Consider the following 57,014-nt stretch of genomic DNA (forward strand, 5'->3'; position numbering starts at 1 on the left):
CCTTGGAGGCGCCTTTGCGTGAGGACTTGCCGGAAGGCTTTTTTACGATGCGCACCCCGTAGTCTTCCTTGAGCACATCCACGATGGCCTCGAAAAGCTGCGCCTTCTCGGTCGCCTCCCGCAGCTGAACCTGCAGGACTTTGATCTGTTGTTCCGGTGTCAGCGGCTTGGCCGTTCCGGACTTGGGAGCTGTGGTCATGGGGGCAGATGATGCCCCACCTGACCAGTCTTGCCGACCATGTCGCCGAAGCCACGACAGCACGGTGCTCCGTCCTTGGATTCCGTAGCGCTCCTGGGCCTGCTTGTAGGTCAGCTCCCCACGCTCGACCTGGTCCACCACCGACAACTTGAAGGCCAGCGAGTAATCCCGCTGGCTGCGCCTGATTGTTGAATTCATTGAACATTCCTCTTCCTGTGGGAAAAGGTGTCAACTCAATTCAGGACGGGTCAAATCCAAAAAAAACGGCCGCACAGGGCGGCCGTTCTTCTCGATCAGAGCACGCTCAGTGCTCGTCGTTTTCCAGCAGCTCGGCGTACTCGTCCGGGCCCAGCAGATCGTTCAACTCTTCGTTGGCCGAGAACTCGACCACGTAGATCCAGCCTTCGCCGTAGGCATCTTCGTTGATGGTTTCCGGCTTGTCCGACAGTGCTTCGTTCACCTCGACCACCTTGCCGGTGATCGGGCTGTACACGTCCGAGGCGGCCTTGACCGACTCGACCACGGCGGCCTGCTGGCCGGCCTTTACTTCATCGCCCACGGTCGGCAGCTCGACATAGACCAGGTCGCCAAGCAGGCCCTGGGCGTGGTCGGAAATGCCGACGGTGACGCGGCCATTGCCTTCCACACGTGCCCATTCGTGGGACTTGAGGAATTTAAGGTCGCCGGGGATCTCGCTCATGGGACTGCTCCGAGGAATAACAGGGGGGTCAAGAAACGGGGGTAGTGTAACCATCGGGGCCGACCTCCAACAGGTCGGCCCGGTCAAAAAAAATCAGGCGTCGGCCAGTACGCCCGGCTGGGCCTGGCCTTCGCGCACGAACGGGAACTTCACCACGCGCACCGGCACCTGCTTGCCGCGGATGTCCACGTGCACCTGGCCCAGGTCACCGGCCGGCACCCGTGCGAAGGCGATGCCCTTGCCCAGCGTCGGCGAGAAGGTGCCCGACAGGATTTCGCCCTGGCCGCTGGCGGTCAGCACCGCCTGGCCGTGGCGCAGCACGCCCTTCTCGTCCATCACCAGGCCGATCATCTGGCGCGCGTCGCCGGCGGCCTTCTGCGCTTCCAGCACATCGCGGCCGATGAAGTCGCGGCCCTCGTCCAGCGCCACCGTCCAGGCCAGCGCGGCCTCATACGGGGTGATCGCTTCATCCATGTCCTGGCCGTACAGGTTCATGCCCGCCTCCAGGCGCAGCGTGTCGCGCGCGCCCAGGCCGGCCGGACGTACCCCGGCGGCGGCCAGGGCATTCCAGAAGGCCACCACCTCGGCCTGCGGCAGCAGGATTTCAAAACCGTCTTCACCGGTGTAGCCGGTGCGCGCCACGAACAGCGGCGTGCCGCTGGCGGCGGTGGCTTCCAGGGCAGCGAAACGGCCCAGCTTCTCCAGCGCGGCGCGGTCGCCCTCGCCGACCAGGCCGATCACCCGCTCACGTGCGGTCGGGCCCTGCACGGCGACGATCGCCAGGTCTTCGCGTTCGGTCACCTGCACCTCGAAGGCGGCCGCCTGCTCACGGATCCAGGCCAGGTCCTTCTCGCGGGTCGACGCATTGACCACCATGCGGAAGCAGTCGTCGGCCAGGTAATACACGATCAGGTCATCGATGACCCCGCCGCGCGCATTGAGCATGCACGAGTAAAGCGCCTTGCCGGTGACCTTGAGCTTGTCCACCGAGTTGGCCAGCAGGGTGCGCAGGAACGGCTTGACCTGCGCACCGCGCAGATCGACCACGGTCATGTGGCTGACGTTGAACATGCCGGCATCGGCACGCACCAGATGGTGCTCGTCCAGCTGCGAGCCGTAATGGATGGGCATGTCCCAGCCACCGAAATCAACCATCTTGGCGCCGAGTGCGCGGTGGGTGTCGTTGAGAAGCGTCTTCTGGGTCATGACCGGTTTCCGGGGGAATGAAAGCAAGATCCCCATTATAGGTCTGACGCCACGCAACGCCCGCCGCGCTGCGGTAATGCCGCGTGACCTACCAAGTGCCGCTCAGAGCGCCTGCACCTTCAGCGTCATGCCCTCCACCGCGACCACCCGCACCTGGCTGCCGGCGGGCAGGTCCGGTCCGGCCACCACCCAGAATGCATCATCGATCTTGGCGCGGCCCTTGCCGGCCACGATGGCCTGGTCGACCACCACCACCCGCCCGACCAACTGCTCGGCGCGCCGGTTCAGCAGCGGCGCGTCGCTCTGCCGCGCATGCGTGCGCCCCCAGCGCCGGTAGCACTGGATCGACACCACCGACAACAGCACGTACGCCACCACCTGCCACAGCAGCGGGATATCGGCGAACACCGCCACCATCACGAACACCGCCGCCGCCCCGATCCCGATCCACAACATGAACGCGCCCGGCGCCAGCGCTTCAGCCGCGAACAGCACCAACGCCAACGCCCCCCAGCCGACCACTTCCCAACGCATCTCAACCCCCTATGCGCGGAGGGACCGCGCGCGTGGCTTTCTTCTCTTCCTGTTTGGCGAACGCCTCCCTGGCCAGCTCGGCCACGCCGGCGATCGAGCCGATCACCCCACTGGCCTCCATCGGCATCAGTACCAGCTTCTGGTTGGGCGAGGTGGCCAGCTCCTTGAACGCCTCCACGTACTTCTGCGCGATGAAGTAGTTGATCGCCTGCACATCGCCCTGCGCGATCGCCTCGGACACCATCTGCGTCGCCTTGGCTTCGGCCTCGGCCTGGCGCTCGCGCGCCTCCGCGTCGCGGAACGCGGCCTCCTTGCGTCCTTCCGCTTCCAGCACCGTGGCCTGCTTCTCGCCCTCGGCGCGCAGTATCTCGGACTGGCGCGAGCCTTCGGCCTCCAGGATCTGCGCACGCTTCTCGCGCTCGGCCTTCATCTGCCGCGCCATCGCGTCCAGCAGGTCACGCGGGGGCTGGATGTCGCGGATCTCGATGCGGTTGACCTTGACGCCCCACGGGTTGGTCGCGTGGTCCACCACGCCAAGCAACTTGGCGTTGATCACCTCGCGCTGGCTCAGCGATTCATCCAGGTCCATCGAACCGATCACCGTGCGGATGTTGGTCTGCACCAGGGCGATCATCGCCACTTCCAGGTTGGCTACCTCATAGGCGGCCTTGGACGCATCCAGCACCTGGAAGAACACCACCCCGTCCACGCGTACCGCGGCGTTGTCCTTGGTGATCACTTCCTGGCCGGGCACGTCCAGCACCTGCTCCATCATGTTCACCTTGCGCCCCACCCCGTACACGATGGGGATCAGGAAATGCAGGCCCGGCGACATCGTGTGGGTGTAGCGGCCGAAGCGCTCGACCGTCCATTCATAGCCCTGCGGCACCATCCGCACCGCCTTGAACAGGATCACCACGGCCACGAAGGCCAGCACCAGCGAGAACAGCAGGGTCGGGAACATCAGATTTCTCCTTTACCCCGGGTGGCTGACCCGGGCAGGGCCACGGGAAGGCTACAGCCGGACCCGGCCACGGAGGATGTCCCAGAACATCCTCCAGTCGCCGGCGAAGGAATACAACGGATGCCGGAACGTTGCCGGGCGGTTTTTCTCGAAGAAGTAGTGCCCGACCCAGGCAAACCCGTAGCCGCAGGCCAGTGCCGCCCACAACCAGGCCGGCTGCCCACGCACGATCGCAACGGCGACCAGCAGCAGCACCCCGCAACTGCCGGAAAAATGCAGCCGCCGCGAAACAACATGGCGATGCTCGCCCAGGTAGAACGGATAGAACTCGCGGAAACTGGCGAAGCGGGACATGGCGCGCTCTCCGGACCGGATGCACGCAGCATAGCGCGGGACGCGTCCGCGTAGTCGCGCGGCCGGCCCTACGCGCTGCGCGGGGCGAACATGATGACGGCCATGCCGGCCAGGCACAGGCCTACGCCGAGCAGGTCCCAGCGGCTGGGACGGATCCCGTCCACCAGCCACAGCCACATCAGCGCGGTGCCGATGTAGACCCCGCCATAGCCCGCATAGACGCGGCCACTGGCGGCCGGGTACAGGGTCAGCAGCCAGGCAAACAATGCCAGGCTGGCCGCCGCCGGCAGCAGCAGCCAGGCGCTGCCGTCCTTGCGCAGCCACAGCCACGGCAGGTAACAGCCGACGATCTCGGCCACCGCTGTCAGCACGAACAGCAGCAGCGTCTTCACGACTTGGCTTCTTCGGCCTTGGCCTGCTGCCAGAGCTGTTCCTGCGCCTCCAGGTCCAGCGCGGCCATCGCCTGCCCGGCCGCCTCGGCCTGCGCTTCCATGGCGCGGAAGCGGCGCTCGAACTTGTGGTTGGCCTGGCGCAGCGCCGCACCGACATCGACCCTGGCATGGCGGGCCAGGTTGGCGCAGACGAACAACAGGTCGCCCAGTTCGTCCTGCAACCGCGCATGGTTGTCTGCGACCGGGCCACGGGCGAACTCGGCGGCGACCTCGTCCAGCTCCTCGCGCACCTTGTCGATCACCGGGCCCGGACCGGGCCAGTCGAAGCCGACCCGCGCCGCACGTGCCTGCAGCTTCACCGCCCGCTGCCACTCGGGCAGGCCGCGCGCGATGCCGGCCAGCGCGGAGGTATCGGTGTGGCCCTTGGCCGCGCGCTCGGCATGTTTGATCGCCTCCCAGTTGCCGGCGACCGCATCGGCACCGTCCACCTGCACCTGCGCGAAGACATGCGGATGCCGGCGCTGCATCTTGTCGCTGATCGACCGGGCCACCTCGGCAAAGGCGAACGCACCCTGCTCGCTGGCCATCTGCGCGTGGAACACCACCTGCAGCAACAGGTCGCCCAGTTCGTCCTGCAGGTCCTCCAGGTCGCCCCGATCGATCGCATCGGCCACTTCGTAGGCTTCTTCGATCGTGTAGGGGGCGATGCTGGCAAAGTCCTGCTGCAGGTCCCACGGGCAGCCGTCCTGCGGATCGCGCAACCGCGCCATGATGCCCAGCAGGCGGTCCAGTTCAACGGTGGCAGACATCCAGTACTCCTTGCGGGCAGGTCAGGCAGGCAGCCACTCACGCCACGGCAGGCGGGTGTCGCCCAGGGCGATGAAGTCGCCGTTCAACAGGGTCTCGCGGCGGTTGTAGCGGAACGGCTTGCCGGTGGTGGCCGACAGCACCGCGCCCCCTGCGGCGTGCAGCACGCATTGGCCGGCAGCGGTATCCCATTCAGAGGTGGGGCCCAGCCGCGGATAGACATCCAGCGTGCCCTCGGCAAGCCGGCAGAACTTCAGCGACGAGCCCTGTGCGACCACCTCGATCTCGCCCATCCGCGCCAGCAGCGCCTGGGTCTGTTCGCTGCGGTGGGAGCGGCTTGCCGCCACCTGGAGTGGCGGCGTGGCCGGCGTGCGCGTGCGCAGCACCGAGTCGTGCATGCCCTCGCGGCGGTATGCCAGTTCCCCGCGCATGGCGTGCCAGGCGATGCCGGTGACCGGCGCCAGCACCACCCCGAATGCCGGCGCGCCCTGGTAGATCAAGGCGATGTTGACGCTGAATTCGTCGTTGCGCTTGACGAACTCGCGCGTGCCATCGAGCGGGTCGACCAGCCAGTAGGCGCCCCAGTGCTGGCGCACCTCCCACGGCACCTGCGCCGACTCCTCCGACAGAATCGGCAGGTCCGGGGTGAGCTGCTGCAGGCCGCGCTCGATCACCTGGTTCCCGGCCAGGTCGGCGGCGGTCACCGGGCTGTGGTCGGACTTGATCGCCACGTCGAACGGGGTGGCATACACGGCCATGATCGCGGCCGCCGCGTCCTGGGCGATGGCGATCACCGTTTCGCGCAGATCGGTGGTGAGTTTGATCATGCCTGGTCGGCCAGCCACTGGCGGGCGATGAACAGCGCGGCCAGCGAACGGCCCTCGGAGAAGTCCTCGCGCAGCATCAACTGGTCCAGGTCGGCCAGCTTCCACGGCACCACTTCCAGCTCTTCGGGCTCATCGCCGGCCAGCCGTTCGGGGTACAGGTCGCGCGCCACCACCAGCCACGACTGGTGGCTCATGTAGGTGGGGGCCAGGGTCATCGCGCGCAGCACGTCCACGCGCCGCGCGCCGTAACCGGCCTCTTCCTTGAGTTCGCGGTCGGCGGCCTGCTCGGGGGTTTCGCCGGCATCGATGCGGCCCTTGACCAGGCCCAGCTCGTAGCGGTGCATGCCAGCGGCGTATTCACGTACCAGCAGCACGGTCTGTGCGTCCAGCATCGGCACCACCACCACCGCGCCATGGCCTTGGCTGACCAGGCGCTCGAAGCGGCGGCGCTCGCCGTTGGAGAATTCCAGGTCAAGATGCTGGCGCTGGAACGGCCCGCTCTGCTCGTCCGTGATCTTGTGGATGATGGGCAGGCGACGACTCATGCGAGCATCTCTAGAATGGGAACTGGTGAAAACGTCTTCATGAGCCCGAAATGCTAGCAGACCCAGCCCCCTTCACGCTGGCCGACCAGTGGCGCCGACGCGACCTGGCCGTGCTTTGGCACCCGTGCACGCAGATGCGCGAGCACCCCGACACCCTGCCGCTGGTGCCGATCGCCCGTGGCCAGGGGCCCTGGCTGATCGACCATGACGGCAAACGCTACCTGGATGCGGTGAGCAGCTGGTGGACCAATCTGTTCGGCCATGCCGAACCGCGCATCGGCGCGGCCATCGCCCACCAGGCCACCCAGCTGGAGCAGGTGATGCTGGCCGGCTTCAGCCACCAACCGGCCGTGCAACTGGCCGAGCGCCTGCTGGCGATCGCCCCGCGCCAGGCCGGGCGCGATCCACTGGCCAAGGTGTTCTACGCCGACAACGGCTCGGCCGGGGTCGAGGTCGCGCTGAAGATGGCGTTCCACTACTTCCGCAACCGCGGCGAGCACCACCGCACCCGCTTCGTCGCGCTGGAGAACGGCTACCACGGCGAAACCCTCGGGGCGCTGTCGGTCGGCGATATCCCGCTGTACCGCCGGGTCTACGCACCGCTGCTGACCGAGGCGCTGTTCGCGCCGTCGCCGGATGCCTACCTGGCCGAGCCCGGGCAGAGCGCGGCACAGCGCGCCCACCAGGCCGCCGATGCACTGGCCACGCTGTTTGACCAGCACCCCGGCGAAATCTGCGCGGTGATCCTGGAGCCGCGGCTGCAGTGCGCCGGCGGCATGCGCATGCACGACCCGGTGTACCTGCAGCGCGCGCGTGAACTGTGCGATGCCAACGGCGCGTTCCTGATCGCCGACGAGATCGCCACCGGCTTCGGCCGTACCGGCACGATGTTCGCCTGCGAACAGGCCGGGGTGATGCCCGACCTGCTGTGCCTGTCCAAGGGCCTGACCGGCGGCTTCCTGCCTCTGTCGGCCGTGCTGGCTACCCAGGCGCTGTACGACGCGTTCCTGGACGACTCGCGCGAGCGCGCCTTCCTGCACTCGCACAGCTACACCGGCAATCCGCTGGCCTGCGCGGCGGCACTGGCCACGCTGGATATCTTCGCCGGCGAGGACGTGATCGCGCGCAACCGCAGCACCGCCGAAGTGATGCGCACGCTGGCGGCGCCCTTCAACGACCATCCGCACATGGCCGACGTGCGCCAGGCCGGCATGGTGGTGGCCTTCGAACTGACCCGCAACGGCGACAAGCGCACCCCCTTCCCCGCCGCGGCGAAGGTCGGGCTGCATGCCTACACCGCCGCACTCAAGCGTGGCGTGGTGCTGCGCCCGCTGGGCAACGTGCTGTACTGGATGCCGCCCTACTGCGTGGAAGACGAGCACCTGGACCTGCTGGCCCAGACCACCCTGGCGGCCATCGAAGAGGCGGTTGCATGCGCGTGACCCGTTGCCACCTCGACCGCCCGCTCGCGGTGGGCCAGATCCTGTCCCTGCCGGAGGAGGCCGCCAACCACCTGGTGCGGGTCATGCGGCTGCGCGAAGGCGATGGTTGCGTGCTGTTCAATGGCGACGGCCACGATTACCACGCCACGCTGGTCGTGGTGGGCAAACGTGACGCCCAGGTGCGGATCGATGCGCTGACCGCACCGGACAACGAATCGCCGCTGCACATCACCCTGCTGCAGGGCATCGCACGCGGCGAGAAGATGGACCTGATCCTGCAGAAGGCCACCGAACTGGGGGTCGATGCGATCGTGCCGGTCAACGCCGAGCGTACCGAAGTGAAGCTCGATGCGGCGCGCGCGGAAAAGCGGCTGGCGCACTGGAACAGCGTGGTGGTTTCGGCCTGTGGCCAATCCGGCCGCGCGCGGGTGCCCAGCGTGGCCGCGCCGCAGGCGTTGCTGGATGCGGCGCGGGCGATGCCCGCCGACGCACTCAAGCTGACCCTGGACCCGCTCGGCGACCATCGCCTGTCCACCCTGCAGCCCGCACCGGGTGGGGTGGTGATCGCGATCGGACCGGAAGGCGGCTGGTCACCGCGCGATCGCCAGGCGTTGGCTGAATCGGGCTTCCAGGGGCTGCAACTGGGTCCACGCATCCTGCGCACTGAAACCGCCGGGTTGGCCGCCATCGCGGCCGTGCAGGCGCGGCTGGGCGATCTGGGCTGACCGACCACATTCCGGCGGGTAGCGACCGTTGGTCGTTACCCCCTCCCGGTCGGTGCCATGCATGTGCCGACCAACGGTCGGCACCTACCATCGGTCACGCATACCACCGGTCACGCACCGGTACCATCGGTCACGCACCGGTAGGCAGCCACCGTTGGTCGGTGCGCAAAGCATGTGCCGACCAACGGTCGGCACCTACCCGGCTACCGGGTAGGCCTCATCCAGCGCCGCTTCCAGCACGTCCAGGTCCGGCAGCAGCGCGCTCTGCTCGCCGAGCAGCACGCGCATGTGCACGCCCTGTGGCAGCATTTCCTCGGAGGCGTCGGCCAGCAGGCCGTCGCGCGGCACCGAAATCAGCTGCGGGAAGGTCTGGGTGAGCAGGGCGAAGTACGGACGCTTGGCGTTGCCACCCAGCGCCTTCAGTACCACCACCTTGTTGTTGCTGGTCACCAGCTCGTCGCCCAGCCCGGACAGGCGCGCGAACGACAGCAGTGGCACGTCCCAACCGTGCCAGGCGATCTGCCCGACCAGCCAGGTCGGTACGTCGGGGATGCCCTGTACGGCGACCTTGGACATCATTTCGGCCACGGTGGCATTGGGCAGCAGCACACGCTCGTGCCCGGCCTGGATCAATACCCCGCGGATTTCGTCGTTGCTGGCGTAACTCATGTCGTGATTCCTGGAAGAGGTGTGGCGCGGCGATTACTCGCTCACACCCCAACGTTCGACGATGCTCTGGGCCAATTGCGGCGGCTCGCCGGCAGGCATGCCGGCGGCGACCACGGCGTTGGCCGCGGTGGGGTCGTAGCAGCCTTCCCCGACCTGCCCGGCCACCCAGGCCCCGGCGGCGGCCAGGGCCAGCACGTCGTCGACCTGCGCGGCGTCGGCACCACTGAGCAGCACCACCGCGCTGTGCGCTGGCGGCAGCGTGGCAATCTGCACGCCCTGTGCATCGGCATGGAAATACAAGCCACCGTTGCGCGGCGCCAGGCCGACATCGTCGGGCAGGATGTACGCATTACCGTCCTGCACCGGCTGGTCGGCTTCGGCCAGCAGCACCGGCAACGCCGAGACCCGCGCCATCTGCTTGACCAGATTGCCGTAGCGACCGCCATCCAGGCGCATGTGCACCAGCACCGGCGTGGCCAGCCCGGCCGGCAGGCTGGCCAGCAGCCGGCGCAGGGCATCGGGGCCACCGATGCCGGCCAGCACCAGCACCGCGCCCGGCGCGGCGCCATCGGCCGGGCCTGCCGTCTCCAGTGCGACCAGCGACAGGCGTTCGGTATCGAATTCGGACGACAGCGGCGACGCGCTGGCCGGGGCGAACCCCGATGCAGCGGCGGCAGCCGCAGCACCGTCATCGTCAACCAGCGACCAGCTGCTGTGGTCACCCAGCGCCATCGACGCAGGTACCGCAGGCGGGGCGGCGGCCGGTATCGCCGGCGGCTCGATCGGTGCGGTCGATGGCGCCGGCTGCAGCGCGGCCAGCGCCTCCTCCAGCGAGATCGGCTCACTCAGCGTGTCCGGGGCTTGGTACAGACCATCGGCCGGCACGTCGGCCGCGGCATCGAAGGCTTCGCGCACATGGAAGTCCAGCGGCGCGTCGGCATGCAGCTGCGCGGGGGTGGTCGGCAGGCCCGGTTCGGGCTGCAGCAGGCCGTCCTGCTCCGAGCCCGGCGGCAGCACGTTCTGGTGGCCGTGCAGCTTGGCCACCAGATGCCGCGCCCAGCGCTGGGCTTCCCACCCTTCGCGGCGCGCGGCCAGGTCGGCTTCGTCGAAAATCAGGGTGAGCGAGGGCGAGCCCAGCACCGGATCGAGCCGTTCCAGCGCATCTTCGATGGCCGGTTCCAGCGCGATCAGCACCGCGCCCGGCGCCGCCTCGCGCAGGACCTCCAGCGCGAGCGTGGTGGGATCCTCTTCCAGCACCAGCGTGGCGCCGGCCTGGCCAAGCGCCTCGCGCAAGCGGTCACGGGCCTGGCCGGGCCGCGCCAGCAGCGCTACCGACAACAGCGAAGGCAGGTCATTGGCGGACACGGGCGATCCCCAGCAGGTCGTACACATTCCGCATCAGGTCCAGCTCCTGGTAAGGCTTGCCCAGGTACCGCTGGACGCCAATTTCAAAGGCGCGCTGACGGTGCTTGTCACCACTGCGCGAGGTGATCATCACAATCGGCACATCCTTGTAACGCGGGTCGGCGCGCATCGCGGTGGCCAGTTCATAGCCATCCATGCGCGGCATTTCGATGTCCAACAGCATCAGGTCCGGGACACGCTCTTCCAGCCGTTCCAGTGCTTCCACGCCATCGCGGGCCACCACCACGTCGAAGTTGTGGCGTTCCAGGATGCGCCCGGTGACCTTGCGCATGGTCAACGAATCGTCGACCACCATCACCAGCGGCACCTCGCGGTCGCTGACCTGGGTGGCGGCGGCAATCGGCTTGTGCGGATTGGCCTGGAAGCGGCGTACCAGCGGTGCAACATCGAGGATGACCACGACGCGGCCGTCGCCGGTAATGGTGGCGCCGTAGATGCCCGGCACCGAGGCGATCTGCAGGCCCACCGGCTTGACCACGATTTCGCGGTTGCCCAGCACCTGGTCGATCGCCACGGCCGCGCGCAGTTCGCCGGCACGCACCAGCAGCAAAGGCACCTGGGCCTGCCCTTCGGCACGGGCCTGGCCCTGGCCGACCAGCGTGCCCAGGTCATGCAGCGCGAACTCTTCGCCGCCGTAGTGGTAACCCCCGTTGGCCGCCTCGAAGCGCTCGCGCGCGATCCGGCCAATACCGCTCACCGAGGCCACCGGCACCGCGTAGGTGGTCTCACCGATCTGCACGAACACCGCCTGGGTGACCGCCAGGGTCTGCGGCAGGCGCAGGGTGAAGGTGACGCCCTGGCCGCGCACGGAGTGGATGTCCACCGTGCCGCCGAGCTGGCGTACTTCGTTGAAGACCACGTCCATGCCCACGCCACGGCCGGCCAGCTGGCTGACCTGGTCGGCGGTGCTGAAACCGGAAGCGAAGATCATCGCGTCCAGTTCGGCCTCGGCCAGCGCTGCTCCGGCCTCGATCAGGCCACGCTGTTCGGCGCGGCGACGGATCGCCTCGCGGTCCAGCCCGGCACCGTCATCGGCCACTTCCAGCACGATTTCCGAGCCTTCGCGACGCAGGCGGATGGCGATCTCGCCCTCTTCGGGCTTGCCCGCCGCGCGACGCTGCTCCGGGGTTTCCAGGCCGTGAGCCACCGAGTTGCGCAGCATGTGTTCCAGCGGCGCGACCATGCGGTCGAGCACGTTGCGGTCCAGTTCGCCGTGGGTCCCTTCCAGGATCACGTGGACCTCCTTGCCGGTGTCCTGGCCCGCCTGGCGGACCACCCGGCGCAGGCGCGGCACCAGACCATCGAAGGGCACCATGCGCGCCCGCATCAGGCCGTCCTGCAGTTCCGAGCTGACCCGCGACTGTTGTTGCAGCAGCACGTCGTACTGACGCGACAGATCATCGAGCACGCCCTGCAGGCCGCCGAGATCGGCTGCCGATTCGTTCAGCGCGCGGCTCAACTGCTGCAGCGTGGAGAAGCGGTCCAGCTCCAGCGGATCGAACGTGTGGTCCACCTGCTCCTGCTCGCGCTGGTAGCGGGCGACGATCTGCGCCTCGGTTTCCAGGTCGAGGCGGCGCAGCTGGTCGCGCAGACGCGCGTTGGTGCGGTCCAGTTCACCCATGGCGCCGCGGAAGGCACCCAGCTGCTGTTCCAGGCGCGAGCGGTAGATCGCCACTTCACCGGCGTGGTTGACCAGGCGGTCGAGCAGATCGGCGCGTACCCGCACCTGTTCCTGCTGCGGACGCGCCAGGCTGTCATCGTCGTTGCTGGCTTCCACCGGCACCGGCGCCGACAGCGGCGCAGCGGCCACGGCGGCGTCGATCATTACCGGCGCGAGGTCCTGCTGCGCTTGGTCGGCGTTGTCTGCCGCGACCGGCTCCACCCGGCCCAGGGTGCGCTGTTCAAAGGCCTGGATCAGGTCATCGGGCATCGCCACGGTGCGGTGCTGGCCGGTGCGGGTCAGCAGCTGATGCAGGCGGTCGAAGCCACGCTCCAGCAACTGCACGTCGCTGCGGTCGATATCGGTGCGGTTGGCGGCCACCGCCTCCAGCAACGATTCGATGCCGTGGCCCAGATCGCCGATCGGATTGATGCCGGCCATGCGTGCGCCACCCTTCAGGGTGTGCAGGTCACGCTGCAGGCCGGCGATCACATCGCGGTCGTTCGGCGCGGCACGCAGCTCGCTGATCAGACCATCGCAATGGTCCAGCAGGTCCTTGCCTTCCTCGACGAAGATGTCGACCAGCTCCTGGTCGAGCACGCTGAAATCCAGCGCGTCGGCGCTGTCATCCTCGGCGGCGACATCGGATGCAACCGGTTCGCTGGCATCGGGCTGCAGGGCATCGGCCTGGACCGCATCGGTCACCGCCTCACCCGGCAGGGTCAGCGCGCTGTCGCCAGCAGACACGGCCGTCTCGGTCGGAGCCGACAGCGGTGCGTCTTCCAGTTCGAAGAACGGTGTGGGAATGGGAGCGGCCGCTTCCACGGCGGCGGCGGCATCGGCATCGGCTTCAACGTCCGCGTAGGCGTCAACATCGCCTTCGGCAAACGCGTCGGCTTCGTCGCGGTGCTCCAACGGATCGTGGCGGGCATCCAGGCCGAGCACGTTGTCGTTGTCGTTGTCGTTGTCGTTGTCGTTGTCGTCGTCCTGGTCGGGCGCGGCATCGATCACGGTCAGGCCGTCATCCAGCGCCTGCTGCACATCCACCTGTTCGCCGAAGGCGGGGGTCGGCGGCAACGCGTCGGCCAGTGCCTCGCGGTCGCGGTCGCTGTCGTTGTCCTCAGCCTCGTCCAGGCCTTCCGCGTCAGCACGCTCGACGGCGGCATCCGGCGTCGTTGCGGCTGCCGGGTGCAGCTCGGCGTCGAAGTAGCGTGAGAGGTCTTCGGCGCCGGTCAGCTCGACCGCCTCCAGGCCCGCGTAGGCGAGCGCTTCGGCCGCCGGGCCGGTATCGACGGCCGCGGCATGCGACAGCGTCGGGTCGGCGACAACCGGCGCCGGGGTCACCGGCAGATCGGCATTGAAATAGGCAGACAGATCGTCACTGCCGGTCAATTCACCGACCACCAGCGCCTGATCGTCCAGCTGCTCCGCATCCTCCAGCGCATCAGTGCCCACCACCGACAGCCCATCGGCGTCGATCTCGGCCTGCTGCAGGGAGCCATCGGTGCGGTCATCGAAGTGGGCGTAACCGCCCTCCTCTTCTGCCGGTGCCGGCGCGGCCTCCTCGACCAGCGGTTCATGCTCGAACGAGGTCAGTTCGACATCCAGCTCGTCCTCGTCCTCGTCCTCGTCGTCCATCACCATCGCCGGCCAGCGCGCTTCGGGCAACGTATCGGCCAGGGCCTGCAGGCGCGCGGCCAGCACGGTCTGCACTGGAATGCGCGGGGCCTCGGCCTGCAACGCCGCCATGGTCGCGGTGATCGCCTCGGCGGTGGCCGACAGCGCGTCCACGCCGTCGGCATCGGGGGTGGCATCGGCGGCCAGCGAGCGTTTGATGAAGCTCTCCGCGCCCCCGGTGACCGCGGTGATCTCCGGGACGTTGGTCATCGCGAACGCACCATTCATGGTGTGCACCGCACGCAACAGCATGTCGGTCACCGGCTGCGGGGCCTGGCTGGCCTCGCGCAGCCACGCCTGCAGCGTGGCCTGGTGGGTGTCGACCTCGGCTTCGAGGATCTCGCGCAGTACCTCGTCGATGTTGGCCGGGGTGCCTTCGGCATCCTCTGCCGGGACCGGTGCCTCGACGGCGACGACCGGGACCGCCCGCTGCAGCGGCACATGGAAGGTTTCCTCACCGGCCGCCACGCGGTCGGCGGTCGCCTGCATGGCCTGCAGGTCCGCGCTGACGCGGCTGCCATCGCGCAGTGCCGCATTGAGCTGCGGCAGGACCTCATAGGCCTGGGTGACCATGGCCACTACCGCCGGCGATGCCGGGCGACTGCCCTCGAGCACGCGGTTGAGCATGCCCTCGACCTTCCAGCTGAACTCGCCCAGGGTGCGTGCGCCGACCAGCCGGCCACTGCCCTTGAGGGTGTGGAAGACGCGACGGATCGGACGCAGGCGGTCCAGGTTGTCGGGCGCGGCGCGCCAGACCGGCAACAGGTTGCCAAGGTTGACCAGTTCCTCGTCGAACTCTTCGATGAAGACTTCGCGGATGTCCTGGTCGATGTTCTCGCCGCTGTCTTCAAAACCGGCATCGATGCTGTCGGCAAGGGCGTCGGCGGCCCCGTCGCCAAGGATCGACCCTGCACCCGGCAAGGCCGGCGGCTGGGTGTTGAACTGGGCTGCAGCCGCGTCCAGCTCCGCCAGGAAGCGGGTCGACTCCTCGTCCAGCTCGATCTTGCCGATCACCGCGGCGTGCACGCCGGTGCTGCTGTGGGTCACGACCGGCGACGGATCCTGGGTCGAGTGGTCGGTGGTGTCTCCAACATCGGTATCGGCGATATCGGTTGCATCGAAGGCATCCAGCGCCTCGAAGCCGTCATCGGCGTCGGCGGCAGCATCCAAGACTTCGTCTGCGGGTAGCGGCGGCTGCAGGAACGAGGGCAGGCGCTGCACGTCCAGCTCCGGTGCCGCATCCACCGCATCCTCCTGCCCGTGGGCAAGCGGCGCATCGTCGATCTCCAGCGACAGCACGTCGCCGGCATTGTGCAGCGGCGCGTCGAAGGTGAATTCGATGGGCTCGTCGCTGATCTCCAGCAGGTCGTGCTCGGCGGTGACCGGATCGAAACCGGTGTTGGCCGTCGATGGAGCCGTCCATGCGTCGGTGACCGGTGCCGCAGGCTCGACCGGGGCGCCATCCAGCGCCTCCAGCGCAACATGCATCGGTGGCAGCGCCTCCCAGCGGGTTGCGTGGCTGTCTTCGGCGATCACCGGATCGAAATGGCCGAAGCTCGGCGCGATGTCGCTGGCCTCGGTCGCGGTGGACAGCGTCCACTGCGTGTCCTGCGGTGCGGCTGCGGTGGAGGCGGCGAAGACCAGCGGTGCTTCGATGGTTGCCGCCACGAGCACGTCGGCGGGCACCTCCTCGCGCGCTTCAACCGGCACCTCGGCCAGCGCAGCGCCGGTATCGAGGGTGGCTGCCGCAACATGGCTGGGCAGCGGATCGAAGGTCACATCCGGCAATGCCGGCGGCACGCTGCCCGGTGCCGGCGCAGACCTCGTCACCGGGGTATCGATGCGTTCGGGGGCCGGCGCTTCCCAGGGCGCCAGCTCGATCGGTTCCGGCGCCACCGGCAGTGCTTCGGCGCTGGCATCGGCGGCCACCGCATTGGCGTCCGGCAACGGCCAATAGCGCAGGGTTTCCAGGCTGGTACGGGTGATGTCGAGGATGTCCTCGCGCCCCGGGCGACGCTCGCGCAGCGCTTCGAGGTAGTACTCCAGGCTGGCCATGGCATCGGCCAGGGTGTCCAGCTGGCGACCGCTCGGCACGCGCTGGCGGCCGATCAGTTCCACCGCGATGTACTGGCGCACGCCCTGCAGGTAGTCGGCCGGGGTGGACAGGTCGAGCATGCGCAGCGCACCGGCCACCTCGCCGAGCAGGCGCGGTACCTCGGCCAGCTGCTGGTGGTTCCAGTTGGTCTCGATGAAGGCGACGAAATGTTCGCGGGCGGCGGAGAAATTGGCGATGGCTTCATGCGCCAGGACTTCGACCGTGCGCCGGTTTTCCATTGCGCTGGGGTCATCCTCGCCGCTGCCGCCGGCACCCAGGTGGGCGACCTGGTCGTCCAGCGAGGCATCCACGTACAGCAGGGCGCCGGCGATATCCAGCAGCAGGCTTTCGTCGATCTGCTGCTGGCCATCGACCACGCCACGCAACGCATCGCGCTGCTGCACGACCACGCCGCGGGCCACGCCCAGGCCCATCATGCCCAGGGTGTCGGCCACTGCGCCCAGTTCATTGACCTGGGTCTGCAGCTGCACCGGATCACCGGCAGTACGCAGGTGCAGGTCCAGCGCGTCCTTGACCCGCAGCAGTTCTTCCTTGACCGCGTTGCCCACGGTATCAAGCAGCTCGCGGTTGCGGCCGCTGAGGCTGCCGCGCGCGTGGTCCAGTTCGGCCTCGGTGGCGCTGGCGCTGTCCGGGGCGAAGGCGAACAGCACGCTTTCATTGATGCCCGGCGCAGCGCGCGCCGAACGGATGTCATTGAGCAGCGGCAGCAGCACGATCGGAATATCGCGATGGCCGTTCTGCAGGCGCTCCAGGTAATCGGGCAGCAGCACGCTGCCGCGCATCAGGGTGGCGCAGGCTTCGTCGCGGTCGGGCACTTCGCCGGCGCCGATGGCGTTGGCCAGCTGCTCCAGTTCCTCGGCCACCATCGCCGGGGCGTACAACTCGACCATGCGCAAGGTGCCCTGCACCTGGTGCAGGTAGCCGGCGCAGAAGCGCATGCGGCTGCCGTCGGCCGGGTCTTCGGCGTAGTACTCGACCTCGTTGCGCACCTGGCGCAGGGTCTCGTCCAGCTCCGGCTTGACCCAGCCCAGTGCTGCGTGGCTCATGGCATCGCGCAGCGTGCTCATGCCGATACTCCCGGCAGCGGGGCGCGCGTGTCGTGCTGTTGCGTCTGGCGATGCATCATCTGCTGATTCCTTCCCTCTCCGCCCTGCCCGCGGCTCACGCCGGCAGCTTGAAGTCGGCAACCGAGCGGCGCAGGTCGGCCGCCAGCTGTGCCAAATGACCGATCGACTCGGCGGTCTGTCCCGCGCCCTGCGAGGTCTGGCCGGTAATCTGCCGGATCACGCCCATGGTGCGGGTGATGTCCGACGCGGCCGACGACTGCTGCTGGGCGGCGATCGAGATGTTCTTGATGAGGTTGTTGAGCGCGTTGGACACGCGTTCGATTTCGGTCAGGGCGGTACCGGCGTCTTCGGCCAGGCGCGCACCGGACACCACTTCGGCGGTGGTCTGCTCCATCGAACTGACCGCTTCGTTGGTATCGGCCTGAATGGCCTGGACCAGGCTTTCAATGCGTCGGGTGGCACCGGAGGTACGTTCTGCCAGGCGCTGCACTTCATCGGCCACCACCGCGAACCCGCGACCGGCTTCACCGGCCGAGGCCGCCTGCACGGCAGCATTCAACGCCAGGATGTTGGTCTGTTCGGAAATGTCGTTGATCAGTTCCACGATCGAGCCGATTTCCTGCGAGGACTCACCCAGCCGCTTGATGCGCTTGGAGGTTTCCTGGATCTGGTCGCGGATCTGGTCCATGCCCTGGATGGTTTCGCGGACCACGCCGGCGCCTTCGGCGGCGATCACCACCGAGCGCTGCGCCACGTCGGCCGATTCGGCCGAGTTGCGCGACACCTGCTCGATGCTCGAAGCGATTTCGCCGATCCGGTCCGAGGCCGAGGTGATCTGGTTGGCCTGGTGGCCGGCCGCTTCGGCCAGCTGCATGGCGGTGGCCTGGGTTTCCTGGGTGGACAGCGCGACCTTGGCCGAGGTGTCGTTGATGGTGGTCACCAGGTGGCGCAGCTCATCCACCGCGTAATTGATGGCGTCGGCGATCGCGCCGGTCATGTCCTCGGTCACCGAGGCCTTCACCGTCAGGTCGCCTTCACCCAGCGAGCTGATTTCGTCCAGCAGCCGCATGATCGCCTGCTGGTTGCGGCTGTTGAATTCCACCTGGGTCTGGTAGCGCAGGTCCTGTTCGCGCGAGCGGCTGCGCACGGTGCTGCTGACGAAACCGATGATGGCGATCAACGACAGCGCGCCGGAGATCACGCCCAGCCAGAAGTTGGGGAACAGGCGCGTATCGCGCACCGACCCGAACGAAGAGAAGGCTTCGAACAGCTTCTTGCTGTCCTCGAGCATCTTGTTGGACCCACTGGTCAGCGCGGCGGCCGATGACTGCGCCGAGAACAGCTGGCGCGAGCTGGCCAGGATCGCGTCGGCGTCCTTCTTCATGGTCTCCCACTGCTTCTGCGACTGCTCCAGCGCGGTCAGCGCACCGGCATTGCGGACCGCCGTGATGCCCAGTTCCTCGTTGCCATTGCGCAGTGCTTCGAGCACCTGGGTGAACACCACCGAGTCGCGGGCCAGGGCGTCGCCAGCGGCGGCGGCATTGGCGCCACCGGCGCGCATTTCAGTGACCCGGCGGGCCATCGAGCCGACCACCACCACCTGCTGCAGGGCGTTGTAGACCTGCGAGGCGGGCGCGCCACCGGCCGACATCGCGCGCACCACTTCATTCAACTGTGCCTGCAGTGCGGGCACGCCGTTGACGAAGTTGTTGGCGTTGCCGGCCAGCGCCAGCACCGCCGGCTCGCTGGCCACCAGCTGGGCGGCGCTCTTGCCGAGCGGCTCCCAGGTCTGGCTGAGCTGGGTGAGCGGGCCGGACACGTTGGCCTCAGCACCGTAGCGGCCCTGCAGGCTGCTCACGGTGCCTTCGATGCGGGTCTTGGTGTCCTTGAAGGCGGTGAACGCCTGGGCGTTGCCCGACACCGCTTCACGGCCCTGGTTGGCCAGCTGCTGGGACAGCACCTGCAGGTCGGCCGCACCGGTACTGGCACCGGCCAGGCGACTGCCCTGCCAGGTGGCCACGCCGGTGTTCACGCCGAACACGATCATCGACAGGGCCAGCAGACCCAGCCAGAAATTGGTTCCCACCGAGCCCAGCTTGCCGGCCTTGGCGGTTTCCGAAGGAGTACTCATCGTTCAACCTCGATCTTCAATGCGGTGAGACAGACAGCAGCGCTCAGGCCGCGGCCTGCCTGAATTCGGGGGTACGCGACAACAGCGACAGCGAGAACACGCCCCAGTCATGACCGTCGCCGTGGAAGGCGCGATCGACGAAGTGGGCGTAGCGGCCGCTGGCCAGGTCGCCGGCGACGATGTCCTGGTCCTGCTCGAAGCTGCGCTGGCCGAACAGTTCATCGATGGTCAGCGCGACGTCGCCGCCGGCCTGGCGCATGATCAGCACGCGCTGGCCTTCCTGCTGCACGGTGCGCTCGCCTTCCATGAAGTACTTCAGGTCCACCACCGGGAACAGATTGCCGCGCAGGTTGCCCACGCCCAGCAGCCACGGCTGCGCGCCGGGCACCGGGGTGATCGGCGGCATCGGCACGATTTCCACCACTTCGCGGAAGTCCGACACCAGGTGGCGTTTGCCCACGCGGTAGCCGACGCCACGCCACAGGTCCTGCGCGAACTGCCGCTCGGGCAGCTGCACGGCATGGGCCAGGCTGCGCTGTTCGTAGACCTCGAGGATGTCGAAAGGAGAGCGCATCAGACCACCAACTGGTTGATCCGCGCGATCAGTTCCTCCTCGCGCGGCGGCTTGACGATGTAGTCGGCCGCCCCCTGGCGCAGCCCCCACGCCTTGTCGGTTTCCATCGCCTTGGTGCTGACGATGACTACCGGGATATGTTTGGTCGCCGCGTCACGCGCCATCGCACGGGTGGCCTGGAAGCCACTCATGCCCGGCAGCACGACATCCATCAGCACCAGCTGCGGCGACTGCTCGCGCACGAGCACCAGCCCGTCCTCGGCATTGTCCGCTTCCAGTACTTCGTGCCCGGCCTTGGTCAACCACTGCGTAAACACCGCACGGTCGGTCGGTGAATCCTCGATCAGAACGATTCGAGCCATTGTGCCTTTCCCCCTGGTCAGGCGTTGACGTATGTGCGGATGGCACCCAGCAGTTCTTCACGCGTGAAAGGCTTGGTCAGGTACTGCTCCGAGCCGACGATGCGCCCGCGCGCCTTGTCGAACAGGCCGTCCTTGGAGGACAGCATGATCACCGGCGTGGACTTGAACAGCTGGTTGCCCTTGATCAAGGCGCACGTCTGGTACCCGTCCAGGCGCGGCATCATGATGTCCACGAAGATGATCTGCGGCTGTTGGTCGGCAATCTTGGCCAACGCCTCGAAACCATCGGTCGCGGTCACCACCTCGCAGCCTTCGCGCTTGAGCAGTGTTTCGGCGGTCCTGCGGATGGTCTTCGAATCATCGATGACCATGACCCTCAGCCCTGCGAGTTCCCCACCCGCAGTCATGTTTTCAGTCATTACCTTTCCCCGAGCGCGCGACGCTTCTGCTTGGTCCGGCGCCGCTGCGAAAGCGTATCTATATCGCACTTCCGGCGCAGGCTTCAAGCACCGCCACTTCAGCCGAGGCGCCAGCGGGTCGGCGGTGACGCCGGGCACACTTTTTGCGCAAACCCGGCCCCCCCCCCGGACGCTGCGTTGCACCGGCCGGGGGCAGGCAGCCAGGGGCGGATGCGGCTACCATCAGCGCCTTGCCTGACAGGTGCGCCCATGCCGTTGAACGTCATCGTGGTGATGGACCCCATCGCCCACATCAAGATTGCCAAGGACACCACCTTCGCGATGCTGCTGGAGGCCCAGCGCCGCGGCCACGCCCTGCACTACGTCAGCCCCGGCGGGCTGGCCCTGCGCGACGGCCAGGCGGTGGCCCGCACCGCCCCGCTGCAGGTGCGCGAGGACAAGGACAGCTGGTTCACCCTGGGCGAATTCAGCCAGACCGTGTTCGGCCCCGGCCAGGTCGTGCTGATGCGCAAGGACCCGCCGGTGGATGCCGAATTCATCTACGACACCCATGTGCTCAGCGTGGCCCAGCAGGCCGGCGCGCTGGTGGTCAACGACCCGCAGGGGCTGCGCGACTTCAACGAGAAGCTGGCCGCGCTGCTGTTCCGGCAGTGCTGCCCGCCGACCCTGGTCAGCCGCCGCACGGCCGACCTCAAGGCCTTCGTGCTGGAACACGGCCAGGCCGTGCTCAAGCCGCTGGATGGCATGGGCGGGCGCTCGATCTTCCGTTCCGGCACCGGCGATCCCAACCTCAACGTGATCCTGGAAACCCTGACCAACGGCGAGCGCACCCTGGCCCTGGCGCAGAAGTTCATCCCGGACATCACCGCCGGCGACAAGCGCATCCTGCTGGTCGATGGCGAGCCGGTGGACTACTGCCTGGCGCGGATTCCGCAGGGTGACGAATTCCGCGGCAACCTGGCCGCCGGTGGCCGCGGCGAAGGCCGCCCGCTGAGCGAGCGCGACCGCTGGATCGCCGCCCAGGTCGGGCCGGAGATGAAGCGCCGCGGCATGCGCTTCGTCGGTCTGGACGTGATCGGCGATTACCTCACCGAGGTCAACGTGACCAGCCCCACCTGCGTGCGCGAGCTGGATGCGCAGTTCGGGCTGAACATCGCCGGCACCCTGTTCGACGCGATCGAGGCCGGCCTGCCGCGATGACTGCGACGGCCGAGCCGCTGCTGCCCCTGCAGGGACGCGAGTCACAGCGCCTGGGCGCAACCCTGACGCTGTCGCTGCTGGTGCATGCGCTGGTGATCCTGGGGGTGGGCTTTGCGGTCAGCGACAAGGCCGCGCTGGTGCCGACCCTGGAGGTGATCTTCAGCCAGACCCAGACCGCGTTGACGCCCAAACAGGCCGATTTCCTGGCCCAGGCCAACCAGCAGGGCGGTGGCGACCACGACAAGGCACAGCGCCCGCGCGACAACCAGGCCGGGATCGTGCCGCAGCCGCAGGCCGGGGTGTCGCCGGTGCCACAGCAGCGCCAGGACGCAGCCAGCCCGCCCCCGCCACAGGCGCGGGTGGTGTCCAGCCGCAACAGCACCGAGCAGATCGCCAGCGCGCAGCCACAACCGCTGCCCGAGCGCCCGCTGCCGGATGCGCCGATGAACGCGCGCGAGCAGCGCGACGCGGAAATGGCGCGACTGGCCGCCGAAGTGCACCTGCGCTCGGCGCAGTACGCCAAGCGCCCGAACCGCAAGTTCGTCTCGGCCAGCACCCGCGAGTACGCCTACGCCAACTATCTGCGCGCCTGGGTGGACCGTGCCGAGCGCGTGGGCAACCTCAACTACCCCGATGAAGCGCGCCAGCGTCGCCTGGGCGGCCAGGTGGTGATCACCGTGGGCGTGCGCCGCGACGGCAGCGTGGAAAGCAGCCGGATCCTGCGCAGCAGCGGCAGCCCGTTGCTGGACGAAACCGCCTTGCGGGTGATCCGCCTGGCCCAGCCGTTCCCGCCGCTGCCCAAGACCGAGGATGCGATCGATATCCTGCAGGTCACCCGTACCTGGGTGTTCCTGCCCGGTGGCGAGCTGCGCGACGACCGCTGATGGGGCCGCCGACCAACCGTCGGCGCTACCGGGCCGCGCGTGCCGCCTGCTGTTCGACCAGGGTCAAGGCCACGTTGTTGCGCAGGTAGGCCGGCTCGACCCGCTCGGGGGCCATGAACTGGCCGCGCTCGAACGCCGGCACTGCCAGCGCGAGCACGTCCGCGGCGCGCGGCAGTGCCTGCGCGTCCACGCCGTCCAACTGCGCGCCCAGGCGTGCGGCCAGGCGTCCGTCGGCGGCACCAAACCCGGTGCCCACGCCAAACCAGCGCGTGCCATCGGGCAGCACCACCGCATCCGGTGCGCACACCGTTTCCTCGCCCTGCAGCTGCCACTGCCCCTCCACGCGCACCTGCCGGGCCACATACACCTCGCCCATGCGCGCATCGATGCTGCTCAGCACGTGATCGGCCCCGGCTGGCGCGCGCAGCGCCAGCACCTGCAGCGTGGACACCGGAATCAACGGCCGGTCCAGTGCCAGCGCGATGCCCTGGGCGATGGCGATCGCCAGCCGCACCCCGGTGAACGCGCCCGGGCCCCGGCTCAGCGCGATCGCATCGAGCTGCGAACGGGCCACACCGGCCTCGGCCAACAACGCCTCGGCCCAAGGCAGGCTCAACTCGGCGTGGCGGCGCGGCGCTATCTCGAAACGCTCCTGTACCTGCCCATCCACGTACAGGGCGACGGAGCAGGCTTCGGTGGCGGTTTCAAAGGCGAGCAGTTTCATGGCGGTCAGAACAGGGAAGTGGGAAAGGGAGTTGCATCGTCGGCCGGGGGACTGGCCATCGGCGCCGGCGCGGCGGACGCGGCCGCCCCATCGCTGGCAACGGGAACGGCCCATTGTGGCGCAAAGAAGCCACGTACATCCTGCAGCGAACGGGTCCGCCGGAACGGCGGCAGCGAATCCAGGAAGATCCGCCCGTAGCCGCGGCTGAGCAGGCGCGGGTCGCACAGCACCAGCACGCCACGGTCGGTCTCGCTACGGATCAGCCGGCCCACCCCCTGTTTGAGCGCGATCACCGCCTGCGGCAACTGCTCGTCGCGGAACGGATTGCCCCCGTCGCGGCGGATCGCATCCAGGCGTGCCTCGAACACCGGATCGTCCGGCGCGGCAAAAGGCAGTTTGTCGATCACCACCACGCTGAGCGCATCGCCGACCACGTCCACGCCTTCGCGGAAACTGGCCGAGCCGAGCAGCACGCCATTGCCCGATTCGCGGAAACGTTGCAGCAGTGTCGCGCGCGGGGCCTCGCCCTGCACGAACAGCGGCCACGGCGCATCGCGCAGCGCTTCGGCCGCTTCACGCAATGCACGGTGCGAGGCGAACAGCAGGAATGCGCGCCCCTGCGACGCCTCCAGCACCGGGGTCAGCGCACGGATCAGGGCGGTGCCGAAGCCCCGCGCGGCCGGATCGGGCAGATCACCGGGCAGGTAGCACAAGGCCTGCCGCGCCCAATCGAACGGACTGGGCTGCAGCAGGGTGACCGGATCATCCAGGCCCAGCCGCTGGGCGATATGGTCGAAGTGGCCATCAACGGTCAAGGTGGCCGAGGTGAACACCCAGGCCGCCATCGAGCGCTGGCGGTGCTCACGCAGCGGCCCGGACACATCCATCGGGGTGCGCTGGCAACGGAACCCGCGCGGGGTCAGTTCGTACCACAGCACCTCGGCGGCGGGCGGGGCCTGGTCCGGGTCGGTGTCGAAATCCAGCATCGGCGCGTCCTCGCCCAGCCAGCGCACCAGCCGCGACACCGCCTCCTGCGCACGCGCATGGCAGGCATCCAGCCCCGGCGATGCCTCGCGCACCCCCTCCAGCGCATCGCGCAGGGTGACCAACGTGCTCATCGCCGCGTCGAAGCCATCGCGCACCTGCGGTACCGCCAGCGCGCGCCATTGGGTGCCGCGCGGCGGCAGGCCCTCCATCGCGGTGCGCAGGTCGCGCAGTACATCGTCCAGCGCCGACGCCGGTGCCTGCAGCACCGCCTGCGCGCCGGCCACGCTGCGGCTCTCGGCCAGGCAGTCGCGCGCCAGCTCCTGCCACGGGCGCATGCCAAACCCTTCGCCAAAGAAATTCGCCGCCAGCTCGGGCAACTGGTGCGCTTCGTCGATCACGAAGGCCTGCGCGCCCGGCAGGATCTCGCCGAACCCTTCCTGCTTGAGCGCCAGGTCGGCCAGCAGCAGATGGTGGTTGACCACCACGACGTCGGCCGCCTGTGCGCGTTGCCGCGCCTGCACCACGAAGCAGTCGTCCCAGAACGGGCAGTCGGTGCCCAGGCAGTTGTCGACGGTGGAGGTGACCTGCGGATACAACGGCGAGTCTTCCGGCAGCGCCTCCAGCTCGGCCATGTCGCCAAACCGGGTGCGTCCGGACCAGGCCAGGATGCGCTGGAACTGCGCCACCTGTTCGGTGGACACCAGGCGTGGCTCGCCGCGCGCCTGCTGCAGGCGGTAGCGGCACAGATAATTGGCGCGGCCCTTGAGCAGCGCGCTGCTGTGGCCGACCCCGAGCGCGGCGCGCACGCGCGGCAGGTCGCGATGGTAAAGCTGGTCCTGCAGCGCGCGGGTACCGGTGGAGATGATGGTCTTCAGCCCGGACAGCAGCGCCGGCACCAGGTAGGCGTAGGTCTTGCCGGTGCCGGTGCCGGCTTCGGCCAACAGAACGTCGCGCTGCTCGAACGCCTCGGCGATCGCCGCGGTCAGGCGCAGCTGCGCCGGACGCGCAACAAAGGCATCCAGCTGGCTGGCAAGCGTGCCGCCCTCGCTGAGGGCTTCGCTGCTGGCATGGGCGAGTCGGGACATGAAGGTGTAGTGCCGGCCGCAGGCCGGCTCCTCGGTGTGGTCGGTGCCGTGCAGCGCCGGCCAGCGGCCGGCACTACGTCAATACCGCTTGATCCCCGGCACTGTGCAGCCTTCCAGCTGCGCATGTGCGGACACCGCGTTTTCCTTCTGGTCGCGGGCCAGTCGCGACTGCTCGATGGTGGCCCAGTGGCGACGGCACAGCGGGCCGGTCTTCGAGCCAAGGTCCACCGCCTTGCGCGCCAGCGTTTCCGCGCGTGCCCAATCGCCCTGCAGCAGCGCGATTTCGGCACGCTCCTGGAGGATCGAAGGATCGCCTTCGGAAATCAGCAGCGCCTGGTTCAGCGCTTCGGCAGCACCGGCCAGGTCGTTGGCCTGGCGTCGCGCCAACGCGGTGGTGCGGAGGTCTTCGATCGCCGCATCACGCAGCGGCTGCACCGCCAGTTCCTTGTCGTCATTGCCGGCGGCCGCATCCACTGCGGCCATGCGCTGGGCCGCGCTGGTGGTGGCCACCGGCGCCTTGGTCGGCGGTGCCGGGGTGACACAGGCGGTCAACGCCAGGCTCAGCGAAAGCAGGAATGCGGTGCGAATCGGGGTGCGGTGGGTCATGCGGGCCGGCCTCGTTACGGAATCAGCGTGCTGGGGAAGGGGATGCTGCCGCCGGCGCTGGCTCTGCGGCCGGGTCGGGCTTCTTGTCCAGGCCCAGCCAGCTGCGCCAGCCGCCACCTTCGCTGCTTCCTTCAGCGCCCTCGCCTTCCGGCAGCGCCGCGGGCGGCGCGCAGGGGGCATAGGCCGGTGCATAGCCCACCACGAACGGGAAACGACGTGCCCCGGGGCAGCCTTCGTCGGTGCTGGTCATGCCGCTGGCGTCCACGTACTGCCAGTCCAGTCCCTTGCTGCTGACCTTCAACGGCGCGCTGGGCAGGCGCTGGAAAATGCCCGACCAGACCCGCATCGAACCGGTGGCGCCATACAGCCCGGCCTGTTCGTTCTGGTCGTTGCCCATCCAGATCACCGCCAGGTGGTCGCCGGTGTAACCGGCATACCAGCTGTCGCGGCCGTCGTTGGTGGTGCCGGTCTTGCCGGCCGGCTGCAGGCGGCCGAGACCGTCGGCGTTGAGCCGCTGGGCCGTGCCGCTGGCCACCACCTGCTGCAGGCCGATGCTGATCAGGTTGGCGGCGATCGAGTCGCCCTCCTGGGCCGGCGCGGGGGTTTTGTCGTAGCGCTTCATCAGCTTGCCCTGCGGGTCGAGCACGCCACGCACCGCATGCAGCGGCTGGATTTCGCCACCGGAGGCCAGGAACTGGTACAGCTGGGCCATCGCGTACGGGCTCTGGTCGGTCGAACCCAGGATCACCGCCGGATTGGGCTCGGCCTTGAGCCCGGCCAGCACGTGGATCAGCTGGGTCACCCGCTCCGGGCCGACCTGCATGCCCACCCGCACCGTGGCCTGGTTGTACGAGCGGGCCAGCGCATCGATCAGCCGCACCGTGCCGTGGCTGCGGTTGTCGGCATTGCCGGGCGACCACGTTCTGCCACGGCTGAGCTGCACGGTCACCGGCGAATCGTCCACCCAGCTGGCCAGCGAATAGCGGTCCGGCTGTGCCAGTGCCAGCAGGTAGACGAACGGCTTGAGCAGCGACCCGACCGGCCGTTGCGCCTCGATGGCGCGATTGAAGCCCGGCTCGGCGACCTCGCGGCTGCCGACCACGGCCAGCACGTCGCCATTGTGTACGTCGGTCAGTACCAGGCCGGCCTGCAGCGCGGGGCGGCGCTTGCTTTCCAGCGAGGTGATGGTCTTGGTGACCGAGCCTTCGGCATACGCCTGGGCCGAGGGCGCCATGCCGGTCATCACGCTCAGGCCGGCGCCCTGTAGTACCGACTCGGGATAGTCGTGGCCGAGCTGGCGGCGGACCAGGTCGACATACGCCGGGAAGCGGTTGGCGGCGATCAGGCCCGGCACCTTGGGCACGCCCAGCGGCGCCTTGAGCGCACGCTGGTATTCGGCATCGTCGATCAGCTGGCTTTCGTGCAGCTTGCCCAGCACGAAGTTGCGGCGGTCCAGCGCGCGCTCGGGATTGCGGCGCGGATCGTAATAGGACGGGCCCTTGACCAGGCCGATCAGCAGCGCGATGTGCTCGGTGTTGAGCGAGGCCAGGTCGCGGCCGAACCAGAATTCAGCGCCCGAGGACATGCCGTGGATGGCCTGGCTGCCGCGCTGGCCCAGGTAGACCTGGTTGAGGTAGGCCTCCAGGATGGTGCGCTTGTCGTACCGCGCTTCCATGATCAGCGCGTACAGCACCTCGTTGAACTTGCGGGTGACGGTCTGTTCCTTGCCGATCCCGAGCAGGCCGCTGCGCGCCAGCTGCTGGGTCAACGTGGAGGCGCCCTGGCGGCTCTGGCCACCGGACCGCACGGTGACCCAGATCGCGCGGGCGATGCCACTCAGGTCGATGCCGTGATGGCGGTTGAAATCCTTGTCTTCCACGGCCTGCAGGCCGGTGACCAGCAGTTCGGGGCTTTCCTCGATGCGCACCAGCCGCCGTTCTTCCTGCTTCTGGCCATACAGCGTGGCGATCCGGGCCGGATCCAGGCGCGCGGCCTTGAGCCCCTTGCGGCTGTCGGCGTCACGCAGCGAGGCGACCTGCCCACCGGACAGGCTCAATTCGACCCGGCGTGGGGCGACCCGGCCGTCAACGTCGTTGTAGCCACGGCTGGCAATCACGAAGCGCCCGCCTTCCTGGCTGTAGGTGGCCGCAGCACTGCCGACGCCATCGTCACGGTAGGCGGCGGCGGCCAGCTCGGTCTTGAGCGTGGCCGCGTCCATTGCCACGCCCGGCGCCAGCGCCAGCGGACGCGCGTAGACCCGCGTGGGAATCTGCCAGCGCAGCTCGCCGAAGCGCTGGGTGACCTGCTTGTTCAGGTACACCGTATAGGGAATCAGGAACCCGAGCGCCAGCGCGAACGCGGCCATGCCCCAGGTGATCAGCCGGCGCCGCCACAGCGGGCCGCCGCTTTCGGTGTCGTTGTCGAACTCGTCGGTGTCGTCGGAATCGTAGCGTCGGGGCACGGGCATCGGGCAACAGTGGGCTCGGCGCAGTCTAACGCAGCCCACCGGCAGCGACGGCATCGCCGTCACCGTCGTTCCGGCGCACTACAGCAAGCGCTATCGCGGCGGAATCGGCCCGCTGCGGCCGCGCAGGCCATCCCACAGGCCGCGGCACATGAACCGCAGGCGAATCCAGCGTGGCGCAATGAACAGGCCGTTGCCCACCAGCTTGAGCAGCAGCCGCGGCAGATCCTGCGCCACCCACACCCGCGGGGTATGCGCCCGACCGTACAACAGCACCCGATTACGCATGATGTAGTAGAGGCGGAACGGCTTGTGCACGATCACCCCATCGCGCTTGACCCGCGACGGACGCAGCTGCTCGCCGATGCTGTGGCGCATCTGCGCATCGCAGATGCCGTACAGCGCCAGCCCAGCGGCCTTGGCCCGGAAGCACCAGTCCATGTCGATGTTGTCGATGAACAGCGATTCATCCATACCACCCACCTGGTCCAGCACCGCCATCGGAATCAGCGATCCAGAGGTGATCAGGAAGTCGCAGGACACCTGCTGCCCCGGCCCGCCATACTGCTTGTGGTTGAGCGGGAACCCTAGGCGCACGAACGGCGCGGGCTGCCCGCTGCGCGCATCGAGGAACTGCGGGCCCACCGCCGCCACCGGGTGCTGCTGGCGCAGGCTGGCCAGGGCATCGCCGAGCGTGCCGACCATGCCGGCGTCGAGCACGCTGTCCTGGTCCATCAGCAGCACATGGCCGACGCCCAGCGCGCGCGCCTGCTCGATCGCGCGATTCAATGCCGCGCCCAAGCCGACGTTGTGCGCCGACGCGACCACACTCACTGCACCGTGCCCGCGCAGCGCCGCGGCCACGTCGATGCCGGGGCTGCCGTTGTCGAACACCAGCACATGCCCCACCTGGGGCAGCACGCTGGCGACCACCCGCTGCAGCAGGTCCGGCGCCGGGGAGTAGGTGACGATCACCGCGCAGATGTCGGCGGCGGCGATGCGCAGGTCGGGAGAATCCATGAAATCCATTGCATTCATCAGGGTGAGCGGCGCAACGGCACAAGGTCGCAGGCGATCGCAGCGCCCGCACTATAGCCGACCGGCGATGGGCGTGGCGGCGCGCGTTCAGCGCTCCAGCGTGGCCGCATCCTGCAGCCGCGCCTGCAGCGGCTCGTACTCCGATGCCGGAACGTCGAGCTGGCGCGCCTGCTGCAGCGCCTCGCGTGCGTAGGCCGCATCGCCTGCCCCCAGCCGCTCGCTGCCCAGCGCCAACCAGCGCCGTCCCAGCCGACGGCGTGCCTCCCCCAGTGCACTGTCGTGGGCGGCCACCGACTGCCAGGCCTGCAGGCAGTCGCCCGCTGCGCGCACCCGGTTGCGGCGCAGCGCGTCGTCGAAACACCTCACCAAGGTGGGCACCAGTTCGTGCGCGGCCGCCTGCACCGCCGGATCGTCGGGTGCCAACGCCTGCGCGGCGCGCAGTGCGTCGTAGGCACTGCGCCCGGGCGGCAGCAGCCAGTCGCCCCGCGCCTGGGCCTGGTTGAAGCGCTCCAGCAGCAGCGGCAGCTCGGCCTGGCGCTGCTGGGCGCGCGGACTGCGCAAGGCCTGCTGCGCATGCCGGGCCTGTTCGAGTGCGGTGCGCGCGGCACTCACCGAGGGCGCGTGTGGGTCGATCGAGGCCGCTTTCTGCAATGCCTGGCGGGCCTGTGGGAAGCGGAAATCGCCGGCCAGGCGGGTGGCTTGCCGGGCCTGGCGATCGGCCAACTGGCGCAGGCCTTCCAGCGCGCGCGACTGCCCGGGGGCTGCGGCGATCACGTGCCGGTAGCCGGTCAAGGCGGCGTCATTGCGCCCGCGCGCCAGGGCCTGATCCGCATCGGCCAACGCCTGTTCGAGCGCGGCGTTGAACTGCGCCTCGCTCTGCGGCAGGTCGACATGTCCGGGGTCGTAGCGGCGTGCGCTGTCCAGCAGCGTGGCTGCGCGCGCAAGGTCACCGGCCTGGCAGGCCTGGCGCGCCTGCTGGAGCAGGTCGGACAAGGCATCTTCGCGCCCTTCCAACGCACGTAGCTGGTTGGGCGCCACCGCCAGTACCTGCTGGAACAGCGGCAGCGCACTGTCCTGGCCCTCGTCCAGGCGTTGCGCCTGCAGCGCCGCTTCGGCACGCCCCAACAACACCGCGATACCGGCATGGGCGTTGCCGCGTTGCCGCAGCTGCCCGGCCACCTGTTCGGCATCGCGCTGCGGTACCTGCAGTTCACGCGCCAACGCCAGGCCGCGTCGCGCGGCGTCCAGGTCGCCGGCATCGAGCGCGTCGCGTGCCTGTTGCAGCGCCGCCCGGGCCGTGGCGGCCAGCCCGGCCCGGGCCTGGCTGCGGTCGCCATCCAGCGCAAGCGCGGCCTGGTAGCGCTCGCGCGCACCGCTGCCGTCGGCCGTGCTCAGGCGGCCGGCGGCAAGCGCGCGGTCGCCCTGGTCGAGCAGTTGTTCGATCTGTGGTTCATTCCAGAACCAGTTGGCCAAGGGCCGGCGCAGCAGTACCAGCGCCAGGAACAGCAGTACCGCCACCAGTAGCGCCCAGCGCCACACGCGCCGCGCGTGCCACGCCTGCAGCCACCACCAGCGTCCTTCGCGGCGGACACGACGCAATGCGCTGTGCGCAGCATCCTCGCGGTCGGAGTGCGGGCTCATCCGTTGAGCCTAACCGGGTGCATGTGAGGTCAGCCCAGACGGCGCGCGTGGCCGACCCCGGGCAACGCGTCCAGCTTGCCCAGCAGCGTGGACAGCTGGCCGTAATCACTCACCTTCAGCCGCAGCCGCAGGTGCGCGCGGCCGCTGTTGCGTACGTTGTCGCTGTGGATGTCCAGCACGTAGGCATCTTCCTGCGCGATCAGGTTGGTGATGTCCTTGAGCAGCCAGCGCCGGTCGACCGCCTCGACCACCACGTCCACTTCGTAGCCACCGCCGGCCTGGCCCCACTCCACCGGCAGGATCCGCTGCGGACTGGCCGCCGACAACCGCGCCAGCGCGGCACAATCGGCGCGGTGCACGGTGACGCCGCGGCCGCGGGTGAGGTAGCCGACGATCGGTTCGCCGGCCACCGGCTGGCAGCAGCGTGCCAGCTGCACCAGCAGGTTGCCCACGCCCTGCACGGTGAACTTGGAGGTGCCCAGGCTGTCGCGGCGCGCGGTGGGGCGCGGCAGTGCCGGGGCCACCGGCTGGCTGGCGGCACGCTCGGCCTCCAGCAAGGCACGGCTGACCTGGTTGGGCCCGGTGTCGCCGAGGGCCACCTGGATGTACAGGTCGTCGACGCTGTCGGCGTGGAATTTCTTCGCCGCCAGGCTGAGATCTGCGTGCTGCAGGCCAAGCCGCTTCAGCTCACGGTCGAGCAGGTCGCGCCCGGCCTGTACGTTGCGCGCCCGATCAAGTTTGTGGAACCAGCCGCGCACTTTTTCGCGCGAGCGGTTGCTGGCCAGGAATCCGTTGGATACCAGCAGCCAGTCGCGGCGCGGATCGGCTTCCTTGGAGGTGAGGATCTCCACCCGGTCGCCGCTGCGCAGGCGGTAGGTCAGCGGCACGATGCGCCCGTTGACCTTGGCGCCGCGGCAACGGTGCCCGACCATGGTGTGCACGTGGTAGGCGAAGTCCAGCGGGGTGGCGCCCTGCGGCAGGTCCATCACCTCGCCCTTGGGACTGAGCGCATAGACCCGGTCTTCGGTCAGTTCGGCCTCCAGCGCGCCGGCCAGCTCCCCTGCCTGTCCATCCTGGGAATGCTCCAGCAACTGGCGCATCCAGGTGATCTTGCGGTCGAAGGCCTTCTCCGCGCCCTTGCTGCCTTCCTTGTAGCGCCAGTGCGCGGCCACCCCGAGCTCGGCCTGGGCATGCATGTCATGGCTGCGGATCTGCACTTCGATGGTGCGCCCTTCCGGACCGATCACCGCGGTATGCAGCGAGCGGTAGTCGTTGGCCTTGGGCCGGGCGATGTAGTCGTCGAACTCGCTGGGCACCGGTGCCCACAGCGAATGCACCACGCCGAGCGCGGCGTAGCAGGCCGCCACGTCCGGCACCATCACGCGCACCGCGCGGATGTCGTAGAGCTGCTCGAAGGCCAGCTTCTTCTTCTGCATCTTCCGCCAGATGCTGTAGATGTGTTTAGGGCGCCCACTGACCTCGGCCGTGATGCCCTGCGCCAGCAGTTCGCGCGACAACACCTTCTTGACCGATTCAACATAACGCTCGCGTGCCAGGCGGGTTTCGTCCACTTCACGCGCGATGCGGCGGTAGGTGTCCGGCTCCAGGTGGCGGAAGGCCAGGTCCTCCAGCTCCCACTTGAGCTGCCAGATGCCCAGCCGGTTGGCCAGCGGTGCGTGGATGTCACGGGTGAGCTGGGCCAGTGCGCGGCGCTCTTCCTCGGGCAGGCGGTCGGCACCGCGCATGCGGGCCAGCTGGCGGGCCAGCAGGATCGGCACCACCCGCAGGTCCTGGATGATCGACAGCAGCAGCCGGCGCAGGCCTTCGCTGTTGCGCCCGGCCTCGCGCCCGGCATGCAGCGCCCAGACCTGGTCGGCGGCATCCTGGCCTTCCAGCAGGCCGGCCACGGCCGGCTGCAGCGTGCCCAGCGGCAGGCCGTCGATGCCCTCGCGCAACCACGGCAGGTCGAACAGCAACGCGGCCAGCAGTGCGCTCTCGTCGGCCGACAACAACGCAAGCGCGTCCAGCGTGTCGGCCAGCACCGACCAGCTCGAGTGCATCTGCGGGGTGGCCTCGGGCAGCTGCCAGCGCTGCAGCAGCGCCTCACGCAGGGCGGGCGGCAACGAGGCTGCCGAGGGACGGTTCAACAAGGCATCCAGGCCGGGGACAGAAGCGCGGTTCACAGCATCATGCAGACAAGACAGAGGTGCCTACACTAGCGCTGCGACCGGTCGCGGACAATCAAAACCGGCCACATCGGCCTGCATGACTTCATGCCTGGCGCGCAGCACGTTCCCGCAGCGCCACTGCTGGCCCTACACTGCGGCAAATCCTGAGGAGACTGCCATGCGCTTTTCCCGTCTACGCTTGTTGGCCGCTGCGGCCGTCCTGCTGAGCCTGGCCAACCCGGCACTGGCGCAGCGCGTGGTCGAGGGCAACCTGCAGCAGCAGATGTCGTCGGCCGAGTTCAAGGCCGCCGGCCTGGACAAGCTCAACCCGGCCGAGCTGGCGGCACTCAACGGCTGGCTGCAGGGCAAGGTGGCCGCGGTGGCCGCCGATGTGCGCGAGGAGGTCAACCAGCAGGTGCGCGAACAGGCCCGCGAGGAAGGTCGCCAGGAAGTCATCGTCAAGACCCGCGGCTTCTTCGATTTCGGCAGCAGCGAGCCCATCACCAGCACCCTGCAGGGCGAGTTCCGCGGCTTCGGCAAGGCGCGCCGGTTCGTGCTTGCCAACGCCCAGGAATGGGAACAGAGCGACGACACCGCACTGTCCGGCGTACGCAAGGCCAACCCGGCAGTGTCCATCACCCCCGGCGTCATGGGGGTCTGGTACCTGCGCGTGGAAGGCGTCAACACCCGCGCCAAAGTGCGCCGGATCAAGTAAACCGCCGCGCCCCGTGCCACTCCGGCACGGGGCGCGGGTGCATCACCCCTGGAGCAGCGCGGCCACGCGCTGGGCCAGCTTCTTGGCCGAGATACCGGTCTTCGCGCCCAGCTCCTGGGCGAACAGCGACACCCGCAGTTCTTCCAGGTCCCAACGCAATGCCTGCCATTGCGGACGTTGGCGCAGGCCGCGTGCATCGGCCTGGGCCAGCGCATCGATGAACGGACGCAGCTCCAGCATGCGCGCCTGGTCACGCGGCGGATCGCGTTTGGCACGTTCGCTGCGCAGGATCATCGCGCGCAGGTAGCGCGGGTACTGGGCTAGCGCGTCGGCCGGGGTGTCCCGCAGGAACCCCGGTCGCACCAGCGCAGCCAGCTGCTGCTCCAGGTCGTCGAGATTACCGCGCGCCCAGCCCATCAGTGGCGACGCCAGCAGCGGTTTGAGCTCGGCGACGTGGGCCAGGATGGCCTCGGCCAGCGTCAGCCGCGCCATCGCTTCGCCGAACAGCGCCTTGCCGGCCACATCACGGCGTTGCGCGAACACCGCCGGATCGCGGATGTCGCCCAACCCATCGGCCAGCACCGCGTTGATCGCCGCATCGACCAGGTCGCCGCGCAGGCGTTCCTGCGATTCGATCGCCGCGTACAGCAGGCCGGTCTTGGGCGGCACCGGCAACTGCTTGCGCGCCTGCTTGGCTTTGTCGGCCAGTGCAATCTCCAGCAAGCGGCGCACGCCCAGCGGGTGCTGCTCGGCGGCCTCGTTGCGGTCGGCGAAGATCCGCAGTGCGGCCGTTTCGCCATCGTCCACCAAGGCCGGATAGGCCGGCACACCGGCTTCGCCCGGCACCTGCAGCGGAATCGGCGTGGCCGGGAAATCCCGCAGGCCCTGCGCGGCCAGCGCGCGACCGGCGCGCGCGGCGAACGCATCGCCGGCCTCGCCGCCGAACCGCGCACGCAGCGCATCCAGATCGCGCGCGCTGGCCAGCAGTTTGCCGTCCGCATCGAACAGGCGCAGGTTCATGTGCAGGTGGGTGTCCAGCGCGGTCAGGTCGAAATCGGTGGCCGCCACCGGGGCACCGGTGGCCCGCGACAGGAACCGCGCCAACTCGCCGCGGATGTCGTCGGCGCTTGGGTCGGCGAACGCTTCGGCGAAGGCGCGGCCGAAATCCGGTGCCGGCACGTAATTGCGGCGCATCGCCTTGGGCAGGCTGCGGATCAACGCCGAGGCCTTGTCGGCAACAAACCCCGGGGCCAACCATGACAAGCGTGCGGCATCGAGCGCATTGAGCAGATGCAGCGGCACGTCCAGGCTGACCCCGTCGTTATCGTTGCCCGGCTCGAACCGGTAGTGCAGCGCCAGGCGTGCATCGCCCAGCGGCAGGTATTTGGGATAGCGCTCGGCATCGCTGCCCTCGCCCGGCAGCAGGTCGGCCAGCGACCAGGCCAGGCCGTGGCGCTTGTCCGGGGTCAGTCCCTTCCACCAGGTATCCAAGGCCGTGGCCGAATGGATCTCCGGCGGCACCCGGTCCAGGTACCAGCGCGCCTGCCAGCTTTCGTCGGCCACGATGCCGGCGCGGCGCAGCTTGGCTTCTTCTTCGCTGGCCTGTTCGAGCACCTTGAGGTTGTCGGCGATGACGCTGGCGCGCGTGTTGATCTCGCCGGTCACCAGGCCCTGGCGCACGAAGATGTCATGCGCCTCGCCCGGGGCGATGCGCCCGTAGTGCACCGGCTTCTTCGGTGCCAGCACCAGGCCGAACAGGCTGATCTGCTCCGACGCCAGCACCTGGCCCTGGGCACGCGACCAGTGCGGGTCGAAGTGCTTGCGCAGCAGCAGGTGCGGCAGTTCGGCGATGACCCAGTCCGGCTCGATCGCCGCATTGGTCAGGCCCCATATCTTCTGCGTGTCCAGCAGCGTGGCGGTGAGCAGCCACGGCGGCGGCCGCTTGGCCAGGGTGGAGCCGGGGAAGGGCAGAAAGCGGCGCTGGCGCGGGGCGAGGAAGTCGTTCTTCTCGCTGCGATGACCGATCTGGGTGGGCAGGCCGGCAATCAGCGCCTTGTGCAGGGTTTGATATGCAGCTGCACGCACACGCTCGCTGAAGGTGTCGCCGGTGTCCTGGCGCGCGGGCGTTTCCGGCGGGGCCACTGCCGTTGGTTCGGCCTTGCCTTCGCGGGCCAGGCGCGCGGCGCGATGCTGCTGGCCGCGCGTGGCCTTGACCTTGGCCTCATCATCGCGCGCCGGGGCCGGGGCGGAGGAGCCCACCAGCAGCGGCGCCATGGCGGTGTCGGCGCTTTCTTCGCTCCAGCCCAGCTCCTCGCACAGCACGCGCAGCTGGCGGTGCAGCTCGCGCCATTCGCGCATGCGCAGGAAGCCCAGGAAATGGCGCTCGCACCAGCCACGCAGCTTGGATTGGGTCAGGTCTTCGTGGGCCTGGCGATAGCCGTCCCACAGACGCAGCACGCCGACGAATTCCGAGCGCCCGTCGGCGAACAGCGCATGCGCGTTGTCGGCGGCGCCGCGCGCCTCCGGGGGCCGCTCGCGCGGGTCCTGGATGCCCAGGAACGAGGCAATCACCAGCATCGGCCGCAGGCAGCCCTGGGCCTGCGCGGCCACCAGCATACGGGCCAGTTTGACGTCCACCGGCAAGCGCGCCATCTGCCGGCCCACCGGGGTCAGGCGGCGCTGTTCATCGACCGCACCCAGTTCCCCCAGCTGCTGCCAGCCATCGGCGATGGCGCGTTCGTCCGGGGCTTCCAGGAACGGGAAATCCTCGATCTGCCCCAGGCCCAGCTGCAACATGCGCAGGATCACCCCGGACAGGCTGGAGCGGCGGATTTCCGGATCGGTGAATTCGGCGCGCGACTGGAAATCCGCCTCCGAGTACAGCCGGTAGCAGATGCCTTCGGACACGCGGCCGCAGCGGCCCTTGCGCTGGTTGGCGCTGGCCTGGGACACCGCCTCGATATGCAGGCGGTCCAGTTTCTGGCGCGGGCTGTAGCGCTTGATCCGGGCCAGGCCCGGATCGATCACATAGCGGATGCGCGGCACGGTCAGCGAGGTTTCGGCCACGTTGGTGGCCAGCACGATGCGGCGACTGCTGCCGGGGTTGAACACGTCGTCCTGGTCTTTCACCGACAGCCGCGCATACAGCGGCAGCACCTCGGTCTGGCGATACTTGCGCCGTTCCAGCGCCTGGTGCGCATCGCGGATCTCGCGCTCACCCGGGAAGAACAGCAGGATGTCGCCGCGCGGATCGAGCCGGGTGATTTCATCCACGGCGGCCACCACGGCATCGTTGACGGTGCGTTCGCCGTCACGACCGCCATCCTCCTCGCCGCCGCCCTCGCCTTCCAGCGGGCGATAGCGCACTTCCACCGGGAAGGTGCGCCCTTCCACGCTGATCACCGGGGCGTCATTGAAGTGTTCGGCGAAACGCGACGTGTCGATGGTCGCCGAGGTGACGATCAGCTTCAGGTCCGGGCGCTTGGCCAGCAGCTGCTTCAGGTAACCGAGCAGGAAATCGATGTTGAGGCTGCGCTCGTGCGCTTCATCGATAATGAGGGTGTCGTAGCTGGACAGCCAGCGGTCGCTGCTGATTTCCGCCAGCAGGATGCCGTCGGTCATGAACTTGATGCGGGTGTCATCGCCGACACGGTCGGTGAAGCGCACCTGGTACCCCACGGTGGTGCCCAGCTCGGACTTCAGCTCCTGGGCCACGCGGGTGGCCACGGCACGTGCGGCAATCCGCCGCGGCTGGGTGCAGCCGATCATCCCGGCCACGCCGCGACCGGCGGCCAGGCACAGTTTGGGCAGCTGGGTGGTTTTACCGGAGCCGGTTTCGCCGGCGATCACCACGACCTGATGCTCGCGGATCAGCGCGGTGATGGCCTCGGCTTCACGCGCGATCGGCAGCTGGTCGTCCAGACTGATGGTCGGCAGATTCCGCGCCCGCGCCTCGCGGCGCTGTACCGAGGCAAGCAAGGCCTGCTCGAAGGCGGTCGCCAGGCCCGCGTCCGCCGGTTTGGCGCGGCAACGCGAGAGCATCCCCAGCAAGCGCCCGCGATCACGGCTCATGCCGCCATTGATCGCGGCCTGCTGCTGGGCCAGACGTGCTGTATGTGGTTTTTCGATAGTGCTCATCAATCGATTCGTTTAGAACTTTTGTTTACTACTGAAAGAGTAGTCTGATCTATTGTGAAGGCCATCCGATCCATTCCACCCAGAAGGAGTTCTCCCATGGCGAAGACCAAGACGCCGATCAAGACCAAGTCACCGGTCAAGACCAAGACCGTCAAGCAGAAGCTTGGTGCGGCGGCCCCATCGGCCCCGAACATCGATATCGGGATCAAGGAAGGCGATCGCAAGAAGATTGCCGATGGACTGTCGGCCTTCCAGGCCGATGCGTTCACGCTCTACCTGAAGACCCACAATTTCCATTGGAACGTCACCGGGTCGATGTTCAACTCGCTGCACACCATGTTTGAAACCCAGTACACCGAGCAGTGGGCCGCCCTGGACGACGTTGCTGAACGCATCCGCGCACTGGGCTTCAATGCCCCCGGCTCCTACCGCGAGTTCGCCGCCCTGACCTCGATCGCCGAGGAGCCGGGCCTGACCAACAGTGCGGACTGGCGTGAAATGGTACGCCAGTTGGTGACCGCCAACGAGGCCGTGTGCCGGACCGCGCGCAAGGTGCTGGACGTGGCCGACGACGCCGACGACGCGCCGACCGAGGATCTGATGACCCAGCGCCTGCAGACCCACGAAAAGTACGCCTGGATGTTGCGGTCGTTGCTGCAGTAATTGGATTTTTGGCGCTTTGATTCTCTACGCGCGGCGAGGGTTTCACCCCCTTGCCGGGACACGCCGTAAATCCTTCCCTGGAGGCTCGTGAGCGCCATCCATGGCGCTCAACGGTCCCGGCAAGGGGGTGAAACCCTCGCCCAGAGAGTGTCTGGCGCCGGGCGGAGGGAGAAAAAGCATGCAGAACAGGCGCCCGGTGGCGCCTGTTCTGCGTTTTTACGTCTACTTTTTAATGGCTGGCGGTTTGATACCGCGCTGGAGAACGGTTTGCGGTCCTGTTTCCCCGCCAGGCAATGATCCCTGGGCATCACCATGGCGTCAGCAGCTGTTACAGGGGTTGACCTGCCCACCCCGCGCCAAACCAGCGACAGGCGGCCTATCGGCTTTGGCTTACGGCCCAATACGCAGTTGGAGGACCCGGCCAACCCGCTCGCCGGGGTAAACTACCGCGATGTCTTCCCGCCCCGCGCACGACCTGCTCAGCCGCATCTTTGGTTACGACGATTTCCGCGGTCCGCAGCAGGCGATCGTCGAACATGTCGCCGCCGGCAATGACGCGCTCGTATTGATGCCCACCGGCGGCGGCAAGTCGCTGTGCTACCAGGTGCCCTCGCTGTTGCGCGACGGTACCGGCATCGTCATCTCCCCGCTCATCGCGCTCATGCAGGACCAGGTCGAAGCCCTGCGCCAGCTGGGCGTGCGCGCCGAATTCCTCAACTCCACCCTCGATGCCGACACCGCCGCACGGGTCGAACGGGAACTGGTTGCCGGCGAGCTGGACATGCTCTACGTCGCCCCCGAGCGCCTGCTCACCGGCCGCTTCCTGTCCCTGCTCAGCCGCAGCCGCATCGCCCTGTTCGCCATCGACGAAGCCCACTGCGTCTCCCAGTGGGGCCATGACTTCCGTCCGGAATACCGCCAGCTCACCGTCCTCCACGAGCGTTGGCCCGACGTCCCGCGCATCGCGCTGACCGCCACCGCCGACCCGCCGACCCAGCGCGAAATCGCCGAACGCCTGGACCTCACCGGCGCCCAGCACTTCGTCAGCTCCTTCGACCGCCCCAACATCCGCTACACCGTGGTCCAGAAGGACAACGCCAAGCGCCAGTTGCTCGATTTCCTCAAGGTCCATCGCGGTGCCGCCGGCATCGTCTACTGCATGTCGCGGCGCAAGGTCGAGGAAACCGCCGACTTCCTGTGCAAGGAGGGCATGAACGCCCTTCCCTACCACGCCGGCCTGCCCGCCGAGGTACGCGCGGCCAACCAGCGCCGCTTCCTGCGCGAAGACGGCATCGTCATGTGCGCCACCATCGCCTTCGGCATGGGCATCGACAAACCCGACGTGCGTTTTGTCGCGCATACCGACCTGCCCAAGTCCATGGAAGGCTACTACCAGGAAACCGGCCGCGCCGGCCGCGACGGTGAGCCTGCCGAGGCCTGGCTCTGCTACGGCCTGGGCGATGTGGTGCTGCTCAAGCAGATGATCGAGCAGTCCGAGGCCGGCGAAGAGCGCAAAACACTGGAACGCTCCAAGCTCGATCATCTGCTCGGCTACTGCGAATCCATGCAATGCCGCCGCCAGGTACTGCTGGCCGGCTTCGGCGAAACCTATCCCCAGCCCTGCGGCAACTGCGACAACTGCCTGCAGCCGCCCGATGCCTGGGATGCCAGCGTTGCCGCCCAGAAAGCACTCAGCTGCGTCTACCGCAGCGGCCAGCGCTTTGGCGTGGGCCACCTGATCGACATCCTGCGCGGCGGCGAGAGCGACAAGATCCGCCAGTTCGGCCATGCCCAGCTGAGCACCTACGCGATCGGCAAAGACCTCGACGCCCGCACCTGGCGCAGCGTGTTCCGCCAGCTGGTCGCCGCCAGCCTGCTGGAAGTGGACAGCGGAGCCTACGGCGGCCTGCGCCTGACCGATGGCAGCCGCGAGGTCCTCAAGGGCCAACGCAAGGTGATGATGCGCCGCGAAAGCCCCAAGGCCCGCGAACGCGACCGCAGCGGCCAGCGCACCGGCCTGTCGGTGCTGCCACAGGACCTGGCGCTGTTCAACGCGCTGCGCAGCCTGCGCGCCGAACTGGCCAAGGAGCAGAACGTTCCCGCCTTCGTCATCTTCCACGACAGCACCCTGCGCAACATTGCCGAGCAGCGCCCCACCAGCATCGACGCGCTTGGCCGGGTGGGCGGGATCGGCGGCACCAAACTGTCGCGCTATGGCGAACGCCTGGTCGACATCGTCCGCGAGGAAGGCTGATGCCCGCCGTCCCCTGTCGGACCGGGCTCCAAGGTTGAACACCCTGTTCAGCCGCAGGTGCGACTGCGCGGATTTGGCAGTATGGTGAAGCCCATGTCTGCCGGTGGCCTGCTCCTGCGAATGCTGTTGATGCTCAGCCTGTTGCTCAACGGGCTGAACGCGGCCATGGCCGGCCCCATGGTGTTGGCGATGTCCCACCACGCGCCGGCCGGCGCAGTGGCATCGCCCTGCCATGACGGACCGTCCGTTGCGCCCGCGCACCCACATCACGCCACCGCCGCAGACGACGCCGGTGCCCAGGCCCCGCATGACGGCGACCACTGCAAGATCAAGGAATGCCTGCGCAGCTGCGCGCAGCAACCCAGCCTGACCGTGGCGATCGCCTGGATCGCCAGCCCGCCGCCGTTGTCGCTGGCCCCGCTCGACGGGGTGCGCCCGGCACTGCCGGCGCTGCCGCTGGACCGTATCACCCGCCCTCCGATCGCCTGAGCCGGCGCTCTTCCCGGGCGCTTGTCTGATGCGACGCCGTGCGCCCCTGCGCGCACGCGTCTTGACGGCACCTGCCGGTGCCACTCGGATCTGATTCGGAGCTGCAATGTCCTTCCCAACCAAACCCGGTACGGGCACCCCGCCCATGCCGTCACGCCGCCTGTTCGTGCAGGGTGCCGCCGCTGGCGGTGTCGTCGCCGGCCTGGTCACCAGCGGCCTGCCCGCACGTGCCTTTGCCGCCGCGGGCGCGTCCGTAGCCGCCGCCCCGCAGGTCCTCAGCGGCCATGATTTCCAGTTGAGCATCGGCGAATCGCTGGCCAACTTCACCGGCCGCACGCGCCCGGCGATCACCGTCAACGGCAGCCTGCCCGCCCCCATCCTGCGCTGGCGCGAAGGCGACACGGTCAGCGTGCGGGTGGCCAATGCACTGCAGGGCCATCCCACTTCGATCCACTGGCACGGCATCCTGCTGCCGGCCAACATGGATGGCGTACCCGGCCTGAGCTACAACGGCATCGCCCCCGGCGAGGCCTACCAGTACCGTTTCACCCTCAAGCAATCGGGTACCTACTGGTACCACAGCCACTCCATGTTCCAGGAGCAGGCCGGCCTGTACGGCGCCCTGATCATCGACCCGCTGCAGCCGGCACCGTACCGCTACGACCGCGAGCACGTGATCATGCTGTCGGACTGGACCGACATGGACCCGGGCGCGTTGTTCCGGCGCATGAAAAAGCTGGCCGAATTCGACAATTACTACAAGCGCACCCTGCCCGACTTCCTGCGCGATGTGCGCAAGGATGGCTGGGCCGCAGCCAGCGCCGACCGCGGCATGTGGGGACGGATGCGGATGACCCCGACCGACATCTCCGACATCAACGCGCACACCTACACCTACCTGCTCAACGGCACGGCCCCGGCCGGCAATTGGACCGGGCTGTTCCGCAGCGGCGAAAAGGTCCTGCTGCGCTTCATCAATGGTGGCTCGATGACCTACTTCGACGTGCGCATCCCGGGCCTGAAGATGACCGTGGTGGCCGCCGATGGCCAGTACATCCACCCGGTCAGCATCGACGAATTCCGCATCGCGCCGGCCGAGACCTTCGATGTGATCGTCGAACCCACCGGCCAGGATGCTTTCACCATCTTCTGCCAGGACATGGGCCGCACCGGCTACGCCGCCGGCACCCTGGCGGTCCGCCATGGCCTGCAGGCACCGATTCCCGCGCGCGACCCGCGCCCGCTGCTGACGATGAGCGACATGGGCCACGACATGGGCGGCGCCGGGCATGACATGGCCGCGATGAAGGGCATGGAAGGTGGTTGCGGCGCCAGCATGGGCCACGGTGCGCATGGCGGCAACGACAAGACCCCGCGTCACCCGGCCAGCGAAAAAGGCAACCCGCTGATCGACATGCAGAGCATGGCCACCGAGCCCAAGCTCGACGATCCCGGCATCGGCCTGCGCGACAACGGCCGCCAGGTGCTCACCTATGGCGCGATGCACAGCCTGTTCGACGACCCCGATGGCCGCGAGCCCGGCCACGAGGTTGAGCTGCACCTGACCGGCCACATGGAAAAATTCAGCTGGTCCTTCGACGGCATTCCGTTCGCCAGCGCCGAGCCGCTGCGGCTGAACTACGGCGAGCGCATGCGCATCGTGCTGGTCAACGACACCATGATGCAGCACCCCATCCACCTGCACGGGGTATGGAGCGACCTGGAAAACGCCGACGGCGACTTCCAGCTGCGCAAGCACACCATCGACATGCCACCCGGCACGCGCCGCACCTACCGCGTACGCGCCGACGCGCTTGGCCGCTGGGCTTACCACTGCCACCTGCTGTACCACATGGAAGCGGGGATGATGCGCGAAGTGAGGATCGAAGAATGAGCACGCCCACTGCCTCTACCCCGCGCCTGCTGGCCAGTGCATTGTTGATCGCGTTGGCGGCGCCGGCCTGGGCGCAATCGCACGCACATGGCGACACGCCAGCGGCCACGCCGGCCAGCCCCGCTGCGGCCAGGACGACGACGGAGCAGGCCCCGTTGAAGATGGACCATGGCAGCATGGACCACGGCCAGATGGACCATTCAACGATGGACCACGGCAGCATGGACCACAGCCAGATGGACCATTCGACGATGGGCCACGCTGCGCCGAAGCCAGCGGCGCCCGTCGAACCCCGGGAGCCCATTCCGGCCGTGACCGACGCCGACCGCCTCGCCGCGTTCCCGCCGATCGAACACGGCGCGATGGAGCACCCGCCGGAGATCCACAGCATGCTGCTGGTCAACCGGCTGGAGCAGTGGGATGGACAGCACGGTAACGGCCAGGCCTGGGAAGCCAGCGGCTGGATCGGCGGCAACATCAACCGCCTGTGGTTGCGCAGCGAAGGCGAACGCAGCGACGGTCGTACCGAATCGGCCGACCTGGAAGTGATGTATGGGCGCAGCGTTTCACCATGGTGGGACGTGCTGGTGGGGGTGAAACAGGACTTCCGCCCGGCCGATTCGCGCACCTGGGCCGCGTTCGGTATCCAGGGCCTGGCCCCGTACAAGTTTGAAACCTCGGCCACTGCGTATGTCGGCGAAGGCGGCCAGGTCGCCGCCACGGTTGAAGTGGAGTACGAGCTGCTGCTGACCAACCGGCTGATCCTGCAGCCGCTGGTAGAAGCAACGTTCTCGGCCAAAGACGAACCGGACTACGGCAATGGCAGCGGCTTGAACAAGGTGGAAGCCGGACTGCGCCTGCGCTACGAGTTCAATCGCCGTTTCGCCCCGTACATCGGCATCAGCCACGAACGTCTGTTCGGCGATACCGCCGACTACCACCAGGCCGCTGGCGAACGCGCACGCGACACCCGCTGGGTGGCCGGCGTGCGCGTCTGGTTCTAAGCGGCGATCCGAAAAAGATCCCGGGCGCGGGAAGCGCCCGGGACAACAGGGGTCGTGCATGCCGGATCCGACGGGCCCAGCCGGGGCGTCACAGGCACCGCGTAGCGCGGTCGTGGCCTGTCCGACACCCGGGTGTCGTGCTCAGTGGCGATCCCGGGTAATGATGTGATGCGCCCGGGTGCGGGTTCCGCCATCTCCCGGCGATTTTGATCCGGGCGCCCGGGTTGGCGTACGCTGCCGCCCCACCCGTTCACGCCGCCGCCCGCATGTCACTGCAGATCCGTCGCGCCACCGTGGCCGATGCCGAGGCCCTGTCGGCCATTGCCATTGCCACCTATACCGAGACTTTCGGCGACTCGTATCCGCCGCAGGACCTGCAACGGTTCCTGCATGACCATTACAGCCCGGCGCCGCAACGCCGCGAGCTGGACGACCCGCGCAACGCGGTCTGGGTGCTGGAAGAGGCCGGCCGTGCGGTGGGGTATCTGGCCGCCGGTCCCAACGGGCTGCCGCATGCGGAGGCCATTGAGGGCGATATCGAACTCAAGCGCCTGTACGTGATGGCCCGGCATCAGGGCGGCGGGCACGGTGCGCGCCTGATGGCGGCATTCCTGCCGTGGCTGGACACCCCGCAGCGGCGCACGCTGTGGGTCGGGGTGTGGTCGGAGAATCTCGGTGCACAGCGCTTCTATGCCCGCTACGGCTGCACTCCGGTCGGCTGCTACACGTTCGTGGTCGGCGACAGCGGCGACCTCGAGTTCATCCTGCGCCGGCCGTGACGCGTGGCCGGCGCACGCCTGCGCGGTGGATCAGAAGTCGAACAGATCCGACAGGAAGCTCTCTTTCTTCTTCTTGCGATAGCCCTGCTGGTCACCGTACTGCTGCTGGCCCAGGTGGCGGGTGTCGCGGTGCTGCACCGACGGTTGCGGATGCGACGGCGATGGCGATGGCGGGGCAGCGGCACGGGCCGGCTCAGCGGCGCCGGTCGAGCGTTCGATGATCTTGTCCAGCTCGCCGCGATCCAGCCACACGCCACGGCACTGCGGGCAGTAGTCGATCTCGATGCCCTGGCGCTCGGACATCACCAGCGCCTGGGTCTTGCATACGGGGCATTGCATCGTCGCAGCTCCATGGTTCAAACCTCGACTGTACCTTGCGCTGCCTGACCGCCGCGCAACACCGGCATGACCGATGGCCCCCTGACCGATGCCCCATGTCCGCGCCGACCTGCGGCCCCGAGAATGGCCGCTCACACGCCAAGGATTCCGGCCATGTCCCACCGTCCCCGTCGCGCGGCGCTGACCAGCAGCCTGATCGTGCTGACCCTGCTGCTGTCGATCAACCTGCGCGACCTCAGTGCATGGGCCGGACTGCCGATCCCCGCGCTGCCGATGCCGTTCGGCGGCGCCATCCTCGACAACGGCCTGGGCGTGCTGCTGGCACTGGGCGTGGCGGCAGGGTTGCTGCGCCCCGGGCAGCCGCTGCTTCGTCAGGTGGGCCTGGCCAGCAACGGCTGGCAGGGCCCGGCCATCGTGCTGCTGGCCACCACCCCGTGCTGGTTGGGGCTGTGGTGGCTGGGCGGGTGGAGCACCGACTGGACCCCCACCTCACTGCTGATGCTGGCGCTGTTGTTTCCGCTGGCCGAGGAGATCATCTTCCGCGGCGTCGGCCTGCTGTTCGTGACCGGTCAACTGGGTTGGCCGTGGTGGCCGGCCGCGCTGGTACAGGCGCTGATCTTCGGCGGTATCCATGGATGGTCCTTCGGCGGTGACGGCAGCATGGCACTGCAGGTCTTTGCGATGACCACCATCGGCGGCGTGGTGTTCGCCCTGCTGTGCCGCCTGGACAAGAACACGCTGTGGAGTGCGGTGATGCTGCATGTGTCGTTGAACCTGGCCTGGAACGTCATGCAGATCAGCGATGCCACCGCGATGGGATGGCAGGGCAACACGCTGCGCCTGTCCGCCGCGGCGATGGCCGTGCTGGGCCTGTATGCGCTGCATCGACGCCGCGCACTTAACCGCCGCCATCCCTCAACCTGAAGCGCTGCCGCCGTGCGCACCGGCCTGCACGGCGCCCTCACCTCCGCCCCGTCCATACTTGCGCGCCGTTTCTGGCCGTCCCCCCGGGAAATACCGCGTCATGTTGCTGTCCAAACGCCATGTTGCACCGCGCGTGCTGTTGATCGAAGACACCGAAGACACCCGCGAGCTCAGTCGCATGGCACTGGAAAGCCAAGCCTGTGACGTCGCCGCGGTCAGCTCGGCCGAAGCCGCCCTCGGGCTGCTGCAGGCCGGCGAGCGCTTCGACCTGGTATTCACCGATGTCTGCCTGGGTGGATTGAGCGGCATCGAGGCGGCCGAGCGGATCAAGTGCTATCAGCCCGGCCTGCCGGTGCTGGTCACCTCGGGGATGGAGCCGGCCCGGGTAACCGCGCAGCTGCGCGACGGGATTCACTTCCTGCCCAAGCCCTACTCGATGAGCGAACTGCTGGACGCCATCCGCCAGTGCTTCGAAGCAGCGGAAACCGACCAGGCAGCCTGACCGGTGCATCTGCGCGCCGTCGGCGTGACGATCAGCCCTCGGCCTTGCAGCGCAACGCGGTGCCGTAGAAGTTGAGCGTGGCCTCGCCCTGGTGCTCCCACAACTCCACGCCTTCACGGGTGTAACGCGCCCCGCTGGCCGCTTCGGCCGGGAACACGATCGCCTGGTCGTTGCCCCAATGGATGAGGGCAGCCGGCGGGTCCAGTGCGTTGTAGAACACCACCGATACCGGCTTGGCATTGTCCTCGCAGGTGTAGCGCACCGGTGGGGGCACCGGCACGGTACCGTTGCCAATGTTCAATTCAACGATCCGGGTCTGGTAAGACTCGGTCAGGCAGCGGGTGGCATCCACCGCCTGCCAGCAGGCATCACGCCCCTTGATCCAGCCGCGCTGCTCGACGGCGATGTCCAGCTCGTCCGGGCTGGTCTGCGCGCGCTTGTAGAGCGCGGCCAGTTGACGGTCCAGTGCGGACAAACGCGCATCGCTGCAGACCATTTTTTCCGCCTCCGACCGCGCCGTGGCGCAATCGAAGGACGGCGGCGGTACTGTCGGTGCGGTCGGGTTGGCAGTGGCCGGTGCGGGTGTCTCGGCCACGGGTGCCGGAGCGGCCGGCTCGGTGGGCTCGGGTTTGGAACAGCCGGCGAGCGCAAGCGCCCCCAGCCCGAGCAGGACGAAACGGTTCATGCCACCTCCAACATCGATCAACGAACAGACGCAGCAGTGTGCGCCATCCCGCGCACATGCGATGTGCACGCCCGGCTGCTGCTGCGCCGTCGCCCGCTTCCGATCGGGCCGGACATTGGCTAGGATCGGCAGATTCCACCGGCACCGCCGGATCCGCCTGCCGATGCGACGCAGGGCGCCACAACGACAGGGAGCAGGGACGCGATGGTCATCGGCATGCGCAGCGCACTGACATTGGCCTGGCTGGGCCTGCTGGCCAGCAGCGGCGTCCACGCCGACAGCGGCATGGATCGCCAGGCCTGGCGCGCCGACCATGCCGCGTTGAAGCTCGCCCTGCAGCAGGACTACGCGCACCTGGCCTGGGTAGCCTCGGCGCAGAGTGGCGTGGACCTGCCGGCGCTGGAACGCACCGCGCAACATGCGCTGGACGATGCCGGTACCGATGCACAGGCCGCACAGGCACTGCGCAATTTCCTCGCCGGCTTCCATGACGGTCACCTGGCCCTGCTCGAACCGCTGCCTGCAGCGTCTTCAGCCACGGTCCCCGCGCCCGCAGCGGTGGATCCACGCACGCTCGATGCCAATACCGGCTGCGCGGTACTGGGCGTGGTCGATGAAGGTCGCCACGATTTCAGCCTGCCGCTGCAGACGCTGCCGGGCTACACGCCCTCGGCCAGCCTCGCCGACCCGGCCCTGCGCAGCGGCGTGGTCACCCTTGCCGATGGCCGCCACATCGGCCTGCTGCGCCTGCACGAGTTCGACGCGATGCGCTATCCCGGCCTGTGCCACCAGCTGTGGCCGCAACTGCGCCATGCCGGGTCCACCGACGAGATGCGAAGCCTGCTGGCCAACGCATGGGTGGCCGAGATTGCCGGCACGCTGCGTCGCTTTGGCCAACAGGGCGTGGATGCGGTGCTGGTCGACGTGGGCACCAATCCCGGCGGCGACGACAGCGGCGACAGCCTTGCCCGCCTGTTCAGCGACCAACCCGTGCAATCAGCCGAGCTGCTGGTGAGCCAATCCGCGGCGGGCGTGCCCTATCTGCAGGAGCAATGGGAACGCCTGCAGGACACCCTGCGCCACCACCATCCCGATGCGCGTGCGCGCCCGTTGCTGCTGCAGCAACGCGCACGGTTCAGCACCTCGCTGCAGGCCGCGCAGGCGCCCGCGTGTGACCTGTCGTGGGTGTGGCAACGCACGGGCGACTGGCCAGCACTGGACTGTCGCCGGCTGGTTCCCGCCGGCAGTTCCGGCGGCCCCTTGGCCAGCCCTGCGGTGGATGCGCTGCAGGATTTCCTGGTGGCCCACCGCCTCGACTGGGCCCAGGACCTGCGCGCGCACTGGGGGGCGTGGCACGGGCCGGCGTACGTGCTGACCGATGCCAAGTCGTTCTCGTCGGCAGAGATGTTTGCCGCACGCATGCAGGACAACCACATCGCCCGCGTCATCGGCGCACGCACCGGTGGCGACGGGTGTGGCTTCATGACGCCCCCGCCGATGCGCACGCTACCCCATTCGCAGCTGCGGCTGCGTGTCCCCAACTGCGTGCGGCTGCGCGCCGACGGCAGCGACGAGGTGGCCGGCATCACGCCGGATCTACCCATCACCGCGCGGGCGGGAGAATCCACGCGCGCGCGTGCCCAACGCGTCCTGGACACCGTGGGCCAGGACCTGGCGCGGCACTGACCGCGGCGCCTCACTCCACCGTGCAGTCCTGCATGCGATGGGCCTCCGGCAGCACCTCCAGGGAACGTTCCTGCAGTTGCGCCAGCACCGCTTCCGGGCCGTGCTGGCTGCGCCAACCCAGTCCGGCGAGCGCCGCGCGCGGGTCGTGGATGCGGTCCACCAGCGGCAACGTCCAGCCGCGCCGGTCGTACTCGGCCAGCCACTGCGGGCAGCGCTGCGTCAGTACGCTGCGCGGGTCGCGTACCAGTCCTTCGCAGTCTTCCGGCCGGAACGGCGTCCATCCACTGGCGATGTAACGCTGGAACAGCGCCCCGGCATTGCCCAGCGCGGCCACGTGCGCATCGGCAACATCACGCACGTCGATACCGCGATGCAGGCGGTGCAGCAGCAGGCGATCGGGCGTCTCGGGGAAGCAGCGCGACATGCGGATCACCCGCACGTCGAACCCCGGTCCCGCCGCCTGCTCCAGCCACTGCTCGGCGGCCAGCTTGGAGCGGTGGTAGACCGTGCGCGGCTGCGGCGGCGTACGCTCGTCGATCCAGGTGCAGTGCCCCGGCACGATCGCATGCCCGTACAGCGCGGTGGTGCTGGTGAACACCAGGCGCGTCGCGCCCGCCTCGCGCGCCAGCCTCGCCAACGTGCGTGTCCCGTCGACATTGATCCGCTGGAATTCGGCATCCGGCATCAACCCCACGTGCGGCGCATGCAACGCGGCGGCGTGGATCACCGCATCCACCCCGACCAATGCGTCGCGCAGCACCCCTACATCGGTGAAATCGGCGACGTGGCGGGTGGTATTGAAGGGGTTGCGGTCGATCCCGACCACGTCGTGCCGTGCCGCGAGCGCGCCAAAGATCGCGCGTCCCACACGGCCTGAACTTCCTGTCAGGAGAATCTTCACTGTGTTGCACTTGGTCAGCGCCCGGGAGCTACCGGGATGCTTGGATTGTAGCCAGAGTTCCAGGCCGCGCGACCAGCGCGAGGGCAATCACCCATCGCCACGTGCGGTTTTCGTCCGTGTCCGATGCCTTCGCCGGCAGGACCGCGCCCTGCCCGCAACGCAGCTGATAGAGTCGATTCCACATCTCCCGAGTGCAGCCGCATGAACCGACTGACCGCCAAGGACTTCCCTGCCCAACTACTGGAACTGTACGACGGCTACGTGCACGGCCGGATGAGCCGGCGCGACTTCCTCGACCGCGCGGCGGCCTTCGCCGTGGCCGGGGTCACGGCCGGTACCCTGCTGGCCGCGCTCGCGCCGGATTACGCGCTGGCCCAGCAGGTGGCGTTCACCGACCCGGACATCCATGCCGAATACCTCCACTACCCGTCGCCGAATGGGCATGGCCAGGTACGCGGTTACTTCGTCCGCCCGGCCAAGCCCGCTGCGCGCTTGCCGGCAGTGGTGGTGGTGCACGAAAACCGCGGCTTGAATCCTTACATCGAAGACGTGACACGGCGCGTGGCCAAGGCCGGTTTCATCGCACTGGCGCCGGACGGACTCAGCTCGGTGGGTGGCTATCCGGGCAACGATGACCAGGGACGCGAGCTGCAGAAGCAGGTAGACCCGCAGAAGCTCATGAACGATTTCTTCGCGGCCATCGAATACCTGCGCGCCTCCGCGCAGGTCAATGGCAAGGTGGGCATCACCGGCTTCTGCTATGGCGGCGGGGTCAGCAACGCCGCGGCGGTGGCCTACCCGGAACTGGACGCCGCGGTGCCGTTCTACGGGCGCCAGGCCGACCCCAAGGACGTGCCGAAGATCAAGGCGCCGTTGCTGCTGCATTTCGCCGAGCAGGACGACAACGTCAATGCCACCTGGCCGGCTTACGAAGCGGCGCTGAAGCAGGCGCGCACCCATTACCAGGCGCATGTGTATGCCGGCACCAGCCATGGCTTCCACAACGATTCCACCCCGCGTTATGACAAGGCGGCGGCGGACCTGGCGTGGGAGCGGACATTGGCGTGGTTCCGCACGTATCTAGGCTGAGCCGCGCGATCTGCAGCGAGGCACGGGCGCGCCGGGCCACGCGCGCCGGCCACTGCCCGCGTTTGCTCAATCGGTGAGCGTGGCGAGTTCGCGCCTGGCGATGTCCAGCCACGACTGCTGTTCGCTCCGGTAGTAGCGCGGCGCGGCCTGCGCACGGGCAATGCTGTCGCGGAACTGCTCCGCCGCGCGCCCGGGGTGGCCGGCCTGGCGCAGCAATAGCCCGAAGCGCACGCGTGCCTCCTCGCCGGGATAGCTGCGCGCCAGCGCTTCAAAACGCTGCAGCGCCTCCTCCGTGCCGCCGGTGGCGGCCAGCAGGCAGGCCCGCAGCAGATCGGCGTCATGCGAACGGTAGCCCGGGTTTGCACGTGCCAACGCGGTCAGGGTCTGCAGCGCCTCGGTCGGCCGGTCAAGGCCATGCTGGGCCTGGGCCAACCCGAGCATCAGGTCCGGGTCGTCGGCGTAGATCCCCTTCCATGCGCTTCGATAGGCCTGCTCGGCGCCGCTGAAGTTTCCCGTGCGCAGGCATTCGATGGCCAGGCGACGGCGGTTTTCGGGCGTGTCGGCGACGTCCAGTTGCTGGGTGGCGGCGCGTGCACCGCGTTCCGGGTCGAGGCGGGCCCGCACCTTGTGCACGATGCGGGCACCGGAACGGCGATCACGCAGATCCGGAATCACTGCAACGATCACATACACCAGCACGGCCAGGTAGGAGAACATCAACAGCACCGCGATCCAGTACAGCGGCCGGCCACTGCGGACCACGTGCACGCAGCAGCAGACCTGCAATACCAGGGACAACAGGAGGATGGGACTCATGCGAGGAATGACTCCGCTCTGATTGAACAAGCGCAGCGCAGAAGCGGCGGGCCCTGTGGGCCACCGCCGCGGTGCGGCCGATGCGTTACCGGGTACAGGGAGACTGCGACAGAAGCTGGGGATCATGCGCGGCCTCATTCGCGATTGCCATGCGACACGTCGCATTCTGCCCGGCGCGGCGGCCGAAGCATTGCATGCTGGCGGTTGCTCAGCCGACAGCGCGGCCTGCCGGCGGCCGATAGGCAGCGCAAGCATCCCAGCCCAGCGCGCCCTCCTTGCCCTGCACCACCGCGGTGACCTGCAGCGCACCGGCCACCTCGACCACGCAGAAGTAGCCGTTGAACCAGCGCGACTGCGACGGCCCCCGTGCCGCCGGTGCACTTCCCCATATTTCCACCTGGTAACGCTTGCCCGGCTGCAGGCGCGGTGCCGGCGACGTACCGCCATCGCCGTAACGCACGCATTGGCCGGGGGGCAACATGGGTTCGGCCTGACCCTCGCGCAGGAAATCGCGCTCCCAGATCGACACACCACTGGAACCGACCTCCATCACCGAAACACCGGCGATCTTCGGCGCCTGCACGCCCCCGTCGCCTGTCTGCGGTACGCCGAAACAGGCGACGCCGTCCTGCGCCTGGACCACCGCCTGTTGATAGCGGCCGGCGGGCGAAGCGCCGCTGGCCAGGCCAGGCACCAGCATCCCCATCACCACCATGGAAAAGTACAGGCGTCTCATCGCATGGTCCTTGGCAGGGTGTTCTTGTCGCTGCGGTCAGCAAGAAAAGGCTGGCGGGTGCGCTCGAACTGGGCGCTGATAGCGGGCACCGTACGATAACGCTCATTGTTCAAGCGTGACTGGGATGCACGGAAGGTGACCAGGAAAACGCCCGCCCGCACCTCGCCCTGGGCTTCCAGGGTGTAGTGGTGGAACAACCGGCTTTCGTGCGAACGGATAACCGAGCGATCGCGTAACGTTGCGATGGCAGGCCTGGAGACCGGTAAACGGGGTGCTGAGCTTCCGCCGGGCGAAGATAGGTACCCCCCATCCAGCTGCCCATCACCGGCGCGCTGACCACTCCAACGAAGTGAGTTGCGGAGCGGGCGGAATATTGCGGAGCGAGGGGTGAAGGCTGAAAGCCTTGATGCAATGGTGGGCCGTGATGGATTCGAACCATCGACCAAAAGATTAAAAGTCTTCTGCTCTACCGACTGAGCTAACGGCCCATTGCATGCCCCAAGCATTGCGCCGGGGGTGCGCATTCTAACGCATCTTTGCGCTCAAGCGTACCCGCCCGGCGATCAGGCGTACCGGGTGGGATCGGCGACGCCGGCCTCGGTGAAGCCCTGCGCGCGCAGGCGGCAGGCATCGCAGTGGCCGCAGGCCGCGCCGCTGTCGTCGGCGTTGTAGCAGGACACGGTCAGGCCGAAGTCCACGCCCAGGCGCACGCCTTCACGCACGATGTCGGCCTTGCTCAGGAACTGCAGGGGGGCGTGCACGGTGATCCCCGCGCCTTCCACGCCGGCCTTGGTGGCCAGGTTGGCCAGGGCCTGGAAGGCGGCGATGAACTCGGGGCGGCAGTCCGGATAGCCGGAATAGTCGACCGCGTTGACGCCGCAGAAGATGTCGCTGGCGCCCAGCACTTCGGCCCAGCCCAGCGCGAGCGACAGCATGATGGTGTTGCGGGCTGGCACGTAGGTGACCGGGATGCCCTCGCCGCCGGCCTCGGGCACGTCGATGTCATCGGTGAGGGCCGAGCCACCGATGCTGCGCAGGTCGACGTTGACGGTCTTGTGGGCGACCACGCCCAGCGCCTTGGCCACGATGGCCGCCGCGTCGAGCTCGGAGGTGTGGCGCTGGCCGTAGCGCACGCTCAGGGCATGGACGGCGAAGCCCTGTTCCTGGGCCATGGCGATGACGGCGGCCGAATCCATGCCGCCGGACAGGAGGACAACTGCGTTTTTCATGAGGGGGAGTTCCGGTAGGTTGCGGGAGCCAGCACGCTGTCCCGCGCCGGGAAAAATCAGTAGCAGAGGCGTAGCGAGCGGCCGTCAGGCGGGTGTGGACGGCGCGCAGGAACCGGAGTGTACAAGGCGTACATGAGGATTCCGAGCACCGGCCGCGCCCGCCTGGCGGTCGCTCGATAGGCGGTCATCGCCCAGGTTCGTCGTCCCAGAGGATCTTGTGCAACTGCATCTGGAAGCGCACCGGCAGGCGGTCTTCAACGATCCAGTCGGCCAGCTGGCGCGGGCTGATCTGGCCCTTGCTGGGCGAGAAGAACACCGTGCAGCGTGCGGGCAGGTCGTGCTCGGCCACCATGCCGCGTGCCCACTCGTAATCGGCACGGCTGCACAGCACGAACTTGAGCTGGTCGCGCGCGGTCAGCAGCGGCAGGTTGTCCAGCCGGTTGCGGGCCATTTCGCCGGAATCGGGGGTCTTCAGGTCGACCACCCGCGAGACGCGCGGATCGACGGCGCTGACGTCCAGCGCGCCGGAGGTTTCCAGCGAGACCTCCATGCCGGCCTCGCACAGCTTCTCCAGCAGCAGCAGGCAGCGCTTCTGCGCCAGTGGCTCGCCGCCGGTCACGCAGACGTGGCGCACGCCCTGGGCCAGCACTTCGGCGAGGATGTCGTCGATGTCCCACCAGGTACCGCCATGAAACGCATAGGCAGTGTCGCAGTAGGTGCAGCGCAGCGGGCAACCGGTCAGGCGCACGAACACGGTCGGCCAGCCGGCGGTATCGGCTTCGCCCTGCAGCGAGGTGAAGATCTCGGTGATCTTCAGGCGGGGCAGCGGCGACTGCACGATCTCGCTGGGGAGCGCGGCGGCGGCGGACGGGGTCGGAATCATGGCGGGTGCTTCTTGGGTCACGGTTTCGGAAACGACAGCAGCCGGGCATGGCCCGGCACGATGTGTAAAAGCGACCGCCTGCGCGGCAAGCGATGGGCGCAGGGCGATGCGTTCATCGGATCGGCGCCTGGGGGTCGGATGGCGCGTCAGCGCCCGGCATTACGGTGTGCAGCGCCCAGTATAGCCCGGCGGGCCGATACGACAGCCCGGCGGCGGTTCAGCGGATCTGCTGGCCCAAGCGGATGGCCTGCAGGCGGTCCTGCGCGGTGCGCGCGGCGTCGGAGCCGGGATAGGTGCCAACGACCTGCTCCAGCGTGGCCTGGGCCTGGTCGACCTTGCCTTCGCCATACTGCGACAGGCCGATCTTGAGCAGGCCACCGGACGCCTTGTCGTGGGTCGGGTAGCGCGAGATGAGATCGCGGAACTGCGTCTCAGCCAGCGGGAAATTCCGGGTGGCGTAGTAGCTTTCGCCCAGCCAGTACAGCGCGTTGGGGGTGTACACCCCGTTGGGGTACAACTCCAGGAAACTCAGGAACAACTGGGCCGAATCGTCGTACTTGCCGGCTTTCAGCGAATTGAAGGCGACGTTGTAGGCAGTGCGCTCATCGCCACTGGCGGCAAGACTGCCAGCGTCTCCATGCACCGATGGCGGCCGCTCGGAAGCGGCCGTTGCCGGTTGCGGTGCGGCGGCGGCCGGCTTGGGCGCGCTCGCGGCGGGTACAGCGGGAAGCACGGGGGCGCCGCCTTCCAGTCGGTTCAGGCGGCCGTCGAGGTCCAGGTACTGGTCCTTGCCGGTCTGCTTGAGCTGTTCGCTGTCATGCTGCAACTGCTCCACCTGCGACTGCAGGGCCTGCACCTGGGTGCGAAGCTGGTTGAGCTGGTTGAGCATGTCCATGTTGGACTGGTTGTTCTGCGCCTGCTGCTCCAGCGCGCCAACGCGGTCGGCCAGGCTCTGGCGCTGCGCATTGGCCGGTGCGGCAGCCACGAGGGCTGCCGCAACGATCATCGATAGAAATCGAAAGCGCATCTATTACTGAGCCGTGTACACGATCTCGACGCGACGGTTCTGCGACCAGCAGGACTCGCCCGACTCGGTGCAGACCGGACGCTCTTCACCGTAGGAAACGACGGTCAGCTGCGAAGCCGAGCCACCGTTGGCCTGCAGTGCCGAGTTGACGCCGTTGCCACGACGCTCGCCCAGGGCCTGGTTGTACGCGCGCGAACCGCGCTCGTCGGTGTGGCCCTGCAGGGTGATGCGCGAGGACGGACGGTCACGCAGGTACTTGGCGTGGCACGCCATGATGGCCTGGAATTCCGGCTTCACTTCTTCCTTGTCCAGGTCGAAGTAAACAACGCGCTGGCGCAGGCAGGAATCGGTATCCAGATCGCCCGGGCCGTACAGGCCGGAGGTCGACGGGCCGGTCGGGGTGGTGGTCGAGGAGCCGGAATCAACCGGGGCAACCGGAGTTTCCTTCACCTTCTTGGAGCAACCGGCCAGGGCGGCCACGGACAGCAGGGAGACAAGCAGAACGCGGGTGGTCTTGTTCATGGCGATACCTTTGAGGCTCCTAAAGCCGGATGAGGGATGAATACGGTGGAAATCTTAACACTCTGTTAGCGCTTTGTACGGTAAGGCGACCAAGAAGGCTCACGAACGTCACCGTCTGCCAATACCAGCCGCTGGCGCACGCGCGCAT

Annotated in this window: 51 protein-coding genes, 1 tRNA gene and 1 other RNA gene (2 of these 53 cut by a window edge); 15 read left to right on the forward strand and 38 right to left on the reverse strand. The window is 68.2% G+C overall.

Annotated features, from left to right (window positions below; translation table 11 throughout):
* From AC3IR9_RS15810 to nudE, 10 genes are all read right to left on the reverse strand, one after another.
* Window positions 1-397 (reverse strand): IS3 family transposase gene (locus tag AC3IR9_RS15810; RefSeq protein ID WP_489291031.1). Its coding sequence is split into 2 segments (ribosomal slippage): window positions 1-46 and window positions 46-397, totalling 1,236 coding nucleotides; it reaches 838 nt to the left of the window's first position; the frame shifts between segments, so codons are not numbered across the junction.
* 106 nt (window positions 398-503) lie between these two features.
* Window positions 504-899 (reverse strand): glycine cleavage system protein GcvH, encoded by a 396-nt coding sequence (gene gcvH / locus AC3IR9_RS15815; protein WP_489291872.1) that lies wholly within the window; start codon window positions 897-899, stop codon window positions 504-506.
* A 93-nt stretch (window positions 900-992) separates the two neighbouring features.
* Complete coding sequence (gene gcvT / locus AC3IR9_RS15820) at window positions 993-2,105, reverse strand: glycine cleavage system aminomethyltransferase GcvT (RefSeq protein ID WP_489291874.1); 1,113 nt, start codon at window positions 2,103-2,105, stop codon at window positions 993-995.
* A gap of 102 nt (window positions 2,106-2,207) precedes the next feature.
* Window positions 2,208-2,639, reverse strand: a complete 432-nt coding sequence (locus AC3IR9_RS15825) for an NfeD family protein (protein ID WP_489291875.1) — start codon at window positions 2,637-2,639, stop codon at window positions 2,208-2,210.
* A gap of 1 nt (window position 2,640) precedes the next feature.
* Window positions 2,641-3,603, reverse strand: coding sequence for an SPFH domain-containing protein (locus AC3IR9_RS15830; protein WP_489291877.1), 963 nt, complete (start codon window positions 3,601-3,603; stop codon window positions 2,641-2,643).
* A gap of 51 nt (window positions 3,604-3,654) precedes the next feature.
* Window positions 3,655-3,957: an Mpo1-like protein gene (locus AC3IR9_RS15835; RefSeq protein WP_489291878.1), complete on the reverse strand. Its 303-nt coding sequence runs from the start codon at window positions 3,955-3,957 to the stop codon at window positions 3,655-3,657.
* Window positions 3,958-4,025: 68 nt separating this feature from the next.
* Window positions 4,026-4,349: a YnfA family protein gene (locus AC3IR9_RS15840; protein ID WP_489291880.1), complete on the reverse strand. Its 324-nt coding sequence runs from the start codon at window positions 4,347-4,349 to the stop codon at window positions 4,026-4,028.
* Window positions 4,346-5,158, reverse strand: a complete 813-nt coding sequence (gene mazG / locus AC3IR9_RS15845; RefSeq protein ID WP_489291881.1) for a nucleoside triphosphate pyrophosphohydrolase — start codon at window positions 5,156-5,158, stop codon at window positions 4,346-4,348. The genes AC3IR9_RS15840 and mazG overlap by 4 nt, the downstream gene beginning before the upstream one ends.
* A 21-nt stretch (window positions 5,159-5,179) precedes the next feature.
* Window positions 5,180-5,983, reverse strand: a complete 804-nt coding sequence (cysQ, locus tag AC3IR9_RS15850; protein WP_489291883.1) for a 3'(2'),5'-bisphosphate nucleotidase CysQ — start codon at window positions 5,981-5,983, stop codon at window positions 5,180-5,182.
* Window positions 5,980-6,528, reverse strand: coding sequence for an ADP compounds hydrolase NudE (gene nudE, locus AC3IR9_RS15855; RefSeq protein ID WP_489291885.1), 549 nt, complete (start codon window positions 6,526-6,528; stop codon window positions 5,980-5,982). The genes cysQ and nudE overlap by 4 nt, the downstream gene beginning before the upstream one ends.
* Before the next feature lie 50 nt (window positions 6,529-6,578).
* Here nudE and bioA point away from each other — a divergent pair, with 50 nt between their 5' ends.
* Window positions 6,579-7,970: an adenosylmethionine--8-amino-7-oxononanoate transaminase gene (bioA, locus tag AC3IR9_RS15860; protein ID WP_489291886.1), complete on the forward strand. Its 1,392-nt coding sequence runs from the start codon at window positions 6,579-6,581 to the stop codon at window positions 7,968-7,970.
* Entirely contained in the window at window positions 7,961-8,695 is a 735-nt protein-coding gene (locus AC3IR9_RS15865; RefSeq protein WP_489291888.1) for a 16S rRNA (uracil(1498)-N(3))-methyltransferase, read from the forward strand. The genes bioA and AC3IR9_RS15865 overlap by 10 nt, the downstream gene beginning before the upstream one ends.
* Before the next feature lie 195 nt (window positions 8,696-8,890).
* Here the strand turns inward: AC3IR9_RS15865 and AC3IR9_RS15870 are convergent, their stop codons facing one another.
* From AC3IR9_RS15870 to pilG, 7 genes are all read right to left on the reverse strand, one after another.
* Entirely contained in the window at window positions 8,891-9,364 is a 474-nt protein-coding gene (locus AC3IR9_RS15870; protein ID WP_489291889.1) for a chemotaxis protein CheW, read from the reverse strand.
* A 33-nt stretch (window positions 9,365-9,397) separates the two neighbouring features.
* Window positions 9,398-10,729, reverse strand: a complete 1,332-nt coding sequence (locus AC3IR9_RS15875) for a chemotaxis protein CheB (RefSeq protein WP_489291891.1) — start codon at window positions 10,727-10,729, stop codon at window positions 9,398-9,400.
* Window positions 10,716-17,309 carry an Hpt domain-containing protein gene (locus AC3IR9_RS15880; protein ID WP_489291892.1) on the reverse strand — a complete coding sequence of 2,198 codons (6,594 nt, stop codon included), beginning with the start codon at window positions 17,307-17,309 and terminating at the stop codon, window positions 10,716-10,718. Before AC3IR9_RS15880 ends, AC3IR9_RS15875 begins: the two co-directional genes overlap by 14 nt.
* A 94-nt stretch (window positions 17,310-17,403) precedes the next feature.
* Window positions 17,404-19,440 (reverse strand): methyl-accepting chemotaxis protein, encoded by a 2,037-nt coding sequence (locus AC3IR9_RS15885; protein WP_489291894.1) that lies wholly within the window; start codon window positions 19,438-19,440, stop codon window positions 17,404-17,406.
* 43 nt (window positions 19,441-19,483) lie between these two features.
* Window positions 19,484-20,014 (reverse strand): chemotaxis protein CheW, encoded by a 531-nt coding sequence (locus tag AC3IR9_RS15890; RefSeq protein WP_489291895.1) that lies wholly within the window; start codon window positions 20,012-20,014, stop codon window positions 19,484-19,486.
* The gene (locus AC3IR9_RS15895; protein WP_489291897.1) at window positions 20,014-20,376 is read right to left on the reverse strand and encodes a response regulator; all 363 of its coding nucleotides are present in this window, start codon (window positions 20,374-20,376) and stop codon (window positions 20,014-20,016) included. Before AC3IR9_RS15895 ends, AC3IR9_RS15890 begins: the two co-directional genes overlap by 1 nt.
* A gap of 17 nt (window positions 20,377-20,393) precedes the next feature.
* On the reverse strand, window positions 20,394-20,795 hold the full coding sequence (gene pilG / locus AC3IR9_RS15900) for a twitching motility response regulator PilG (RefSeq protein ID WP_042614342.1): 402 nt from the start codon (window positions 20,793-20,795) through the stop codon (window positions 20,394-20,396).
* Between the two features lie 249 nt (window positions 20,796-21,044).
* Here pilG and gshB point away from each other — a divergent pair, with 249 nt between their 5' ends.
* Complete coding sequence (gene gshB / locus AC3IR9_RS15905) at window positions 21,045-21,995, forward strand: glutathione synthase (protein WP_489291898.1); 951 nt, start codon at window positions 21,045-21,047, stop codon at window positions 21,993-21,995.
* Window positions 21,992-22,879, forward strand: coding sequence for an energy transducer TonB family protein (locus AC3IR9_RS15910; protein WP_489291899.1), 888 nt, complete (start codon window positions 21,992-21,994; stop codon window positions 22,877-22,879). The genes gshB and AC3IR9_RS15910 overlap by 4 nt, the downstream gene beginning before the upstream one ends.
* A gap of 25 nt (window positions 22,880-22,904) precedes the next feature.
* Here AC3IR9_RS15910 and tsaB read toward each other — a convergent pair whose 3' ends face one another.
* From tsaB to AC3IR9_RS15945, 7 genes are all read right to left on the reverse strand, one after another.
* Window positions 22,905-23,603: a tRNA (adenosine(37)-N6)-threonylcarbamoyltransferase complex dimerization subunit type 1 TsaB gene (gene tsaB, locus AC3IR9_RS15915; RefSeq protein ID WP_489291900.1), complete on the reverse strand. Its 699-nt coding sequence runs from the start codon at window positions 23,601-23,603 to the stop codon at window positions 22,905-22,907.
* Window positions 23,604-23,608: 5 nt separating this feature from the next.
* A complete protein-coding gene (gene yoaA / locus AC3IR9_RS15920; RefSeq protein ID WP_489291902.1) occupies window positions 23,609-25,675 on the reverse strand; it encodes a DNA repair helicase YoaA in 2,067 nt (688 codons plus the stop codon).
* Window positions 25,676-25,753: 78 nt separating this feature from the next.
* Window positions 25,754-26,281 (reverse strand): hypothetical protein, encoded by a 528-nt coding sequence (locus AC3IR9_RS15925; protein WP_489291904.1) that lies wholly within the window; start codon window positions 26,279-26,281, stop codon window positions 25,754-25,756.
* 22 nt (window positions 26,282-26,303) lie between these two features.
* Window positions 26,304-28,742: a penicillin-binding protein 1B gene (gene mrcB, locus AC3IR9_RS15930; protein ID WP_489295862.1), complete on the reverse strand. Its 2,439-nt coding sequence runs from the start codon at window positions 28,740-28,742 to the stop codon at window positions 26,304-26,306.
* Between the two features lie 96 nt (window positions 28,743-28,838).
* Window positions 28,839-29,765, reverse strand: a complete 927-nt coding sequence (locus AC3IR9_RS15935; protein ID WP_489291906.1) for a glycosyltransferase family 2 protein — start codon at window positions 29,763-29,765, stop codon at window positions 28,839-28,841.
* Between the two features lie 105 nt (window positions 29,766-29,870).
* Window positions 29,871-31,424, reverse strand: a complete 1,554-nt coding sequence (locus AC3IR9_RS15940; protein WP_489291907.1) for a tetratricopeptide repeat protein — start codon at window positions 31,422-31,424, stop codon at window positions 29,871-29,873.
* A gap of 29 nt (window positions 31,425-31,453) precedes the next feature.
* Complete coding sequence (locus tag AC3IR9_RS15945) at window positions 31,454-33,607, reverse strand: RelA/SpoT family protein (RefSeq protein WP_489291908.1); 2,154 nt, start codon at window positions 33,605-33,607, stop codon at window positions 31,454-31,456.
* A gap of 163 nt (window positions 33,608-33,770) precedes the next feature.
* Between AC3IR9_RS15945 and AC3IR9_RS15950 the strand changes: the two genes are divergently transcribed.
* A complete protein-coding gene (locus AC3IR9_RS15950; protein WP_489291910.1) occupies window positions 33,771-34,307 on the forward strand; it encodes a hypothetical protein in 537 nt (178 codons plus the stop codon).
* A 42-nt stretch (window positions 34,308-34,349) separates the two neighbouring features.
* Here AC3IR9_RS15950 and hrpA read toward each other — a convergent pair whose 3' ends face one another.
* Window positions 34,350-38,444, reverse strand: a complete 4,095-nt coding sequence (gene hrpA / locus AC3IR9_RS15955) for an ATP-dependent RNA helicase HrpA (protein ID WP_489291912.1) — start codon at window positions 38,442-38,444, stop codon at window positions 34,350-34,352.
* Between the two features lie 96 nt (window positions 38,445-38,540).
* Between hrpA and AC3IR9_RS15960 the strand changes: the two genes are divergently transcribed.
* The 6 genes from AC3IR9_RS15960 to AC3IR9_RS15985 all read left to right on the forward strand — a co-directional run bounded on the left by AC3IR9_RS15960 (window position 38,541) and on the right by AC3IR9_RS15985 (window position 45,527).
* Window positions 38,541-39,107 (forward strand): Dps family protein, encoded by a 567-nt coding sequence (locus tag AC3IR9_RS15960; RefSeq protein ID WP_489291914.1) that lies wholly within the window; start codon window positions 38,541-38,543, stop codon window positions 39,105-39,107.
* A gap of 451 nt (window positions 39,108-39,558) precedes the next feature.
* Entirely contained in the window at window positions 39,559-41,361 is a 1,803-nt protein-coding gene (gene recQ, locus AC3IR9_RS15965) for a DNA helicase RecQ (RefSeq protein WP_489291916.1), read from the forward strand.
* A gap of 93 nt (window positions 41,362-41,454) precedes the next feature.
* A complete protein-coding gene (locus AC3IR9_RS15970) occupies window positions 41,455-41,850 on the forward strand; it encodes a CopL family metal-binding regulatory protein (RefSeq protein ID WP_489291917.1) in 396 nt (131 codons plus the stop codon).
* Window positions 41,851-41,956: 106 nt separating this feature from the next.
* Window positions 41,957-43,744, forward strand: a complete 1,788-nt coding sequence (locus AC3IR9_RS15975) for a copper resistance system multicopper oxidase (RefSeq protein ID WP_489291918.1) — start codon at window positions 41,957-41,959, stop codon at window positions 43,742-43,744.
* Entirely contained in the window at window positions 43,741-44,748 is a 1,008-nt protein-coding gene (locus AC3IR9_RS15980) for a copper resistance protein B (protein WP_489291919.1), read from the forward strand. The genes AC3IR9_RS15975 and AC3IR9_RS15980 overlap by 4 nt, the downstream gene beginning before the upstream one ends.
* A 266-nt stretch (window positions 44,749-45,014) precedes the next feature.
* A complete protein-coding gene (locus tag AC3IR9_RS15985; protein WP_489291921.1) occupies window positions 45,015-45,527 on the forward strand; it encodes a GNAT family N-acetyltransferase in 513 nt (170 codons plus the stop codon).
* 30 nt (window positions 45,528-45,557) lie between these two features.
* Here the strand turns inward: AC3IR9_RS15985 and AC3IR9_RS15990 are convergent, their stop codons facing one another.
* Window positions 45,558-45,866 (reverse strand): TFIIB-type zinc ribbon-containing protein, encoded by a 309-nt coding sequence (locus tag AC3IR9_RS15990; RefSeq protein WP_489291923.1) that lies wholly within the window; start codon window positions 45,864-45,866, stop codon window positions 45,558-45,560.
* A gap of 153 nt (window positions 45,867-46,019) precedes the next feature.
* On the opposite strand from AC3IR9_RS15990, the gene AC3IR9_RS15995 reads away from it, so the two are divergent.
* Together AC3IR9_RS15995 and AC3IR9_RS16000 are read left to right on the forward strand one after the other, a co-directional pair.
* The gene (locus tag AC3IR9_RS15995) at window positions 46,020-46,790 is read left to right on the forward strand and encodes a CPBP family intramembrane glutamic endopeptidase (RefSeq protein ID WP_489291925.1); all 771 of its coding nucleotides are present in this window, start codon (window positions 46,020-46,022) and stop codon (window positions 46,788-46,790) included.
* Between the two features lie 100 nt (window positions 46,791-46,890).
* Entirely contained in the window at window positions 46,891-47,292 is a 402-nt protein-coding gene (locus AC3IR9_RS16000) for a response regulator (RefSeq protein WP_489291926.1), read from the forward strand.
* A 31-nt stretch (window positions 47,293-47,323) separates the two neighbouring features.
* Here the strand turns inward: AC3IR9_RS16000 and AC3IR9_RS16005 are convergent, their stop codons facing one another.
* A complete protein-coding gene (locus AC3IR9_RS16005) occupies window positions 47,324-47,977 on the reverse strand; it encodes an MliC family protein (protein WP_489291927.1) in 654 nt (217 codons plus the stop codon).
* A gap of 216 nt (window positions 47,978-48,193) precedes the next feature.
* On the opposite strand from AC3IR9_RS16005, the gene AC3IR9_RS16010 reads away from it, so the two are divergent.
* Window positions 48,194-49,663: a S41 family peptidase gene (locus AC3IR9_RS16010; protein ID WP_489291928.1), complete on the forward strand. Its 1,470-nt coding sequence runs from the start codon at window positions 48,194-48,196 to the stop codon at window positions 49,661-49,663.
* Between the two features lie 10 nt (window positions 49,664-49,673).
* On the opposite strand, the gene AC3IR9_RS16015 is transcribed toward AC3IR9_RS16010, so the two are convergent.
* A complete protein-coding gene (locus AC3IR9_RS16015; protein WP_489291930.1) occupies window positions 49,674-50,564 on the reverse strand; it encodes an NAD-dependent epimerase/dehydratase family protein in 891 nt (296 codons plus the stop codon).
* Between the two features lie 201 nt (window positions 50,565-50,765).
* On the opposite strand from AC3IR9_RS16015, the gene yghX reads away from it, so the two are divergent.
* A complete protein-coding gene (yghX, locus tag AC3IR9_RS16020) occupies window positions 50,766-51,653 on the forward strand; it encodes a YghX family hydrolase (protein ID WP_489291932.1) in 888 nt (295 codons plus the stop codon).
* Between the two features lie 66 nt (window positions 51,654-51,719).
* On the opposite strand, the gene AC3IR9_RS16025 is transcribed toward yghX, so the two are convergent.
* From AC3IR9_RS16025 to tolB, 10 genes are all read right to left on the reverse strand, one after another.
* The gene (locus tag AC3IR9_RS16025) at window positions 51,720-52,469 is read right to left on the reverse strand and encodes a tetratricopeptide repeat protein (protein WP_489291933.1); all 750 of its coding nucleotides are present in this window, start codon (window positions 52,467-52,469) and stop codon (window positions 51,720-51,722) included.
* Between the two features lie 208 nt (window positions 52,470-52,677).
* Complete coding sequence (locus AC3IR9_RS16030) at window positions 52,678-53,205, reverse strand: hypothetical protein (protein ID WP_489291935.1); 528 nt, start codon at window positions 53,203-53,205, stop codon at window positions 52,678-52,680.
* On the reverse strand, window positions 53,202-53,402 hold the full coding sequence (locus tag AC3IR9_RS16035; protein ID WP_489291936.1) for a hypothetical protein: 201 nt from the start codon (window positions 53,400-53,402) through the stop codon (window positions 53,202-53,204). The genes AC3IR9_RS16030 and AC3IR9_RS16035 overlap by 4 nt, the downstream gene beginning before the upstream one ends.
* A 215-nt stretch (window positions 53,403-53,617) precedes the next feature.
* Window positions 53,618-53,693, reverse strand: a tRNA-Lys gene (locus tag AC3IR9_RS16040).
* A gap of 75 nt (window positions 53,694-53,768) precedes the next feature.
* Window positions 53,769-54,434: a 7-cyano-7-deazaguanine synthase QueC gene (gene queC / locus AC3IR9_RS16045; RefSeq protein ID WP_489291937.1), complete on the reverse strand. Its 666-nt coding sequence runs from the start codon at window positions 54,432-54,434 to the stop codon at window positions 53,769-53,771.
* Window positions 54,435-54,495: 61 nt separating this feature from the next.
* A non-coding RNA gene (locus AC3IR9_RS16050) (sX9 sRNA) lies at window positions 54,496-54,568 on the reverse strand.
* Between the two features lie 50 nt (window positions 54,569-54,618).
* Entirely contained in the window at window positions 54,619-55,317 is a 699-nt protein-coding gene (gene queE / locus AC3IR9_RS16055; protein ID WP_489291938.1) for a 7-carboxy-7-deazaguanine synthase QueE, read from the reverse strand.
* 217 nt (window positions 55,318-55,534) lie between these two features.
* Window positions 55,535-56,344 carry a tol-pal system protein YbgF gene (ybgF, locus tag AC3IR9_RS16060; protein WP_489291939.1) on the reverse strand — a complete coding sequence of 270 codons (810 nt, stop codon included), beginning with the start codon at window positions 56,342-56,344 and terminating at the stop codon, window positions 55,535-55,537.
* 3 nt (window positions 56,345-56,347) lie between these two features.
* Window positions 56,348-56,866 (reverse strand): peptidoglycan-associated lipoprotein Pal, encoded by a 519-nt coding sequence (pal, locus tag AC3IR9_RS16065; protein WP_489291940.1) that lies wholly within the window; start codon window positions 56,864-56,866, stop codon window positions 56,348-56,350.
* Between the two features lie 65 nt (window positions 56,867-56,931).
* On the reverse strand, window positions 56,932-57,014 hold the 3' portion of the coding sequence (gene tolB / locus AC3IR9_RS16070; RefSeq protein WP_489291941.1) for a Tol-Pal system beta propeller repeat protein TolB. It continues 1,237 nt past the right edge of the window; the window shows 83 of its 1,320 coding nt (coding positions 1,238-1,320); its start codon lies beyond the right edge, outside the window — the gene reads right to left on this strand; the stop codon is at window positions 56,932-56,934.

Source organism: Stenotrophomonas sp. GL_101, assembly GCF_057835675.1.

Coding starts and splice junctions, on each gene's coding strand:
- AC3IR9_RS15970 (WP_489291917.1), top strand. CDS start 41,455: ATGTCTGCCGGTGGCCTGCTCCTGCGAATGCTGTTGATGCTCAGCCTG.
- AC3IR9_RS15910 (WP_489291899.1), top strand. CDS start 21,992: ATGACTGCGACGGCCGAGCCGCTGCTGCCCCTGCAGGGACGCGAGTCA.
- tsaB (WP_489291900.1), bottom strand. CDS start 23,603: ATGAAACTGCTCGCCTTTGAAACCGCCACCGAAGCCTGCTCCGTCGCC.
- AC3IR9_RS16000 (WP_489291926.1), top strand. CDS start 46,891: ATGTTGCTGTCCAAACGCCATGTTGCACCGCGCGTGCTGTTGATCGAA.
- yoaA (WP_489291902.1), bottom strand. CDS start 25,675: ATGTCCCGACTCGCCCATGCCAGCAGCGAAGCCCTCAGCGAGGGCGGC.
- AC3IR9_RS15880 (WP_489291892.1), bottom strand. CDS start 17,309: ATGAGCACGCTGCGCGATGCCATGAGCCACGCAGCACTGGGCTGGGTC.
- AC3IR9_RS15950 (WP_489291910.1), top strand. CDS start 33,771: ATGCGCTTTTCCCGTCTACGCTTGTTGGCCGCTGCGGCCGTCCTGCTG.
- yghX (WP_489291932.1), top strand. CDS start 50,766: ATGAACCGACTGACCGCCAAGGACTTCCCTGCCCAACTACTGGAACTG.
- gcvT (WP_489291874.1), bottom strand. CDS start 2,105: ATGACCCAGAAGACGCTTCTCAACGACACCCACCGCGCACTCGGCGCC.
- gshB (WP_489291898.1), top strand. CDS start 21,045: ATGCCGTTGAACGTCATCGTGGTGATGGACCCCATCGCCCACATCAAG.
- AC3IR9_RS15870 (WP_489291889.1), bottom strand. CDS start 9,364: ATGAGTTACGCCAGCAACGACGAAATCCGCGGGGTATTGATCCAGGCC.
- pal (WP_489291940.1), bottom strand. CDS start 56,866: ATGAACAAGACCACCCGCGTTCTGCTTGTCTCCCTGCTGTCCGTGGCC.
- AC3IR9_RS15960 (WP_489291914.1), top strand. CDS start 38,541: ATGGCGAAGACCAAGACGCCGATCAAGACCAAGTCACCGGTCAAGACC.
- AC3IR9_RS15985 (WP_489291921.1), top strand. CDS start 45,015: ATGTCACTGCAGATCCGTCGCGCCACCGTGGCCGATGCCGAGGCCCTG.
- cysQ (WP_489291883.1), bottom strand. CDS start 5,983: ATGATCAAACTCACCACCGATCTGCGCGAAACGGTGATCGCCATCGCC.
- ybgF (WP_489291939.1), bottom strand. CDS start 56,344: ATGCGCTTTCGATTTCTATCGATGATCGTTGCGGCAGCCCTCGTGGCT.
- AC3IR9_RS15980 (WP_489291919.1), top strand. CDS start 43,741: ATGAGCACGCCCACTGCCTCTACCCCGCGCCTGCTGGCCAGTGCATTG.
- recQ (WP_489291916.1), top strand. CDS start 39,559: ATGTCTTCCCGCCCCGCGCACGACCTGCTCAGCCGCATCTTTGGTTAC.
- pilG (WP_042614342.1), bottom strand. CDS start 20,795: ATGACTGAAAACATGACTGCGGGTGGGGAACTCGCAGGGCTGAGGGTC.
- AC3IR9_RS15990 (WP_489291923.1), bottom strand. CDS start 45,866: ATGCAATGCCCCGTATGCAAGACCCAGGCGCTGGTGATGTCCGAGCGC.
- AC3IR9_RS16010 (WP_489291928.1), top strand. CDS start 48,194: ATGCGCAGCGCACTGACATTGGCCTGGCTGGGCCTGCTGGCCAGCAGC.
- AC3IR9_RS15995 (WP_489291925.1), top strand. CDS start 46,020: ATGTCCCACCGTCCCCGTCGCGCGGCGCTGACCAGCAGCCTGATCGTG.
- queC (WP_489291937.1), bottom strand. CDS start 54,434: ATGAAAAACGCAGTTGTCCTCCTGTCCGGCGGCATGGATTCGGCCGCC.
- nudE (WP_489291885.1), bottom strand. CDS start 6,528: ATGAGTCGTCGCCTGCCCATCATCCACAAGATCACGGACGAGCAGAGC.
- gcvH (WP_489291872.1), bottom strand. CDS start 899: ATGAGCGAGATCCCCGGCGACCTTAAATTCCTCAAGTCCCACGAATGG.
- mazG (WP_489291881.1), bottom strand. CDS start 5,158: ATGTCTGCCACCGTTGAACTGGACCGCCTGCTGGGCATCATGGCGCGG.
- AC3IR9_RS15835 (WP_489291878.1), bottom strand. CDS start 3,957: ATGTCCCGCTTCGCCAGTTTCCGCGAGTTCTATCCGTTCTACCTGGGC.
- AC3IR9_RS15975 (WP_489291918.1), top strand. CDS start 41,957: ATGTCCTTCCCAACCAAACCCGGTACGGGCACCCCGCCCATGCCGTCA.
- AC3IR9_RS15940 (WP_489291907.1), bottom strand. CDS start 31,424: ATGAGCCCGCACTCCGACCGCGAGGATGCTGCGCACAGCGCATTGCGT.
- AC3IR9_RS16030 (WP_489291935.1), bottom strand. CDS start 53,205: ATGAGACGCCTGTACTTTTCCATGGTGGTGATGGGGATGCTGGTGCCT.
- AC3IR9_RS15830 (WP_489291877.1), bottom strand. CDS start 3,603: ATGTTCCCGACCCTGCTGTTCTCGCTGGTGCTGGCCTTCGTGGCCGTG.
- AC3IR9_RS15865 (WP_489291888.1), top strand. CDS start 7,961: ATGCGCGTGACCCGTTGCCACCTCGACCGCCCGCTCGCGGTGGGCCAG.
- AC3IR9_RS15895 (WP_489291897.1), bottom strand. CDS start 20,376: ATGGCTCGAATCGTTCTGATCGAGGATTCACCGACCGACCGTGCGGTG.
- AC3IR9_RS15825 (WP_489291875.1), bottom strand. CDS start 2,639: ATGCGTTGGGAAGTGGTCGGCTGGGGGGCGTTGGCGTTGGTGCTGTTC.
- queE (WP_489291938.1), bottom strand. CDS start 55,317: ATGATTCCGACCCCGTCCGCCGCCGCCGCGCTCCCCAGCGAGATCGTG.
- AC3IR9_RS16025 (WP_489291933.1), bottom strand. CDS start 52,469: ATGAGTCCCATCCTCCTGTTGTCCCTGGTATTGCAGGTCTGCTGCTGC.
- AC3IR9_RS15935 (WP_489291906.1), bottom strand. CDS start 29,765: ATGGATTCTCCCGACCTGCGCATCGCCGCCGCCGACATCTGCGCGGTG.
- AC3IR9_RS15885 (WP_489291894.1), bottom strand. CDS start 19,440: ATGAGTACTCCTTCGGAAACCGCCAAGGCCGGCAAGCTGGGCTCGGTG.
- AC3IR9_RS15925 (WP_489291904.1), bottom strand. CDS start 26,281: ATGACCCACCGCACCCCGATTCGCACCGCATTCCTGCTTTCGCTGAGC.
- hrpA (WP_489291912.1), bottom strand. CDS start 38,444: ATGAGCACTATCGAAAAACCACATACAGCACGTCTGGCCCAGCAGCAG.
- AC3IR9_RS15890 (WP_489291895.1), bottom strand. CDS start 20,014: ATGCGCTCTCCTTTCGACATCCTCGAGGTCTACGAACAGCGCAGCCTG.
- AC3IR9_RS16005 (WP_489291927.1), bottom strand. CDS start 47,977: ATGAACCGTTTCGTCCTGCTCGGGCTGGGGGCGCTTGCGCTCGCCGGC.
- bioA (WP_489291886.1), top strand. CDS start 6,579: ATGCTAGCAGACCCAGCCCCCTTCACGCTGGCCGACCAGTGGCGCCGA.